Annotated in this window: 52 protein-coding genes; 20 read left to right on the forward strand and 32 right to left on the reverse strand. The window is 46.5% G+C overall.

Annotated elements, in window-relative coordinates:
* The coding region (locus H4O21_RS18845; protein WP_182810441.1) for a LysR family transcriptional regulator at positions 1-939 on the reverse strand (939 nt) is incomplete at its 3' end.
* Between the two features lie 156 nt (positions 940-1,095).
* On the opposite strand from H4O21_RS18845, the gene H4O21_RS18850 reads away from it, so the two are divergent.
* The 4 genes from H4O21_RS18850 to H4O21_RS18865 all read left to right on the forward strand — a co-directional run bounded on the left by H4O21_RS18850 (position 1,096) and on the right by H4O21_RS18865 (position 4,662).
* Positions 1,096-2,289, forward strand: coding sequence for a glycine C-acetyltransferase (locus tag H4O21_RS18850; protein WP_182810442.1), 1,194 nt, complete (start codon positions 1,096-1,098; stop codon positions 2,287-2,289).
* Between the two features lie 59 nt (positions 2,290-2,348).
* Positions 2,349-3,374: an L-threonine 3-dehydrogenase gene (gene tdh / locus H4O21_RS18855; protein WP_368737572.1), complete on the forward strand. Its 1,026-nt coding sequence runs from the start codon at positions 2,349-2,351 to the stop codon at positions 3,372-3,374.
* 211 nt (positions 3,375-3,585) lie between these two features.
* Entirely contained in the window at positions 3,586-4,089 is a 504-nt protein-coding gene (locus H4O21_RS18860; RefSeq protein ID WP_182810444.1) for a DUF2867 domain-containing protein, read from the forward strand.
* A 15-nt stretch (positions 4,090-4,104) separates the two neighbouring features.
* The gene (locus tag H4O21_RS18865; protein ID WP_182810445.1) at positions 4,105-4,662 is read left to right on the forward strand and encodes a TetR/AcrR family transcriptional regulator; all 558 of its coding nucleotides are present in this window, start codon (positions 4,105-4,107) and stop codon (positions 4,660-4,662) included.
* 47 nt (positions 4,663-4,709) lie between these two features.
* Here H4O21_RS18865 and H4O21_RS18870 read toward each other — a convergent pair whose 3' ends face one another.
* The 4 genes from H4O21_RS18870 to H4O21_RS18885 all read right to left on the reverse strand — a co-directional run bounded on the left by H4O21_RS18870 (position 4,710) and on the right by H4O21_RS18885 (position 13,692).
* A complete protein-coding gene (locus H4O21_RS18870) occupies positions 4,710-8,999 on the reverse strand; it encodes a PAS domain S-box protein (protein WP_182810446.1) in 4,290 nt (1,429 codons plus the stop codon).
* A gap of 474 nt (positions 9,000-9,473) precedes the next feature.
* On the reverse strand, positions 9,474-10,472 hold the full coding sequence (locus tag H4O21_RS18875; RefSeq protein ID WP_182810447.1) for a DMT family transporter: 999 nt from the start codon (positions 10,470-10,472) through the stop codon (positions 9,474-9,476).
* A 168-nt stretch (positions 10,473-10,640) separates the two neighbouring features.
* On the reverse strand, positions 10,641-12,143 hold the full coding sequence (locus H4O21_RS18880) for a Na+/H+ antiporter NhaC family protein (protein WP_182810448.1): 1,503 nt from the start codon (positions 12,141-12,143) through the stop codon (positions 10,641-10,643).
* Positions 12,144-12,408: 265 nt separating this feature from the next.
* Positions 12,409-13,692 carry an NAD(P)/FAD-dependent oxidoreductase gene (locus tag H4O21_RS18885; protein ID WP_182810449.1) on the reverse strand — a complete coding sequence of 428 codons (1,284 nt, stop codon included), beginning with the start codon at positions 13,690-13,692 and terminating at the stop codon, positions 12,409-12,411.
* A gap of 353 nt (positions 13,693-14,045) precedes the next feature.
* Between H4O21_RS18885 and H4O21_RS18890 the strand changes: the two genes are divergently transcribed.
* Positions 14,046-14,744, forward strand: coding sequence for a DUF3334 family protein (locus H4O21_RS18890; protein WP_182810450.1), 699 nt, complete (start codon positions 14,046-14,048; stop codon positions 14,742-14,744).
* A gap of 87 nt (positions 14,745-14,831) precedes the next feature.
* Entirely contained in the window at positions 14,832-15,509 is a 678-nt protein-coding gene (locus tag H4O21_RS18895; protein ID WP_182810451.1) for an HAD family hydrolase, read from the forward strand.
* Positions 15,510-15,588: 79 nt separating this feature from the next.
* On the opposite strand, the gene H4O21_RS18900 is transcribed toward H4O21_RS18895, so the two are convergent.
* Both H4O21_RS18900 and H4O21_RS18905 read right to left on the reverse strand, forming a co-directional pair.
* On the reverse strand, positions 15,589-16,101 hold the full coding sequence (locus H4O21_RS18900) for a hypothetical protein (protein WP_182810452.1): 513 nt from the start codon (positions 16,099-16,101) through the stop codon (positions 15,589-15,591).
* Positions 16,102-16,212: 111 nt separating this feature from the next.
* Entirely contained in the window at positions 16,213-17,109 is an 897-nt protein-coding gene (locus tag H4O21_RS18905) for a LysR family transcriptional regulator (protein ID WP_182810453.1), read from the reverse strand.
* A 146-nt stretch (positions 17,110-17,255) separates the two neighbouring features.
* On the opposite strand from H4O21_RS18905, the gene H4O21_RS18910 reads away from it, so the two are divergent.
* The 3 genes from H4O21_RS18910 (at position 17,256) to H4O21_RS18920 (ending at position 19,538) form a co-directional block, all read left to right on the forward strand.
* Entirely contained in the window at positions 17,256-17,801 is a 546-nt protein-coding gene (locus tag H4O21_RS18910; RefSeq protein WP_182810454.1) for an NADPH-dependent FMN reductase, read from the forward strand.
* A gap of 291 nt (positions 17,802-18,092) precedes the next feature.
* Positions 18,093-18,809: a cysteine hydrolase family protein gene (locus H4O21_RS18915; RefSeq protein WP_182810455.1), complete on the forward strand. Its 717-nt coding sequence runs from the start codon at positions 18,093-18,095 to the stop codon at positions 18,807-18,809.
* A gap of 81 nt (positions 18,810-18,890) precedes the next feature.
* Positions 18,891-19,538: a Crp/Fnr family transcriptional regulator gene (locus H4O21_RS18920; protein WP_182810456.1), complete on the forward strand. Its 648-nt coding sequence runs from the start codon at positions 18,891-18,893 to the stop codon at positions 19,536-19,538.
* 100 nt (positions 19,539-19,638) lie between these two features.
* Here H4O21_RS18920 and H4O21_RS18925 read toward each other — a convergent pair whose 3' ends face one another.
* Both H4O21_RS18925 and H4O21_RS18930 read right to left on the reverse strand, forming a co-directional pair.
* Complete coding sequence (locus H4O21_RS18925) at positions 19,639-20,652, reverse strand: phytanoyl-CoA dioxygenase family protein (protein WP_182810457.1); 1,014 nt, start codon at positions 20,650-20,652, stop codon at positions 19,639-19,641.
* Positions 20,653-20,855: 203 nt separating this feature from the next.
* On the reverse strand, positions 20,856-21,542 hold the full coding sequence (locus H4O21_RS18930) for a pirin family protein (protein ID WP_182810458.1): 687 nt from the start codon (positions 21,540-21,542) through the stop codon (positions 20,856-20,858).
* A 153-nt stretch (positions 21,543-21,695) separates the two neighbouring features.
* On the opposite strand from H4O21_RS18930, the gene H4O21_RS18935 reads away from it, so the two are divergent.
* Together H4O21_RS18935 and H4O21_RS18940 are read left to right on the forward strand one after the other, a co-directional pair.
* On the forward strand, positions 21,696-22,643 hold the full coding sequence (locus H4O21_RS18935) for a LysR family transcriptional regulator (protein ID WP_220495742.1): 948 nt from the start codon (positions 21,696-21,698) through the stop codon (positions 22,641-22,643).
* A 182-nt stretch (positions 22,644-22,825) separates the two neighbouring features.
* Entirely contained in the window at positions 22,826-23,779 is a 954-nt protein-coding gene (locus H4O21_RS18940) for an AEC family transporter (protein WP_182810459.1), read from the forward strand.
* A gap of 123 nt (positions 23,780-23,902) precedes the next feature.
* On the opposite strand, the gene hypE is transcribed toward H4O21_RS18940, so the two are convergent.
* The 15 genes from hypE to H4O21_RS19015 all read right to left on the reverse strand — a co-directional run bounded on the left by hypE (position 23,903) and on the right by H4O21_RS19015 (position 36,287).
* Positions 23,903-24,952 (reverse strand): hydrogenase expression/formation protein HypE, encoded by a 1,050-nt coding sequence (gene hypE, locus H4O21_RS18945; protein ID WP_220495743.1) that lies wholly within the window; start codon positions 24,950-24,952, stop codon positions 23,903-23,905.
* 52 nt (positions 24,953-25,004) lie between these two features.
* On the reverse strand, positions 25,005-26,150 hold the full coding sequence (hypD, locus tag H4O21_RS18950) for a hydrogenase formation protein HypD (RefSeq protein ID WP_182810461.1): 1,146 nt from the start codon (positions 26,148-26,150) through the stop codon (positions 25,005-25,007).
* A 27-nt stretch (positions 26,151-26,177) separates the two neighbouring features.
* Positions 26,178-26,864 (reverse strand): D-sedoheptulose-7-phosphate isomerase, encoded by a 687-nt coding sequence (locus tag H4O21_RS18955; protein WP_182810462.1) that lies wholly within the window; start codon positions 26,862-26,864, stop codon positions 26,178-26,180.
* Complete coding sequence (hypC, locus tag H4O21_RS18960) at positions 26,861-27,151, reverse strand: HypC/HybG/HupF family hydrogenase formation chaperone (protein WP_182810463.1); 291 nt, start codon at positions 27,149-27,151, stop codon at positions 26,861-26,863. The genes H4O21_RS18955 and hypC (H4O21_RS18960) overlap by 4 nt, the downstream gene beginning before the upstream one ends.
* 35 nt (positions 27,152-27,186) lie before the next feature.
* Positions 27,187-28,716 carry a sigma-54-dependent transcriptional regulator gene (locus H4O21_RS18965; protein WP_182810464.1) on the reverse strand — a complete coding sequence of 510 codons (1,530 nt, stop codon included), beginning with the start codon at positions 28,714-28,716 and terminating at the stop codon, positions 27,187-27,189.
* Between the two features lie 54 nt (positions 28,717-28,770).
* Entirely contained in the window at positions 28,771-29,814 is a 1,044-nt protein-coding gene (gene hypB / locus H4O21_RS18970) for a hydrogenase nickel incorporation protein HypB (RefSeq protein ID WP_182810465.1), read from the reverse strand.
* On the reverse strand, positions 29,815-30,156 hold the full coding sequence (gene hypA / locus H4O21_RS18975; RefSeq protein WP_182810466.1) for a hydrogenase maturation nickel metallochaperone HypA: 342 nt from the start codon (positions 30,154-30,156) through the stop codon (positions 29,815-29,817).
* Entirely contained in the window at positions 30,149-31,381 is a 1,233-nt protein-coding gene (locus H4O21_RS18980) for a hypothetical protein (protein WP_182810467.1), read from the reverse strand. Before H4O21_RS18980 ends, hypA begins: the two co-directional genes overlap by 8 nt.
* Entirely contained in the window at positions 31,374-32,330 is a 957-nt protein-coding gene (gene hybE, locus H4O21_RS18985; RefSeq protein WP_182810468.1) for a [NiFe]-hydrogenase assembly chaperone HybE, read from the reverse strand. The genes H4O21_RS18980 and hybE overlap by 8 nt, the downstream gene beginning before the upstream one ends.
* On the reverse strand, positions 32,327-32,557 hold the full coding sequence (locus H4O21_RS18990; RefSeq protein WP_255487378.1) for a rubredoxin: 231 nt from the start codon (positions 32,555-32,557) through the stop codon (positions 32,327-32,329). Before H4O21_RS18990 ends, hybE begins: the two co-directional genes overlap by 4 nt.
* Before the next feature lie 3 nt (positions 32,558-32,560).
* On the reverse strand, positions 32,561-33,538 hold the full coding sequence (locus H4O21_RS18995; RefSeq protein ID WP_220495744.1) for a hydrogenase expression/formation protein: 978 nt from the start codon (positions 33,536-33,538) through the stop codon (positions 32,561-32,563).
* Positions 33,539-33,601: 63 nt separating this feature from the next.
* Positions 33,602-34,066 (reverse strand): thioredoxin domain-containing protein, encoded by a 465-nt coding sequence (locus H4O21_RS19000; protein ID WP_182810469.1) that lies wholly within the window; start codon positions 34,064-34,066, stop codon positions 33,602-33,604.
* Positions 34,067-34,237: 171 nt separating this feature from the next.
* A complete protein-coding gene (gene hypC / locus H4O21_RS19005) occupies positions 34,238-34,597 on the reverse strand; it encodes a HypC/HybG/HupF family hydrogenase formation chaperone (RefSeq protein WP_182810470.1) in 360 nt (119 codons plus the stop codon).
* Positions 34,598-34,602: 5 nt separating this feature from the next.
* Positions 34,603-35,304: a HyaD/HybD family hydrogenase maturation endopeptidase gene (locus H4O21_RS19010; protein WP_182810471.1), complete on the reverse strand. Its 702-nt coding sequence runs from the start codon at positions 35,302-35,304 to the stop codon at positions 34,603-34,605.
* Positions 35,305-35,597: 293 nt separating this feature from the next.
* Positions 35,598-36,287 carry a cation efflux transmembrane domain-containing protein gene (locus H4O21_RS19015; RefSeq protein ID WP_182810472.1) on the reverse strand — a complete coding sequence of 230 codons (690 nt, stop codon included), beginning with the start codon at positions 36,285-36,287 and terminating at the stop codon, positions 35,598-35,600.
* Positions 36,288-36,421: 134 nt separating this feature from the next.
* Here H4O21_RS19015 and H4O21_RS19020 point away from each other — a divergent pair, with 134 nt between their 5' ends.
* The 7 genes from H4O21_RS19020 to H4O21_RS19050 all read left to right on the forward strand — a co-directional run bounded on the left by H4O21_RS19020 (position 36,422) and on the right by H4O21_RS19050 (position 43,724).
* Positions 36,422-36,853, forward strand: coding sequence for a MerR family transcriptional regulator (locus H4O21_RS19020; protein ID WP_182810473.1), 432 nt, complete (start codon positions 36,422-36,424; stop codon positions 36,851-36,853).
* Between the two features lie 126 nt (positions 36,854-36,979).
* A complete protein-coding gene (locus H4O21_RS19025; protein WP_182810474.1) occupies positions 36,980-37,732 on the forward strand; it encodes a response regulator transcription factor in 753 nt (250 codons plus the stop codon).
* Positions 37,733-37,894: 162 nt separating this feature from the next.
* On the forward strand, positions 37,895-38,440 hold the full coding sequence (locus tag H4O21_RS19030; RefSeq protein WP_220495745.1) for a tetratricopeptide repeat protein: 546 nt from the start codon (positions 37,895-37,897) through the stop codon (positions 38,438-38,440).
* Entirely contained in the window at positions 38,418-39,974 is a 1,557-nt protein-coding gene (locus tag H4O21_RS19035; protein ID WP_182810475.1) for a sensor histidine kinase, read from the forward strand. Before H4O21_RS19030 ends, H4O21_RS19035 begins: the two co-directional genes overlap by 23 nt.
* Before the next feature lie 469 nt (positions 39,975-40,443).
* Positions 40,444-41,451, forward strand: a complete 1,008-nt coding sequence (locus H4O21_RS19040) for a cytochrome-c peroxidase (RefSeq protein ID WP_182810476.1) — start codon at positions 40,444-40,446, stop codon at positions 41,449-41,451.
* 14 nt (positions 41,452-41,465) lie between these two features.
* Positions 41,466-43,070 carry a methyl-accepting chemotaxis protein gene (locus tag H4O21_RS19045; protein ID WP_182810477.1) on the forward strand — a complete coding sequence of 535 codons (1,605 nt, stop codon included), beginning with the start codon at positions 41,466-41,468 and terminating at the stop codon, positions 43,068-43,070.
* A gap of 180 nt (positions 43,071-43,250) precedes the next feature.
* Positions 43,251-43,724 carry an NYN domain-containing protein gene (locus H4O21_RS19050; RefSeq protein ID WP_182810478.1) on the forward strand — a complete coding sequence of 158 codons (474 nt, stop codon included), beginning with the start codon at positions 43,251-43,253 and terminating at the stop codon, positions 43,722-43,724.
* Between the two features lie 239 nt (positions 43,725-43,963).
* Here the strand turns inward: H4O21_RS19050 and H4O21_RS19055 are convergent, their stop codons facing one another.
* On the reverse strand, positions 43,964-44,587 hold the full coding sequence (locus H4O21_RS19055; RefSeq protein ID WP_182810479.1) for a class I SAM-dependent methyltransferase: 624 nt from the start codon (positions 44,585-44,587) through the stop codon (positions 43,964-43,966).
* A 120-nt stretch (positions 44,588-44,707) separates the two neighbouring features.
* On the opposite strand from H4O21_RS19055, the gene H4O21_RS19060 reads away from it, so the two are divergent.
* Positions 44,708-45,610, forward strand: a complete 903-nt coding sequence (locus tag H4O21_RS19060; RefSeq protein WP_182810480.1) for a LysR family transcriptional regulator — start codon at positions 44,708-44,710, stop codon at positions 45,608-45,610.
* A 108-nt stretch (positions 45,611-45,718) separates the two neighbouring features.
* On the opposite strand, the gene hisA is transcribed toward H4O21_RS19060, so the two are convergent.
* The 7 genes from hisA to H4O21_RS19095 all read right to left on the reverse strand — a co-directional run bounded on the left by hisA (position 45,719) and on the right by H4O21_RS19095 (position 51,981).
* Positions 45,719-46,480: a phosphoribosylformimino-5-aminoimidazole carboxamide ribotide isomerase gene (hisA, locus tag H4O21_RS19065; RefSeq protein ID WP_182810481.1), complete on the reverse strand. Its 762-nt coding sequence runs from the start codon at positions 46,478-46,480 to the stop codon at positions 45,719-45,721.
* A 24-nt stretch (positions 46,481-46,504) separates the two neighbouring features.
* A complete protein-coding gene (locus H4O21_RS19070; RefSeq protein WP_182810482.1) occupies positions 46,505-46,768 on the reverse strand; it encodes a hypothetical protein in 264 nt (87 codons plus the stop codon).
* Positions 46,769-46,801: 33 nt separating this feature from the next.
* Positions 46,802-47,146 carry a DUF3127 domain-containing protein gene (locus tag H4O21_RS19075; protein WP_182810483.1) on the reverse strand — a complete coding sequence of 115 codons (345 nt, stop codon included), beginning with the start codon at positions 47,144-47,146 and terminating at the stop codon, positions 46,802-46,804.
* Between the two features lie 201 nt (positions 47,147-47,347).
* Positions 47,348-48,649: a methyl-accepting chemotaxis protein gene (locus tag H4O21_RS19080; protein WP_182810484.1), complete on the reverse strand. Its 1,302-nt coding sequence runs from the start codon at positions 48,647-48,649 to the stop codon at positions 47,348-47,350.
* Positions 48,624-49,145, reverse strand: a complete 522-nt coding sequence (locus H4O21_RS19085; protein WP_182810485.1) for a PAS domain-containing protein — start codon at positions 49,143-49,145, stop codon at positions 48,624-48,626. The genes H4O21_RS19080 and H4O21_RS19085 overlap by 26 nt, the downstream gene beginning before the upstream one ends.
* A 445-nt stretch (positions 49,146-49,590) precedes the next feature.
* Positions 49,591-50,544, reverse strand: coding sequence for an anti-phage protein KwaB (gene kwaB / locus H4O21_RS19090; RefSeq protein ID WP_182810486.1), 954 nt, complete (start codon positions 50,542-50,544; stop codon positions 49,591-49,593).
* A 285-nt stretch (positions 50,545-50,829) separates the two neighbouring features.
* A complete protein-coding gene (locus tag H4O21_RS19095) occupies positions 50,830-51,981 on the reverse strand; it encodes an alpha-hydroxy acid oxidase (protein WP_255487379.1) in 1,152 nt (383 codons plus the stop codon).
* 138 nt (positions 51,982-52,119) lie between these two features.
* Between H4O21_RS19095 and H4O21_RS19100 the strand changes: the two genes are divergently transcribed.
* A complete protein-coding gene (locus H4O21_RS19100) occupies positions 52,120-53,019 on the forward strand; it encodes a LysR family transcriptional regulator (RefSeq protein ID WP_182810487.1) in 900 nt (299 codons plus the stop codon).
* Positions 53,020-53,154 lie beyond the last annotated feature (135 nt).

A 53,154-nucleotide genomic window follows, 5' to 3' on the forward strand; every position in this document is an offset into this window, starting at 1 on the left:
TCCACCCTGATTCAGCTGGATATTCATCACCTCCAGAAGCCCCCGATCAGCTGTCAATGGAACTGGTTTATATTTAACCGGACAGCAGTGAGTCTGGCTGTATTGCATCGCGACAGCCCCGTGATAGTTACTCTTAATCATCCAGTCAGGCAGCACTTTTATTACACTTCCCTCCTCCAGAGCTTCTCTGACTACAAAATCATGGAAGATTCCAATACCCAAACTCTTTTTAACACCGGAGAGCCTCATTTGTGAGTGATTGACAGCATAACGCCCGGTGACAGCCACAGTCAGAAACTCATCATCTCTGACAAAGCCCCACAAGTGATCGGTTTCGTTTTCTGCCAGAAACAAACAATCATGTTGCTCTAAGTCTGATGGATGGTCAGGTATACCTCTGGTCCGCAGATACTCAGGACTGGCACACAGTACCAGGTAGGTCTTACTGATTTCTTTAAGCACCTGATTTTCATTGGGCTTATCAGTCAGACGAAAAGCAATATCGATACCATCCCTCAATAGATCAATATCACCATCTGCCGCTCGCAGCTTGAGCTGAATCTGAGGGTATGTTTCAAGAAATGGCAGAATTAATGGCTGTAACACAGAGTTCAGAAAAGCTTCTGGTGCAGCAACGGTTACAGAACCCGATGGCTCAGTATGATCAGCGACAGAGAGATCAACGGCCTGTTGAGCTGCATTGACCATCATCAGACTCTGGTCATATACCTTTTGCCCGGCCTGAGTGATCACTAAAGAACGTGTTGTTCTTTCAAACAATTTAACAGATAAGGCGTTTTCCAATCGGCTGATCAGCTTACTCAAAGCTGAAGGCGTAACATTCAGCTTTTTTGCGGCAGCAGTAAAGCTGCCCTCATTCACAACCAGAATAAATGCCGCCAGATCTGGCAGAAGAGCAATCAATTTCTGATTAATCATAAAACTATCTTCTATTTATGCCTCAAATTCATGAATGATTTTCCACCCAAAGGGATAATAGTCGTCCTATGGTTTAATTAATATAGCTTTCACTTCCCAACCGATTGGTGCTGCAGTGATTTCATCCGGCAGCTAACACTAAGAAGGAATGAGAGTATGTCTGATACCTTTTACCAGCAGATTCAGAAACAGATCGAAGATGTGAAAAGTGCCGGGCTTTACAAACCGGAGCGTATTATCACTTCAAGCCAGCAGGCATCCATCGGTATCTCTTCCGGAGAAGAAGTACTGAATTTCTGCGCCAATAATTATCTGGGTCTTGCCAACCACCCTCAGTTGATAGAAGCCGCAAAAACAGGCATGGATGAACATGGCTTTGGTATGGCCTCTGTTCGTTTTATCTGTGGCACACAGGATATTCATAAAACCCTGGAGCAGAAGTTATCTGAGTTTCTTGGGAAAGAGGATACGATCCTGTACACCTCCTGTTTTGACGCCAACGCCGGTTTGTTTGAAACCTTACTGGACGAAAACGATGCCATTATTTCAGATGCACTGAATCATGCATCGATTATTGACGGGGTTCGCTTGTGCAAAGCTCAGCGCTACCGTTATGCCAATAATGATATGACTGAACTGGAGCAACAGCTGATAGCGGCTGATAATGCCGGTGTTCGCCACAAACTGATTGTGACGGATGGCGTGTTTTCTATGGATGGCATCGTGGCCAATCTTCCCGGCATCTGCGATCTGGCAGATCAATATAACGCCTTAGTAATGGTTGATGATTCCCACGCTGTGGGTTTTATGGGCAAAACAGGTGCAGGCACCCCTGAATTTCACGGTGTCACAGATCGTGTTGATATCATCACAGGAACACTGGGCAAGGCTCTTGGTGGTGCATCAGGTGGCTACACATCCGCCCGAAAAGAAGTGATCGACTGGCTCCGTCAACGTTCCCGCCCCTATCTGTTCTCTAATTCTGTGGCTCCTGGCATCGTCTCTGCGTCCATTCGTGTTCTGGATCTGCTGAAAGAAAGTGCTGACCTGCGCAATCAGCTCTGGTCAAACGCCAGACATTTCCGTAACCGTATGACTCAGGCAGGTTTTACGCTGACCGGAGCAGATCATGCCATTATTCCGATTATGCTGGGGGATGCCAGAATCGCGGCTGAATTTGCCGACCGTGCTCTGGCAAAGGGTATTTATGTTATCGGCTTCTCTTATCCTGTGGTGCCCAACGGTAAAGCCAGAATCCGTACACAGATGTCGGCTGCCCATAGCCAGACGCAACTGGATCAGGCAATAGATGCCTTTATTGAAGTGGGTCAGGAGATGCGGATTATCTGATCGGGTATTTTGCTTCAGCCTCGTTATTGCACTGACTTCAGGAAAACTATGTTATGACCATTAAAGCCCTCGCTAAATTAAAACCAGAACCAGGCATCTGGATGACAGACGTTGAGATGCCAGAGCTGGGCCACAATGATCTGTTGATTAAGATCCGGAAAACGGCAATCTGTGGCACTGACGTCCATATTTATAACTGGGATGAATGGGCACAGAATACCATCCCGGTCCCTATGGTCACAGGCCATGAATACGTCGGTGAAGTGGTAGGGATAGGCCAGGAAGTGCGCGGTTTCCAACAGGGCGACAGAGTATCCGGCGAAGGCCACATTACCTGTGGTCATTGTCGCAATTGCCGGGGTGGCCGCACTCACTTATGTCGCAATACCATAGGCGTTGGTGTCAACAGAACAGGGTGTTTCTCAGAATATCTGGTTATTCCCGCTTTTAATGCCTTTAAGATCCCGGATGAAATATCCGATGATCTGGCTGCAATCTTTGACCCCTTTGGCAACGCCGTTCACGCTGCCCTTTCTTTTAATCTTGTTGGTGAAGATGTACTGATCACAGGAGCAGGCCCGATCGGAATAATGGCGGCTGCCGTCGCCAAACATGTCGGAGCCCGCCATGTGGTCATCACGGATGTCAATGATTACCGGCTGGATCTGGCTTTCAGAATGGGCGTCACGCGTGCGGTGAATGTTGCAGAAGAAAAGCTTGAAGATGTCATGGAAGAACTGGGAATGAGCGAAGGTTTCGATGTCGGTCTGGAAATGTCCGGTGTACCTGCGGCTTTTAACAGTATGCTGTCACTGATGAATCATAGTGGACGCATTGCTCTGATGGGGATTCCTCCTTCCAGCATGGCAATTGACTGGAATCAGGTAATATTTAAAGGACTGATTATAAAAGGGATTTACGGACGGGAAATGTTTGAAACCTGGTACAAAATGGTCAGCCTGATTCAATCAGGGCTGGATCTCACTCCTGTTATTACCCATCATTTTGATATTCAGCAATTCCAGCAAGGCTTTGACGTGATGCGATCAGGGCAATCTGGCAAAGTTATCCTGGAATGGGCCTGACACCCCATTCCCCGCTAATCTCAATTCAGATGCCTCAATATTCATATGTATACTCCACGGTCAGCCCCCAAAGTATTTATCACACCAGCCGTAGCCAGTTCCTTTCAGAAGATAAAGCCAGTTGCTCATTTTCTTTAATTGCCAACAACCATACCATACAGTATGGTATGGTTTATCAAGTAAAACATTCTCTGACATTTCTGGAGCACTCATGTGGCAAGTAAAGGATATACCCGTTCCTGAATCACACTACCTGACAGAAAAGCGGCAAAAACGTTATTTCCATGATGCTTTGACCGTTCCTTTACAGAAATCGGAACTCCGCCCGGATCAGATTCAGATAGCGATTTTCTCCCATATGCCTGATTGGGTGAACAACATGATGGCAATAAGAAATCGGTTGGTCAGAAGTCTGGGATTTAATACAGAGGGCAATCTGATGGAACAAACACCACCTGAACGTCTGCAGGAAGGTGATCAGGTGGGTTTTCTGAGCATTATTCATCAATCAGAGCAGGATATTATCAGTTACTCAGAAGACAAACATATGCAGTTTTATCTTGGAGTCAGTAAAACAGATACCAGTGCAATCGTATCAACACTGGTCAATCCCAAAACCAGAACCGGCTGGTTGTATTTGCAATTTATTCGCCCTTTTCACTGGCTGATCGCTCGTGCTGTGCTGCATAATGCCGTAAAGAAAAAACGCATATAGGTTATATCAGCATTTATGAGTTCTAAAGAGAATACCCGTGAACACTGGCTAAAATTCGCCCTGCAGCAGTTAATTAAGGAAGGGCCTGATAGCCTGAAGATTATGCCTTTATGTGAAGCCCGAGGAGTTACCAAGGGCTCTTTTTATCATCATTTTAAGAATCGGCAGGATTTTATCAGTCAGCTGATGGAGCACTGGTATCAAACGCTGACAATGGCCTTTATCGAACAGGCCGACACAGAGTCTGATGCTCTGCAACGACTGGAAAAGCTGGATCAGGTCATTGCAGATAATGATATCGAAGCAGAAATGCATATCCGGGCCTGGGCACTGAAAGAACCCGGACTCTCAGATTATCTGGCCAGAGTGGATGAGCAACGTCAGGATTACCTTAAACACTGTTACATTGAGCTAGGGGTTGATCCTGCACTGGCCCAGGATATCGCTATAGTGAGTTACGCCCAGTTTCTGGGGCTGTTACAGCTTCATCCCCGCCCCGATACCGAGACAATGCTGCGCTTATCAGGCCTGTTATCCAGGCAATTTTTCCCGGAAACAAACCAGACTGGCTAAGCCATCGTGCAATAACCTGTATTAGTTCAGATCAGATCTGGCTAACTTCAGTGGTGATCTGGCTTTATGTTAGTTTCATCAGAATAATGACGTTGCTGTAAAAAAGTCACCACTTCCACCTCTGACACCGGTCGGCTGAACAGATAACCCTGACCTTCCTCACAACCGGATTGCAACAGGAAGTCAGCCTGCTCTCTGGTTTCAATCCCTTCAGCGATTACTATCAAACCCAGGCTCTGTCCCAGCGCAATCACAGCCTGGGCAATTGCCATATCATCACTGTCATCAGGAATATCACGCACAAACCCCTGATCGATTTTTAGTTTGTGTACAGGTAATGCTTTCAGATAGCTCAGCGATGAATAACCCGTACCAAAATCATCAATAGCCAGGGTGATCCCCATTGCCCGGAGCTCATGTAACTCTGCAATGGCGTATTCAGCACGCTGCATAATGAACGACTCTGTGACTTCCAGTTCAATATACCGGGCTTCCAGCCCGGTCTCTTCCATAACGCTTTTAACTTCTTTTACCAACTCACCGCGCTGAATCTGAGGCCCGGCCACATTAATGGCAACCCGGCCAAAATCAAGGCCCGCATCCAGCCAGACTCTAGCCTGACGACAGGCAGTATAAAGTACCCAGCGTCCTATCGGATGAATCAGGCCAGTTTCTTCAGCGATCGGAATAAATTTTGCCGGTGAAACCATACCAGCCTGAGGCTGTTCCCAGCGAATCAGAGCTTCCAGGCCAATCGTTCGCCCGGAGGTCAGATCAATCTGTGGCTGATAGGCCAGATAAAATTCATTATTCGTAATAGCCTGGCGTAAATTATTCTCCAGCAGCACACGTTCAAATGCATTGCGAGTCAGTTCTTCAGTATAAAAGTGATAGTCGTCCCTGCCCTGTTCTTTTGCCTGATACATCGCGGTATCGGCATTGCGCAGTAAAGTAGTACTATCTTCACCATCCTGAGGGTAAACGCATATTCCCAGGCTGGTGGTGACACTCACTTCATGACTGTCCAGCTGAAAAGGAACCTTAAATGCTTTAATCACCTTTTCAGCAACGACAGTAACATCTCTGGACGAGTGAATATTCTCCAGCAGGAGAACGAATTCATCGCCCCCAATACGGGCTACGGTATCATTCTGACGAACTGATCCGGTCAGACGGTTTGCCGCTTCCAACAGCAGTTTGTCTCCTATCAGATGACCAAGACTATCGTTAATATGCTTAAAGCGGTCCAGATCAACAAAGACCACAACGAGTTGTGCTCTCTTGCGCTTCGCCCGCAGAATAGCCTGTTCCAGCCGTTCATTCAGCAACAGTCGATTCGGTAACCCTGTCAAAGGATCATGATGAGCCAGATGATCCAGTTCTTCCTGAGACTGTTTAAGCTGACTGATATCGTTAAACACAGCGATATAGTGAGTCAGTTCACCATCATCTTTACAGACACTACTGATATTCAGCCACTCAGGAAACACACTGCCATCTTTACGGCGATTCCATATCTCTCCACGCCACTGCCCTGTCTCATTAATCGATTTCCAGATGGCATCATAAAACGTCTTATCGTGACGCCCGGATTTCCAGATGCGAGGATTCTTGCCAATAACGTCCTGTTTTGAATAACCCAGGATCTCAGTGAACGCCGGATTGGTATCCAGAATATTGCCCTCTTTATCACAGACGATCACGCCTTCTGCCGTGTTTTCAAATACGCTGGCTGCAAGGCGTAAACTTTCCTCTGATTCTTTACGGGAGGTGATATCCTGAATAATGCCAACCAGTTTATCTTTGCCATCATGCAAAGAGTTCTGCCGGGCTGCTTTGCAGTATATCCAGCGACGCTTGCCGTCAGGCCGATCAATTCTGAACTCAATCTCAAATGAGCTGTGATTTTCAAACAGCACCCGGTGCAGGCTTTCAGCCACCAACGGCCAGTCCTGCTCAATCACCAGCTGCTTCATATAATCACGCCCATCATTGCCAGTAAAAGGCAGACCAGAAATACGTTCAACCTCGATTGAACACTGCGCGATATCACTGGCAATATCCAGCTCCCAGTAGCCCAGACTGGCAATATGCCCAGCCTCAAGCAGATAACGTTCACTGTCACGCACACGGGATAACAACAGGTTATTCGATAAAACCGTAGAAACTCTTTCTGCGATTGATGTAAATAGTAAAAGCTCCCACTCCTCCCATTTACGATGCTGACTGCATTGATGTACTCCCAATAACCAGGGCGTATCACCTGCCGGTCGAAGCGGAATCATCATCTGAGTTTTGATAGAAAGATCATGCACATAATCCGGAATATTCTCGTCACTGTCCGGCATATGAATAAGAAAGGGTTTATTTTCATCGAGCAGAGACTGTCTCATCAACTCTGCAGAGAAATCGTCAATGGGAATATCTATTTTCAGATCAAAAGCACCGGGATATCCAGGAACAGTCGATTCAACAGGTACTTTGAAGTAAAGCGCATGAGGATCACAGGGATAAACCAGCCAGGCTCTGTCTACCTGAAAAATATCCAGAATCATCTCCGTTAAACGTTTCAATAACAGCTCAGTACTCTGTTGCTGAACGATCTCTGAAGAGATTCGATCAAGACATTCCAGATAGTGGGTATGTTGCTTTATTTTCAGGTCATATTGCAGCCTGGATAAAACCGCGCTGAACACCTCAGCTGCAGTCTGCAGTAACCTGATATCTTCATCAGGCCAGGGCAAACTGCTGCTTTCTGAATCAAACCCAATAAAGCCATGATATTCACCACCGTAATAAAGCGGCACATTGATCATGGAAGCGATTCCGCTTTCCTGCATAAATTCGCTTAACGATTCCAATCCGGGCTGTGGCTGCTGAGTCGCAAAAATAAATCCATTCTGGTGTAGTTTTTCAAAAAAGCCCTGAAAATGACCGACTGGCGTGGATTGCAGCTCATCCTGCATAGGTTTTACCCCTTCAGCACACCACTCATGAGTATTAGAAAATGTTTGATGGGCATGATCAACCTGAAACAGATAACTCCTATCCGCACTGACCGCTTTTCCAAGAACCTGAAGCGCCTTATAAATCTCATCATCCAGGCCAGAAACTCCGGACTGTGTCAGATTAGCCGATACTTCTGCCAGAGCCCCTTCCAGTTCCAGACGATGGAATAAACTGGCCTCCATCTTCCTCTGGTCCGTCAGATCACGACCAGAACTCAGGCTGCCGATAATATTGCCAGCTTCATCCTCCAGAGTCGTATTATGCCAGGCGATCAGTCTTTTTTGCCTGCTTTTGCACAGGACTTCATTTTCATAATATTCAATGGAAGGATGCTCGCCACGCATAATACTGAGGAAGAAGGGGTATACTTCCTCCATCGCCTCAGGCTGTGGTAAACAGGTATCAAACCAGTTTTTCCCGATCAACTCTTCTTCCTGATAGCCTAAAAGCTCACAGGCATAGGGATTAATAATGCGAATGATGCCATCAGTATCCAGAGCGACCATGATACTTTGCATGGTATGCAGATACTTCTCCTGCAAAGCGTGTTCGTAATGAATGCGTAATTCGGCCCGTTTCTTATCTGTTGTATCCTTAGCCTGAATCAGAAAACCATCTAAGTGCCCCTCTTCAGAGCGCATCGCCTGTGTACAAGTATCGGCATACCGGGTCTCTCCGGCCAGGTTCTGATAAGTATCCTCAGTGAACAGTGGCCCATCCATCTGTTCGGCAGTCTGCAGGCGCTCTTTCCAGATAAGCTCCCATTGAGGAGTATGAATCCAGGCTGGTGTCTGCCAGAAAAGCTTACCAAGAAAGTCTTCAGGCTCGGCACCTGAAGTGGTCAGGGGAAGCTCATTAATATCAATAACACGACCTTCCGGGGATAACACGGCAATAAACTGAAATTGCTGATTGAACACATCCCGATAACGACGTTCACTGTCCCGAAGGGCTTTCTGGGCTTCTTTAATCAGGCTGATGTCGCGGGATATCACAAACACCCCTTCAACTTTATCGTCAACCAGTAAGGGACCTTTTGTAGTCATGCTATAACAGACTTTGCCCCTCAGATGGACCTCTTCTTCATAAGTAGCCGTTTCACCAGATAGCATGATGCGTTCATCATCGGATTTAAGTCTGAGAGCAATATCCCCCGGAAACAGATCAAAATCGGTCATGCCGACCAGACTCTCCCGCCTGATACCGGTTGCTTCGGCCATACCTTCACTGGCAGTCAGATACTTTCCCTGACGATCTTTAATAAAAATAACAGCCTGAGAGCTATTCATCAGTGCCGTTAACATCGCATTCAATTTGCTACTATCCATTCAGTACTCCCGGAACAATCCTGTATCAGCGCCAGGGTAAGGGTAAACGCAACAATACAGAAAGCCTTTCAGGCGCAATCAGTCTTACCAGGTTTATCGCTACTCAGCCAGACCTGTGCGTAATTTCACATATCAGGTCTGCAAGAGTATTTTCTTAACTGACTATTTATAGTTAAGTGTGTTACCTGACTGAAAATCAAGAAAGTTTTTCACAATATGGAATTGATCAGCTAAAAATTATCGTTTTCCTGATAACACAAACATCCGTGGGAATACATTATGTCAGTAAGTGCAGAAAATCAGACAAGTTCGTCGGGCATATCGTGTGATAAATGCCAGCAGAGAGTTATAGACAGAGAAAACATCCGAGTGATAAGAGTATCACCCGGATAAAGTTAAAATCAGAGATGGTACTTCAGAAACACCAGAAGCAGACAATTATATGATTGTCCGTTCTGGAATTTTTTTATCAGACTATGCCGTTTTCTGAGACTCGGCACTTTTCGAAGCCAGCTCCGGATTGGCTGTCGCAGTATGATCCAGAGGACTTATTTCAGGAGGATGCTTTTTGTCTCCCAGTTCCGACACCAGCATCCCGATCACAATGGCGATTGCACCCGCAACACCAATCATGCCCAGTGTCTCATCCAATATCAGCCAGGCAGTGATATACGCAAATACAGGCTCAGTCGCAAAGACCAGAGCAACCTTATAATCCGGCAGAATTTGCTGACAAGCTGACTGCGCCCAATAGGCATAGGCCGTTCCAAACATACCAGCAATAGTAATGGCTGAAAAAATGATAGGATCTGTCAGTTGTTCCTGCCAGCTGACCGCTTCATGGCCGGGCAAGTAAAAAGCCGGATCAGGAGATAACATTGCGGCACAGCTACTGTAAATAGCCACAGCAAATAACTGGCTGATACTCAGCGCAATCACAGGTAAAGAACCCACATAACGCCCGGTCATCACAATATGAATAGCAAAGCAAAAAGCACAGATCAGGACAAGAAAATCGCCATAGTTGAATTCCAGTTTGTCTCCCATCGTCAACAAATAGAGACCCAGAGTAGAGCACAATACACCCGCCCAGACAGCCCGACTGGCAGCGGTTCTGAAAATAAGGAAACCCAGTACGGGCACCAGAGGTACATTCAGCCCTGTAATAAAACCGGCATTAGACACACTGGTATGCAACAGTCCTTCTGTCTGGGTATAAAACCCTAAGCCGAGCATAGCGCCAAGAATCGCACCTTTCTGTATTACAGGGAGCAGCTGATCTTTGCGGACTTTCTCCCCTGATAAAAGAAACAGCGGGATCAAAGATAATCCTGCCAGAGTAAAGCGCAAAGCATTAAAAGTATTCACCGGCAGGCTTTCAATCGCCATATCAATCAGAACAAATTCAGCGCCCCATACAAAACTGACCAGCAATAGCATAATCAGAGCCATTCGATGAGAACGTATTGTCATACAAACCTCTGTGACGGCATCAATCCGTTGTTAATAAGCAGTCAATAAACCTGAAACCAGACGCCCCTGCATCCGAAGGAAGCAGGGGCACCTGGTCATACATTTTCAATTCAATCAATTATTGATCCGAAATCAGATCAGTTTTCCATTCCGGATTTATCAATCCACTCAGGCCATCATAAAGCCCAGCACCAGAAAACTGATAAAGGCCAGCACAGCACCGATTAATACATAGGGAATCTGAGTCACGGCGTGCTGCATAGGCGTACATCCCGATCCCTGAGCCGACAGCACCGTTGAATCACTGAAGAAGCAGGCATGGCTGCCAAATGCAGACGATGACAATAATGCACCGACTACCAGCGGCATAGAAATATCCAGTTCGAGGGCCATAGGCAATACAATAGGCAGAGTGATCACATAGACAGCCCAGCTGGAACCTGTGGCGAAAACAACAGCAGCCATCGTGGCAAATACCAGTGCCGGTAACATTGCTTTGGACAGATAAGGGGACAGAGAATCAATGATATAAGGCGTCATGCCCAGCTGATCATTAACCTCTTTCAGCATAAAACCTGCGCAGACCATAGCAATGGGATGCAGCATGACACGAAAGCCATCCAGCATAGAATCCACCAGTTGCGTAAAATCCAGCAGTCGCTGCCAGTAATACAGCACGATAGTGAATAATGATGCCACCAGAGCACCCAGCAGCAGATCCACTTCATAATAGATACTGGCACCAATCAGAACCGCCATCGGCAACAGGAAGTTCAAAAGACCAACAATCGGAGGGACTTTTTTAATACCCGAAGTATCAAAACCATCCTGTTTGATGCCATCCGGGACAGGCTGACCATTCTGAGCCCGCTGTTCAGCTTCTTTCATCGCTCCCAGATCGCCCAGGAAACCTGCGGCCACCAGAAAAACAATCACCAGAGCCAGCCAGCCGTAGGCCATATAAGGAATAGCTTCGATATACAGCATCATACCGCCGCCCTCTTTGGCAGCACCATTCTCTTCCAGCAGAGCAGCAAAGTAGACCGCCCAGGTTGATACCGGTACCAGAATACATACCGGAGCAGCGGTTGAATCGACCAGGAAGGCCAGTTTTTCCCGGGAGATTTTATAACGATCAGTAAGGTTTTTCATGGAAGCTGAGACGGCAAGGGAGTTCAGGTAATCATCAATGAAAACCAGAATACCCAGTACACAGGTTGTCAGCATGGTGCTGCGTTTACCTTTAATACGTGTGGCCAGCAGATCTCCGAAACTGAGTACACTACCGCCACGTTCCAGAATATTAATCAGACCGCCCATCATGCCACACACCAGAACAATCCAGGCAATGGTTTCATCCATCACCACCGTCATGGATATATCGCCCAGCCCGGTAAACAGATTGGCAGGATCAAGTAACAGAAGACCGGCAATAATTCCGGCAAACAGAGATTCCAGTGCTTTTTTACTGATGGCGGCCACCACCAGAATCAGAGTGACGGGTAAAATACTGTGAAAACCATAAGATTCGCCTTCTACATGCAGGGTCGATAACCAGGCAAATCCGGCCATAATCAGGCCATAAAACAGAATCCATCGAACAGGGCTATCAGACATACGATTGTCGTCGTACTCTCGAATCGAGATAGGCTGAGTAATCTCACTACTCATAACATTACCTTATTATATTAGTTGTTATTCTGTCGCCAGGTGTTGTGGATTTATTGCCATCTGACCTTCCGGCAGGAAGATAGAATAAACCCGACAACACCTCAGCAATGACTAAAAGTAACTCTGAACAGATCCAGACTTCAGAGTGTTATGTAAAGTACTTGTTATTATCAAACTTCCGGGATATCCCGGAAAAACAGCTTATTGGCTTCAGCGACTCTGCATGCCACCGGGCAACAGCTGTTTGCCAGAAATATGACAGTGATCAGATACCGAGTTTATCTCTCAGGCTGTAGTAAGCCGCTCCCATTGCAGTATATGGCACGCGCAGTGCCCGACCACCCGGGAACGGATACTGAGGCAAACTGGCAAAAGCATCAAAACGTTCTGCCTGGCCCTGAATAGCATCAGACAATACCTGACCAGCCAGATGAGTGGAGGTTACACCATGACCACTATAGCCCTGTGCGTAATAGACGTTATGCCCTACCCGACCAAACTGAGGTAAACGCATCAGTGTCAGCAGGAAGTTACCTGTCCAGGCATAATTCACTTTGACATTTTTCAGCTGAGGGAAGGTTTTCAGCATCTTTGGTACGACCAGAGATTCAATTTTATCCGGCTCGCGGGCACCGTAGGTGACACCGCCGCCATAGATCAGGCGTCCATCCCCGGATAAGCGATAGTAATCCAGCAGATAATTACAATCTTCGACACAGTGATCGCCAGGCAACAGCTCTTTTTGCAGCGATTCAGGCAGAGGTTCTGTAGTAATAACCTGCGTACCGCAAGGCATTGCCTTTTGCTCTACTTCAGGAATCAGCCCTGTCATATAGGCATTACCGGCCACTACAACAAAATCAGCGACAACACAGCCTTTTGCACTGTGTACCTTCGCTTTAATCCCCTCTTCAATCCGGGTGACAGGTGAAGCTTCATAAATCACACCACCCAGAGATTCAAATGCAGCGGCTTCGCCCAGCACCAGATTCAGAGGATGAAAATGACCACCGGAGTGATCCAGTAAACCGCCCTCATAGCGATCTGTGCCAATATGATCCTGGATAGAATCTGCAGATAAGAGTTCCAGCTGATGGTGGCCGTGAGACTCCCACAGTGATTTTTTCTCTTCCAGCTCTTTCATCTGCTTTTTGTTACAGGCCGCAAAAATGCCACCGGGCTTCAGATCACACTGAATATCATATTGCTCAACCAGGCGGCGGATAATCTTTCCACCTTCAAAGGCCATTGAACCCAGCTGCTCACCGGCTTTTTTACCGTAATTCTGCTCAATAAAGTCAATATCACGGCTATAACTGTGGACAATCTGGCCACCATTTCGCCCGGAAGCGCCAAAGCCAATGCGAGACGCTTCAACAACAACAACATTGAAACCTTTCTCGGCAAGATGTAAAGCGGTAGATATACCGGTAAAGCCTGCACCGACAACACAAACATCGGCGAACACTTCACCCTCTAGCGGAGACCTGATGGTCTGATCATTGGCCGAAGCGGCATAATAAGATGTGGTATGAGAAGGTGCTGACATAGACGCCCCCGATTCTGGTTATTACATTGCTGTTTTATGCCACTTAAGATACCTCTTCAATCGCAAAGGCATATATACCCACCAGGGTATATTCTGATGCAATGACGGCCTGCTCCTTTATCAGCTACTTTGTTCTCATCTGACGGCCACTGACAATCTGTTTGTTCATCCATACAATGGCAGCATCTGAGAAACTACGCCTGCATTCTGTACATAGAAAAAGGTACATTCGTTGTCGCGTCATTTGACACTAAAAATCTGCAATCAGACACGCAATCATATGATTTCTCAATAAAAGGCAGTAAGATTCATATATAAGATTTTTTAAGCTCGAACCGAACAAGGAGTTTACAGTGAACAAGCTTGCCACCGCCAAACGCTCTCGTGCTATTACGACAGAAGAAGTACTGTTGATTCTTTGCCACTCTGTAACGGAAGTACTGGGTAATGCAGGAAACGAGAAAGTTGACTACTCCCCTATGGTGCAAAAGATCAACAAAACCTGCCTACGCCCGGATATCGGTTGTTTCGTACTGTTTGATGGTGGTTTCTCCGGTCTTGTGATTATCAACTTCACCGCTGAATCGGCAATGGAGATCTATCGTAAATACCTGACAAGTATGGGAATGCCGGAAAACGAACTGGCGCAGATCCATACGTCTGATGAGGTAAGCGATGTCATGGGTGAGATTATGAACCAGATTGTCGGTGACTTTACGAACAAAGTACGCCACAGACTGCGCACCTCCATCACCCAGAGCCAGCCGAAAATGATGGCCATTAATAAACAGGTTCAGATCTCTGTTAACACCACACTGGATCAGCCTCAGTCCCGCCGTGTAACGTTTAATACAGAAAGTAATAATATTTTCTATCTGGAACTATCGATGGATAAAACGGAGTTTATTAAACTGCACGACTTTGAAGATATGGAACAGGAAAATCCGGATGATATTCTTGCTGAAACCAGCCAGCAAAGTGCCAGCCGCTCAGGCAGTGAAGCCAATGGTAATAGCGATCATGATGACCTGTTAAATGATCTGGGAATTTAATCCTGAGTCACAGTCCTGTCTATCTGTAAAGCCCGTAAAATAACGGGCTTTGATTCTTATTATGTATCAGTAATGCTGTATCAACCAATGAATTATCAAGCGGCTATTTTTGATATGGACGGACTGCTTCTGGATACCGAACGGGTTTGTATGCGCGAGTTTAAAAAAGCCTGTGAAGTTCAGGGTCTGCCCTTTTACGAAGCGATTTATCTGTCCATTATTGGTCGTAATGCTGCTGGAATAGAACAGATATTCCGGAATACTTATGCTGATGATTTTGATCGTTTACATAATGAATGGCGCACCCGCTACAATGCAGTAGTAAAACATCAGTCCATTCCCATTAAACAAGGTGTTATTGAACTGCTTGAATGGCTGAAGGCAATGAATATTCCAACAGCTGTTGCCACCTCTACCGTGAAAGACGTAGCCATAAAAAAGCTGGCTCTGGCCGGATTAGAACAATATTTTGATAATGTCACGACAGGCTGCGAAGTCAGTCACGGCAAACCCGATCCGGAAATCTATCTGCTGGCAGCAAGCCGGTTAAATATTGCGCCTGTACATTGCCTCGCATTTGAGGATTCTAACAATGGTGTTCGTTCAGCCGTCTCTGCTGGCATGATCAGCTATCAAATTCCAGATCTGGTTGAACCTTGTAATGAAGTCCGGGCCCTGGGCCATAAAATTCTGCCTTCTATGTACCAGGTACTTGATGAGTTGAAGCAGCAACGGCTGGATGGTGCAGCCCAAATCAATGTCTGAACTGCTTTGCCTGTTCCTGATCGGAGATAACCATCAGGCGATCCCCGATTACTTAACGTGTTAAATCAGGTATTGCGCGCTACTGACATTCTTCGTTGTAACCGTTATCCGTTCTGGCCGAACTGGCGATGATCTTTTTATAAGCCTGGTCACGATCAACACCTTTGTTCAGGCTTTTCTGAACCAGATACTCAAATGTCGGCCCATCCGGATTACCATATTTCTCCATATCTCTGGCTTGCAGCGCTTTCATCTCTTCAGCAGAGCTCATCATATACCGGGCATTCATGCGAGCCCTGTGGCGCGTATCAAAAGCACGACGGGCCCTTTCTTCCAGAGTCAATCCTGTTGTGATCCAGCGTTCATTAATAACCGGAATAGCCACCACCTGGTAGTTGTACCAGACACGTATTTCACAGTCTGTTTCAGGAACTGACACTAAAACATTTCCAGCAGGAGATGAGCTGGCTGACATGGCACTTTCAGGTTGTGAATGCGTCCCGGCACAACCTGCTGTAAGTGAAATTAATCCGGCAGCCAGTACACTACGACCATAACCGGATAAAGACGTCCAGGAGATTCCCTGCATCATAAACCTCATAAAACACTGACAGTTGTTGTTAAGAAGCTGTAATGATGACAAATGCCGGATCGGTATAACATTACATCTGATGACATTGAATCAGAATCAAACAGTAAGAAATCATAGAGAAATGCTGGCAAAATCAGACTCCAGCAAAAAATCGATCATCGCCTTAAGTTTAGGCGTCATACTGCTACGACTGGGATAAAGCAGATAGTATCCTTGCTCTTTACTCCCCCACTCTGGCAACACCGGTTCCAGTTGATGCTGTGCTATCGCCTGACTTGCCAGATATCCGGGCATAAATGCGATCCCCAACCCGGCCAGTACCATCTGTCTGATACTATCCAGATCATTCACCCGAACCCTGGTTTCTGGACGAAATGTATACTCTTCCCCAGAGGAGATTAGCTTTATTTCATTGAAAATACGATCAATTGCCATTGTCAGCATCTTATGTTCATGCAATTGCTGAATATTCTGCGGACGCCCATGCTTATCCAGATAATCCGGACTGGCAAAAAAAGACATATCATAACTGGCCAGATGCCGACTGATCAGGTCGCTGTCCTGTAAGTCTCCGACTCGCAAAACCAGATCATAACCTTCAGCAATCAGATCGACTGTTCGGTTTTCAAGAATCAGATCGACATCAATCTCAGGAAAACGCTGAAGAAATTCAGGTAACCTGGGCACCAGTAATAACTGCCCCAGTGAAATGGACGCATTAATTTTTAACCGCCCTCTGGGGACGTCTGTCAATCGATGCAGCGATTCACTGGCATTGCGTGCTTCTTCAACAATACGTCGGCAATGCTGATAAAACAGCTCCCCGGCCTCAGTCAGGCGAACACCCTTAGTTCCTCTTTCAATCAGCCTGATATTCAGTTCTTTTTCCAGCTCACTGACTCTGCGACTGACTCTGGATTTAGGTATACCCAGTGCACGGGCGGCTTCTGAAATCACGCCGGTCTCAGCGACTCGGGCGAAGATCACCATATCATTCAAATTATTCATGCCATTAATCGTTCTATATATGAAACACTATGTTTTATTTTCACACCTATACTTAGAAATTGGAACGGACTAAGCTGCAACACAAATAACGAAGTTACTATCGAACAACATCGCTCCGAATAAAAATTTACTGCCTGGAGAAAATTATGAAAGTCATCGCATTTGCTGCAAGCAACAGTCTTACTTCAATCAATAAAACACTGGCCACTTATGCTGCAAACCAGGTCAAAGACGCCAGTGTCGAAGTGCTGGACCTGAATCACTATGAAATGCCCATATACAGTCCAGAGCGTGAAGAAAATAGCGGTATTCCAGAACAGGCTCATCAATTCAGACAGCAGATTGGCGATGCCGATTTGCTCATTGTGTCATTTGCAGAACACAATGGCTCATACAGCGCCGCCTTCAAGAATATTTTTGACTGGGCATCACGTATTGATATGGAAGTCTGGCAGGGTAAACCCATACTGATGCTGGCAACATCCCCAGGCCCTGGTGGTGCCCAGAATGTACTGAAGGCAGCAGTGACTTCTGCCCCTTATTTTGATGGCCAGGTTAAGGCCTCAATGTCAGTTCCTTCTTTCTACGACAACTTTGATCAGGAAAGCAATACATTATCAGATGCAGATCTGCGCAATGAACTGGCTAAAGCGATAACCAGTCTTACCGATAGCCTTACTGTTAAAAGCTAAAGTAATTTCTGCAACATACTGAAAACGCTGATATATCATAGGAAATAAAGATATATTGAATATCATTATTTCCTGCTCTTATCACCATTGATTCTGATCATTAAGACCTCTTACACCCTTTGCTTACCGTTGCCTCTGACATCATACACAGCAACATTCTTCCTGGTATCAAAGCCTTTTCTACCCGGATAAAACAAATTTTTCTTCTTGTGTATCTTTAGCTACATAACACAGATATCAATCTCAATATTCTTTAGTGGTCACGTTTATCGGATTACAAGGAATATTACTATGAAGAAGACAATTATCGGACTGACTGCCGGGTTATGTATTGCGGCCAATGCCATCGTATCTTTTGCTGCAGATACCGTACTGCCCGTGCTTGATAAAGCTCAGACTGCCATTCTGATTACTGATCCTCAGAAAGACTTTCTGGATGAAGAAGGCAAATTGTTTGCACTGGTTGCTCCCAATATGAAGCGTCTGAATACCATTGAAAATATTGAAACCCTGATGGAGACAGCCAAAGCGACCAATGTTCAGTTAGCCATTGATCCCCTTGTTTACACCAAACCCGACCTTAACTGGTCTCAGGCAGGTACATTACAGAAACAACTGCTGGAAATGCGTGCCCTGTATGCAGATTCACTGGACCCGGCCAGCTTTGAAGGAACAGGCGCAGATTTTTACGAACCCTACAAAAAATATATTAAAGACGGCCAGACAATCGTTGCCGGTCCGCACAAAATGTATGGCCCGGAAAGTAATGATCTGATCTACCAGCTACGCTCCCACGGTATTAACACCGTGATTCTGGCAGGGCTTGTTGCCAACCTGTGTGTGGATTCTCATATGCGCTCACTGATGGAAAATGGCTTCAAAGTTTATGTGGTTAAAGATGCGGTCGCAGCCCCAGGTGAAGAAGCCTATAACGCAGCTCTGGTCAATTACAGCATGATTGCTAATGGAGTATTAACAACAGACCAGGTTACCCGGATACTTAACTGATTATTGATAAATCACCAAAGGTTGGCGTTATCAGCGCTCTGTGCATTAGCGCCAGCTTTTTATCTCCAGGAATACGACAAAATGAATCTCGTTAAGCAGCTGAGCAAAGAAGGTCGTTCATTATATCTTTCACAACTGACTACAAAGACATTTCAGCCCAATGACAGAGTTCTGGATCGTGGAGATACTATCTCGGGCGCATATTTTGTTTCAGACGGTCTGTTACGGGTTTATGCTATCAGCGAACAGGGTAAAGAGGTTACTCTGTATAATATTGCTCCGGGAGAAACCTGTATTCTGGCCACCAATAGCCTGTTTAATAACTTTCTTTATCCCGCCTGGGTTATCGCCGATCAACAAACCACTGTCAGTATGATATCCGGTGATATTTATCGGGAATTGTTCCGTACTGAAGCGTCTATCCAGAACATTACGATCAAAGCCCTGTCCTCGACAGTATTTGGCTTAATGTCAGAACTGGAGCAAAGCCATGTACAGACTGTACGCCAGCGCCTTGCGGGCTATCTGGTTATGCGATCATCTTCCGACTTTATGATTCATGCAACACAACAGAAAATTGCTGCAGACCTGGGGTCATCGCGGGAGTTTATAGCCCGTATTCTGGCTGAATTTAACGAGCTGGGTATCATCAGAAGCATGAGGGGAAAAATACTGATTCTCGATTGCTCCGGGCTGAATAGCATTCGGCTGGCAGAAGATAATGTCTAAAGTATATGCCACTCTGGATTTAATCCGTCAGAAAGATTAATCCATCACTTCCAACCAGATTGGAAGTGATACGGCTGGCCATCCAGGATTGATTTTATATTTATGAATCGCACAAAGGATACATATTAAGGTACTGGACGACCCTGGGACTCTGGGCAACGTTAGGGCTGCTGCCATGAGGTAATGCATGATGCCAGATAATCAGATCACCTGCTTTAGCCGCAATGGGCTTAACATTAAATTCAGACCAGTTCTGATTCTGAGGGTCAACGTCGGCTGGCAATGATGAAAGCCAGTCATCTATCTGCAAATGGAAGCCTGGTACACAGCTGAAAGCGCCCTGATTTTCAGCAGTATCAGTCAGATAAATTAACCCTTGAGTCCGGAAAGGAATTGGAGGATTAAAATGATCCATGTCCCAGTGAATACTCGGTCCGGGAAACCGCCAGGATTCTGTTTCAGGAGGGTTAACACTGACCCGATCTAAGGTCACTGTAAGATGATTGGTCTGCCAGATCTGCGCAAAAACGGCTCTGATATTTTTTTTAGCACGTATCTTTTTCTGAATCAGACCATCGTAGAACTGGACCATAATCAGTTGTTTATCATCATGATCCAGATACCAGCTGCCCGGATCCTGTAATGAAAAGTTCAGAAACGTACCAATCTCTTCTAATGCCTCATCGCATTCTTGTTGCGTCAGAACAGAAGGAATGACTATATAGCCATTTTCCTGCCAGAACATCATCTGCTGATCTGTCAGTACTGACTCAACATGATCTTTCTGCCCCGACAGAGAGGCAGCAGGCATCACCGCTTTTTCTAACCTCTGAACAACATCCGAATTAATACAGCCATCATTTTTAGATAACACAAAACTCTCAAAATCAGAAAGCCGGGAGGACTGATATACCTTCGTCATGGCAGGCTCCAGTCCCAGATTCAGCTCATCAATCAGAATGAGATCCAAAGGCCATTCCTGCTTCTGTAACCCTTGGTCTAACTGCCCGAGTTTACTTAACTGGTGCTTGTGCCAGAAACGTTTAAGATGAGGTATGCCAAGGCTGGAGGAGTCCTGACTATCAGGTAGTGCCTGTTCTGTAACCTGCTCCATACACAATCCCTTGATTAGTTTACTTGATAATGAACTCTATGCTACAACCTCTTCCGCTGTGATGAAACGATGAGAAACTGACGAAAACTGAGCAGTGTCACCCCTGTTATCATTTACTGTGCTTTTAACAAGAGTTTTCGGGACATAATCCGTCTGATAATCACAACTTTCATCATTAATTATCCTTAGAAAGTACTCTCAGATTATTCCTGATCATGATAGATAAAAATCACATGGCTATCATCTTCCAGTGCCTTATACTCAAGGCCATGATCGACATAGACCAGGCTTTGTGCAGCAAGCTTCTCTCCGTTAATCTGAGCCGCTCCATCAGGAAGATACGCCATAACTTCTCCCTCCAGACTGAATGTATCCCCTGTATTTGCCAGCCCGACGCTGATTCCGGTCTGACTATAAAATGTTGCTGACTGATTCTTTTTACCTCCGTATATTTTCGTCAGCTTGCCAGATTCAAAGCGATAGGTTTTAAAACCGGCTGGCTCCCCCATCTCATCTGGCAAAACCCAGATCTGAATCAACTGATTGCGCGCTGCAGACGGATTCACTTCATTATGAGAAAACCCTTCTCCCCCGGCACGTTGTACCTGTGCCATATTCTGTTGCAGATGACTACCATGCTCCAGTGACCCCTGATGATTAATCTCTCCTTTTGTCATAACAGAGATCACATCTATCTCTTTATGAGGATGCATTCTGGTTTCGCCATAGGGCAAAAAACTGGCATCAGCCAGGTAAACAAAGTTACCTAACCCATTAAAAGTCTGAGGAATTTTATGGCTGCCAAACACTCGCCGATCCGTCACAAAACGACGTTCTTCCAGGCCATTGAAACCACCCTGAGGTAAATCATGATACTGAAGTACTTTCATAACAATCCTTCCTGCTATGTTGCTGATTAATGTTTCTGTACTCAGTTTATCGATCTCTTCATAAGCTATAAACAAGTTAAAATAGACAACACTGTCCTATTTAAGGTAACAATAGCTTCTCGGACCTTTTAGTAACAAGGACAGAATAACGTCATGCTCAGAAACAGAATCACTGATATTAATGATTACCTGGTATTTGCCAGAGTGGCAGAACTGGGAAGTTTTACTCGTGCAGCAGCACACTATGAACTACCTAAATCCAATATCAGTCGAAAAATATCCAGACTGGAAACAGATCTGAATGTTCGTTTACTGGAAAGGACCACTCGTCGTCTCAGATTGACGGAAATAGGTGAGCAAGTTTATCGGCACGCAAAGCGTATTGAAGAAGAGCTAACCAGTAGTTTTGATAGTGTTGCCTCTGGTACACATTCAGTACAGGGCAAACTGCGTATCTGCACCTCCAATACCATAGGTATTGAGTTAATAGCGCCGTTACTGGCTGATTTTAATCAGGATTACCCAAAAGCTAACATTGAACTACAGCTGACCAACCGCCGGGTTGATCTTATTGAAGAAGATTTTGATCTGGCCATTCGGGTTGGCCATATTGATGATTCCAGTTTAATCGCCCGACAGTTGTACCAGATACAACTTCGGCTCTTTGCCAGCCCCTGTTATTTCGAAACACGACAGATACCAGGCCATCCAAATGAGTTAACCGATCATGCCGCTCTTCTGATGAATGCCGTCAGTAATAAGGCCGTCTGGCCGTTAACCCGGATACAGAAAGATAAAACAACGCCCGTTGAGTCAGCTGTATCTCAGGCATTATTTGAAACATACACAATAACGCCTAAGCTGGCCTGTGATGATTATATGGTTGTGCGTGAGGCCTGTATCAGAGGTATGGGCATCGCTCTGTTGCCACATTATATGGCAGAAGAGGCTCTGCAAGAGAAAAAACTGATACCTGTACTACCTGACTGGCAAGGGAACATTTTACCACTGTATGCCATATACCCCAGCCGAAAAGGCGTCACACCAAAGCTGAAGGCGATGCTCGGTTATCTGATATCACATTTCTCAGTGCAAGTCTGATGCAGAAGAAGACGCCCCTATGAAAATCATGCCAGCTCAACGTGATGACAAACAAACCTGAACACTCTGCCTCAACTCAGGCTCATTGAGTACATTTCCTCAAGATTAATTAACATATTTACTAATTTTGTTTTTTGCAGTAGCCTGCCATGCACCCAACACCCGATAGATAAGTTATTACCATGTCTGATCAAGCCGGTTTTGCCCATATTCTTTCGACCACCAGCCCTATTTTTATCCTGATACTGATTGGTTATTGTGCTGTACGCTTCAATATTCTACAGAAAGACGGTGTAAGGACACTGGGAGCGTTTGTAGTGAACTTTGGTTTACCAGCAGCCATATTTAAGGCGCTGAACGAACGCTCCTTTCAGGATATTCTTCATTATGACTATCTGCTGGTTTACGGCATCGGCTCTATGATGGCATTCACCACCGTATTTCTGGTTGCCAGAAAAGCACTGTCAAAGTCATTAACAGAAAGCACCATGTTTGGTCTGGGCGGCAGCTTTTCCAACAGTCTGATGGTCGGCTACCCTATTATTATCCAGCTGTTCGGAACCGCTGCACTGGTGCCTTTTGCTCTGACCTTGATTGTTGAAAACCTGTTGATGCTGCCCTTTATTCTGGCCTTAGCAGATACCGGAATGAACAAGAACGAAAGTTTTGCACGGGCAGTGATGCAGTCTGTCGCTAAGCTGCTGAAAAACCCTATTATTATTTCTATCGCCCTGGGGACTCTCAGCTCATTACTGTCTGTAGAACCACCGGCTGTCGCAGTAAAAGTGATTGATATGCTTGCTGTTACTGTTGGTGGGATCGCACTATTTACTATTGGTGGTATGCTGGTAGGTATCCGTATTAAAGGTATGCTGACGGATCTGAGTCTGATTGTACTGGCCAAGCAGCTGCTTCATCCATTATGCATTCTGATTATGATTTTAATCATGCCGCCTATGCCTCCTGTATTTCAGGGTGTTGCCATTACTCTGGCCTGTATGCCCATGTTCAGTATCTATGCGGTTATCGGTCTGCGCTATAATATGGGACCTCTTTGTGCTGCCGCTCTGTTGCCTGCGACAGTCTTGTCATTCTTTACACTCAATGTCGCTGTCTGGCTACAGTCCTCCTTGTAGCTCAGAGTTGCCCACCAGATTGACTATCCAGCGGATTGAATCTTCAGGATAAACAATAAAGGCCTGCATCATAACGATCAGGCCTTTATCCGTTTTTATCTATACCCTTATCAGTCACTGGCTTTAGCAGATGCGCGGCAACTGCTCACCAATCAGCATATCCAGAATACGTCCTCCACCCAGTCCCGTTTGCAGAGTCACGCGACCTGCAGGCCCTGACTCTACTTCACCAATAATCGCCGAGCCTTGTCCAGCAGGATGCTGACGCATCGCTTCAACCACAGTGCCAGCCTTATCAGCAGGTACGATTGCGACCAATTTGCCTTCATTGGCAAAATGCAGAGGGTCCAGTCCCAGAATCTCACACACGCCTCGTACCTCATTGCGAACAGGGATATCTGCTTCCTGTAATCGGATCGCAACACCAGAGCTTTCTGCAAATTCATTCAGTACTGTCGCCACCCCTCCCCGCGATGCATCACGCAGACAGTGAATATCCGGGCAAACCTCACGCATGCATTCAACCAGACCGTTCAGAGGCTGGCAGTCTGTCTCCAGTTCAACCTCCAGCATCAGATCACCACGAGCATTCAGAATAACGGCTCCATGATCCCCGACATAGCCATTAACAATGACCTTATCTCCGGGCTGGGCACGTGACGCCGAAATATCAGCACCTTCCGGAATCACACCCACCCCAGTGGTATTGATAAATAGTTTGTCGGCTTTGCCGCGATTCACAACCTTGGTATCACCGGTGACAATCTGTACACCGGCCTGATCAGCTGCTTTACGCATATTCAGCAGAATCCGACGCAGAGTGTCTATTTCCAGTCCCTCTTCAATAATCAGACCGCAGCTCAGATACAGAGGCTTAGCGCCGCTCATGGCAATATCATTGACCGTCCCATTCACGGCCAGAGTGCCAATATCACCACCTGGGAATTCAATAGGGTCGACCACATAGCTGTCTGTTGTCATCGCCAGGCGATTACCCTGCGCCACCAGCTCTGCCAGATCAATTCTGGCCTGATCTTCCAGCTGTGCCAGCTCCGGATTATAAAAAGCACCCAGCACCACATCTTCAATCAGGTCTCTCATGGCTTTACCACCACTGCCATGAGCCATGGTTATCACATCACCTTTAACGGTTCTTTTCGGCGTATAACTCATCACACTCTCTTTCATTCGTTCTTGTTATTTTTGCCATGACGGGTGAAAAATATTAAGCCAGTTGTTCCGATGGAATATGATCAGCCTGATTCACTTTGCCATAAGTAAAATAGGCAGAGCATGCCCCTTCGCTGGACACCATCAAGGCGCCCATCGGAGTTTCTGGTGTACAGGCCCGGCCAAATACCTTGCACTCCCAGGGCTTAATAACACCTTTCAGAACTTCCCCGCACTGACAGGATTTTGGATCGGCAATTTTCAGGTTCGGCAGGCTGAATTTTTGCTCAGCATCCCACTGACGATATTCTTCCCGCATCCTCACACCGGAATGATCGATAGAACCCAGCCCTCGCCACTCAAAAAACTCCCGTAGTTCAAATACCTGGCTTACCGCCTGCAATGCCTGACGGTTGCCCTCTGGCGGGACGATGCGACCATACTGATTTTCGACTTCACAACGTCCCTCATCCAGCTGCTGCATAATCATCCATACGGACTGGAGTACATCAATAGGTTCAAAACCGGCAATCACCATAGGGCGCTGATATTGCTGAGCCACAAACTCATAAGGTCGGGTACCGATAATCATACTGACATGGCCAGGCCCCAGAAATCCGTCCAGATGCAGATCCGGAGAATCCAGTACCGCTTTAATCGTTGGAATAATCGTGATGTGATTGCAGAACAGACTGAAATTGTCAATGCCTTCTTTTTCTGCCTGCAGTATGGTCAGAGCAGTACTCGGCATGGTGGTTTCAAAGCCTAAACCAAAAAAGACCACCTCTTTTTCCGGATGTTTTTTCGCCAGCTGCAAAGCGTCCAGAGGCGAATATACCATACGGATATCAGCCCCCTGAGCTTTGGCCTGTAACAGGCTTTTTTTCGAGCCAGGCACCCGCATCGCATCACCAAAGGTAGTAAAAATCACATCCGGCTGCTCTGCAATCGCCACGCAATCATCCACACGCCCCATCGGTAATACGCATACCGGGCAACCCGGACCATGAACCAGCTCGACCATATCCGGCAGCAGCTGTTCAAGCCCATAACGAAAAATGGCATGAGTATGCCCCCCACAGACTTCCATCAGTTGTAACGGACGTCCCAGCTGTTGCACTTTTTTATCAACCAGAGGGCGAATACGCTGTAACAGGGCTTCAGCCATCTGAGGATCACGGAACTCATCAACAAAACGCATAGTGTTTTCCTTCATTAATGGACTGAATTACAAGCGTATTTCTCTGGCTATCCTGTGATTAGCCAGCAGGGTATGCACCAGATCCCACAAAATATGGTAGGCCACCAGATGGCTTTCCTGAATACGATGGACAGAGTCACATTCCACCACCAGGCTATGGGTCAGCCTGCCGGATTGTTGCAGTTCACCACCATCCAGTCCCAGAAAGCCGATGGTTTTAATGCTCAGTTCAGTAGCCTTCTGTGCAACAGCCATCAGGTTATCTGAATTACCTGAAGTCGAAAAAATCACCAGCACATCATCAGGCATCGCCTGAGCCAGTAACTGACGGACAAACACATGCCGATAACCCACGTCATTAGCCACCGCCGTAATCGTTGACACATCTGCGGTCAGGTTCAGGGCCGGTAATGCCTGGCGGCCAGCGGTCACCGGATGCAGGAACTCCAGTGCCAGGTGAGCTGCATCACAACTGGAACCCCCATTGCCTGTGGTTAATAAACGGCCTCCGGCTTTATAAGCATCTGCAATAGTGCGACTGATCTGCACCAGAATATCGCCATAGTCATTAAAAAATTGCTGCTTAGCCGCCAGGCTTTCCTGCACTTTGATCTGTACCGAAGTCAGCAGATCATCATCAGATATCTCTTTAGCTGTCTGAGGGTTCATTCCAGGGTAAAAAGCACTTAACAGATCATCATTTTCACCACTCATGAGGCTGAATCCTCCACACTGGCCCGAATAGCATCCATTTCCTCATTCAGTTCATCCAGCTGAGATAACAGAGCCAGCGTATTCTGTGCCTCCTCTTCATCAATTCGACTCATGGCAAAACCAACATGCACCAGCACCCAGGCGCCCAGCAAAGATTCCGCATTTTCTCCCTCGGTCAGTACACAGGCGTAATTCACCTGACGCTTAACCCCACACACATCAACAGAAGCCAGTTGAGCCGCTTCATCGGTAATGGCCACCACCTGGCCAGGAATTCCCAGACACATTATTTTTTCTCCGGATAAGGCTTTCAAGCAGATGGTTAATTCGGCTGATCAATACCGTAACGTTCAATTTTGCTGCGCAGACCGACCCGGGATAACCCCAGTTCATTTGCTGCACGGCTCTTATTCCAACGGAATCGAAGCAGAGTTTCTTTGACAATACGGGCTTCCAGCGCTTCGATACGATCTTTCAGCGTCCCTTCCATGCCGCCCAGCATAGTCAGCTCTCTGTCCTGCTGATCGTCTTCCGGTGCCGCACGCAGTACATGAGGAGCCAGCAGCTCGGGGCCAAGCTCATCATCTTTGGTCATCACCAGCATACGACGCACTTCGTTTTCCAGTTCACGCACATTGCCTGGCCAATGATAGGCCTGCATACAGGCAAGGGCAGAAAGGCTGAAGCCTTTTACCGGTTTATTAAAATCCTGTTGTGCCTTTTCCAGAATGTTCTGAGCCAGAACAGAGATATCCTTGCCTCGCTCTCGTAACGGAGGCAGTGTCAGAGTGATCTGAGCCAGACGATAATACAGATCCTGCCGGAAACGCCCGGCCCGAACCTCTTCCTGCAGATCACGGTTGGTGGATGCCACGATGCGCACATCAATTTTGCGACGGCGATGACTGCCTACCGGGCGAACTTCCCGTTCCTGCAGTACTCGCAGGAGTTTGACCTGAAAAGCAGGCGTAATCTCACCGATCTCATCCAGAAAAATAGTGCCGCCATCAGCCTGCTCAAACAGTCCGACATGATCAGCGACTGCTCCGGTGAAAGCGCCTTTTTTATGGCCAAACAGCTCACTGGCCAATAGTTCATCTGGCATAGCGCCACAGTTTTCAACCACAAAAGGCTGATCTGCTCTGTGGCTTGTATAGTGGACTGCCCGGGCAAACAGCTCTTTACCCGTGCCAGACTCACCGGTAATTAATACGGCAATATCATAAGGAGCGACCTGAGAGACTTCATCGCACAACTGCTCCAGAGGACTATTCTCCCCCCGGCAGATTCCTTCCAGCTGAAAGCTGGATTTCAGTTTCTGTTTATGACGCTGCATCCGGCCTTCTGCCGTATCCGCCGTCAGGCGCATCTCATGAGCCAGTAACTCATTCTGCTGCTGCAACTGCCAGAGTTTCGACGCATTACCTACAGCCAGTAACAACTGATCAGGATGCCAGGGTTTGGTCAGGTACTGATAGATACCCGCCTCATTGATGCCTGCAATAATGTCTTCAGAATCCGTGTAACCGGATAACATCAGACGTATAGTTTCTGGCCAGCGCTGCCGTACCTGAGTCAGAAACTCGACGCCCGTCATTCCGGGCATACGCTGATCACATACAATGACCTGCACAGAACAGGATTCTGTATCGCTGCACTGCTCCAGTAATGACAAAGCATCACTGGCACTGGATGCCGTCAGTACATCAAAGGATTCATCCAGAATACGTTCCAGCGTTTCCAGAGATCTTATTTCATCATCAACCACCAGCACCCGTGCCCGGGTAGCGGTAAGGTCAAGCTCGGATGGATGCTGGTCATGCATCCTGTCCGGGGTTCGGAATTGGTTCATTTATCTGCCTCAGTCCGTTGCTACGGATCTTGTTGTCATTGTGGTGCAAAAGACTTAAATTGCTTCCAGCTGTCGCTCCAGGCCCGCCACCTTACTTTTCAGATCAGCCAGTTGCTGTTCCAGTCCAGCACGACGCTGTTGCTGAATCCATTCCAGCCATTCATCCATACCTTCTCCACTTCTGGCCGACACCTGAATCACCTGAATATTCGGATTCACCCGACGAGCGTATTCAATGCAGGCATCCACATCAAAATCCAGGTGAGGTAACAGATCCACTTTATTCAACAGCATCAAATCAGCGGCATGGAACATATCCGGGTATTTAATCGGTTTATCTTCACCTTCAGTCACAGACAGGATGGCAACCTTGCTGTTCTCTCCCAGATCAAATGCTGCCGGGCATACCAGATTGCCTACATTTTCAATATACAGAATGCCATTTTCCAGATCAGACCCGGACTGATCTTCTGTTGTCTGAACCAGTTGATCCAGTGCATGACCTACCATGTGGGCATCAAGATGGCAGCCTTTGCCAGTATTGACCTGAATGGCTCTGGCACCTGTGGCTCGAATACGATCAGCATCGTTAACGGTCTGTTGATCCCCCTCAATGACCGCAACAGGAATGCGCTCCAACTGACGCTTCAGTGTCTCCGTCAGTAAGGTAGTTTTGCCAGAGCCCGGACTGGAAACCAGATTCAGTACCAGCGTATTTTTCTGCTGAAAACGAGCACGATTAACCTGAGCATAACGATCATTTTTACCCAGAATATCCTGTTCAATCTGCACCATTCGGCTCTGACTTAACCCAGGCGCATGGGCACGTGCGGCCCCCTGGCCATAATGCAGATCGCCCTGATCCAGTGTTGGCCGAAACCCGTCTGCTACTGGCTCATAGCTATGGTTATGCTCTTGTTTATGGCCCGTATGGCTGTGGGAATGAGAGTGCTGACCATGAGAATGATCGTGGTGATGCTCATGGGAATGGCTATGATTGTGTTCATTATGATGATGTTCACCATGGCTATGAGAGTGATGATGGTGATGCCCTTCGACCTGGACATTGCCTTCACTGCAACCACATACTGTACACATCTAGTCCACCTCCAGTTCTTTAATTCTTAATTCTTCGCCGCCAGTTACCTGAACCTGATAGCTGCCACATTCGGGACAGGCCTGGTAGCGTTGTCTGACTTTAATTTGCTGACTGCACCCCAGACACCAGCCTGAACCAGGTAAGTCAATAATGTGTAAAACAGCCCCTTCTGCCAGCGTATTTCGGGTACAGGCATCAAAACAGAACCTGAGTGCTTCGGTTTCAACTGATGCCAGAGGCCCTATTTCCAGCCAGACCTGCTTAACCCGACTGTAATGCTGACTTTCTGCCTGATCCTCCAGCACCTGCACCAGACCTTCACAAATCGACATCTCATGCATAAATGCCTTCTCCTTCAATGCTCACTTCCACACAGGCATCCAGTAATAGTGTGAGCAGTTGTAATTGTTCTGAGTTGCCTTTTTCCAGCTCAACACAGGCCTGCCACCAGCGGGATAACACACCATGACAGGCAAAATTTCGCTCAGTAGGCGCCAGAATTCTATAATCCTGAACATCACGATTCTGATCCAGGCGACAAAAATGTAGTAATGGCCCTCTGGCAGTCATCACCTGAGCAACGGCATCAACGCCCCATTGCCCAGCAGAAATTTTAGCGTTCGCGCTCTGCAGTGAAAAGTCAGTTTCCACTAATGGTAAATTATTTTCCTGTAGCGCTTTAATCTGTTGAGCAATGATCTGCCGGTACTTTATCAGGCTATTAGCGACAATATCTTCTGATCGCTTGTGTATACTCTCTTGCCAGCGCTGGCTTTGCTGACAATCCCATTGGGATAATGGCCATTGGCTAACGGGTTTATTCTGATAACGGTGAAAGCGATCCAGCCAGTCAGGCGTTAACCTGGTTGAACTCTGTTTATTGAGACCTGCCGTAGTCGTTGGCACAGAAAAATCCTGTGCATCAAAGCTCAATGAGGAAGAATCTGGCACTGAAAACTCGTAAATAGCCGATAAATCCAGCCATTTTTCCCAGACAGATTCCGGCCAGCATTCAGCATACAGATGGCTCAGTTCTTCAGCTCGCTGATTTAGAATCTCTGTAGAATCGCAATGTGTGCAAGCCCCCTTTTCAACAGCATGGCAAGCTTCTTTCCACCGGCCAAACCATTGCAATATACGCTGCTGCTTCTGAACTGCTGAGACAGCTGCTTTTTTCTGAACACTAACCTGATTACGAAACTCTGCTGAATACCCTGTATTTGCATTAGAAAAAAACTGTTCCAGTCTGACCAGAGATAACAACGCCTCTCGTAACCGCTCTCCCTGAAACCGTTTTAGCTGCATCTCAGGTAAATGTATCTCTGAAGAAACCCAATCCCTGTTATCAGCTAAACGTCCTTGTGCAGTCTGCAGCTCAGGATCAGCTAACAAGGTTGCTGCCAGACAATGAGCTTCTGAGCAAAGGCTGAATAACCCGGGAATCATTACAGCAGCCTGGTTAATGGGCTTATTCATCAATAAACGTTCAACGGGCAATTGCTGCCGGGAAACAATATCCAGCCTTCCATCAGCTCCGGCTTTAATAACAATCCTCTGGTTAAACATGATCAGAGTCCTGTGCGGGTCCGATCTTCGAGCCTGATTCTGTATCTGCTCTTAATTCTATATCCGCTTCTGGATGCGCAGACGCTATCTGTCTCTGATCTGCCTTGTACTGTATTTGCTCTGATTTACGCCCTAAACCAAAAAAATGACGTCGGGACATATTGACCTCACCCTTTGGTTTAACAGCACTTTTTTCTTTATCTTCTGAGCGGTTATCAGAGCCTGTATTGCTATCAGCTGGAGCAGGGGATGAATTTTTTCTGTTTACACTCGCTGTATCAGCATGATTCCGCCATTGATCATCTGCCTGGTTAATTGATTCAGCAACAGAGGGAAAGATCTGTCGGATCACCTCATCAGCAACGTCCAGAGCAAAACCCTGAGAGTCAAAATCGGCCATCGGCGAAAACAGTGACGCACTGTAAAAAATACCAGTTTCCTCCTGAGAGCCCGCCACCAGTTCAAAATCACCGCCAGGAAGCGCGAGCAAATGTTTATTACCCTGATTGACTGACGGCCCACTCGCACACCCAGCACTTTCTCTGCTGCTTCTGGCTCTACTGTTTCTGATTTCAACAGACGGATTCGAATCAGACTGCAGTGACTCTGTCACCAGATCATCACCCACAGGCAGAAAAACCAGATTCATACACCAGGGAGTGATCAGAACCCCCGTCAGACCGATACCTGAAACCGGGTTATCGCCTTCAGGTTCACTCAGCCATAACCGGAAGCCTCTGAGTTCGACCTTCAGCTTCGGGTTATAAAATGGCAGATCCACCATACGCTGATCGGCATTCAGGTAACACTGTGCTAATTCAGACAGACGATTGCCGTAGCGATCGATCACTGCCTGATCAGAACCTGTCATCAGACTCAGTATTGTCTGATCTATAACCCGGTCATCCGAAACAGATGTGCTAGCTGCACTCTGAAGCACAGAATTCACTGATCCAGCACCATAAACTGATCTTTATCGCCATCACATTCAGGACAGCGCCAATGATCCGGCAACTGACTGAAAGGCGTGCCTGGTGCAATCTGCCAGAAATCATCACCCTCTTCAGGCTTATAGACATACCAGCAGATTTTGCACTCCAGCTGAGTCTCATCACTCAGCTTATTGTCATCCCCCAGATAACTGCCTTCAAACTGTGGCGCATTCTGACTCATCATCGATTAATCCTCTTCCGGCTCAGCCTGATAGGCCTGCTGAATCTCAATTAAACGCTCAATACTGTCTTCAATATCTTCTTTCGCAGCCAGCGCTACTTCAGGAATAGCACACACTTCAACAGTGTTAAGAATCAGCTGATCGCCAGAATTGTAGTACTGAACCCACCAGGTATTGGGCAGATGTGTCGCGGTAATGCGGCAGTTGCCATAACCACGGGAAAGAATCGTGACCGGACCAACGCCCAGCATCTGTTGGATATAGTCCAGATCCCGTGGCGAAACCGGCAGTAAACTCAGATTCACCACATGAGGAAACTTCTGCTTATCTGTACCTTCGTCAATGACACGTGCCGCCTGATCTCTGAGTTCAATCAGCACCATCGGCGCATTCATTACATCCACTGGCTTATCATTAAACCAGGTATTCAGATCAGGCAGTTCTGCGCTGTCAAATGCGGTACTGATCACCTGCTGAGGAATGGAGGCCACTTCAATCATATCCACCAGCATCTCACCCTGAGCATTCAGGCTCTGGATACGCCAGACACCCGCCAGAACAGTTTCCTGAATCTGCCACTTTGATACCACATCCTGTTCACTCATAGAGTCAGGCTCACAGACTGCATTCTGAGCCCCCATCCTTTGAGCCAATTGCCCCTGATCCACCAGAATACTGACTTCGCCTTCACCCAGAATCTGGCTCAGTAACTCAGTGCTTTTTTTCGGCCACTGTTTAAGATCCAGCTGTTGAGACTCACCGTTCTGCTCAAATTGACGCAGATGTATTAACAGAGTATCCAGCAACTGGCGCAATTCTGGCAGATCAGATACCTCCGCTTCATCCGGCAGAACTGGCATATCATAGCTGGCCATCTCTTTTGGCATCGGCATATAGTTCAGCACTTCGCCATCTTCTGACTCATCCTGACTGCCCGGCCCCATAGGCATATTGAACGCTGGAATTTGACCATCAAACATCATGAGTTACCTGTTTTCGAAAATTATCAATAAAAGCTGGTAAAGGGATAAAAACTGAATGAGCAATCAGTTGCTCAGATTAGCCAGAGGAATATCCCCGCCAGGATCAGCTACCGGTGTTTTAGCCAGAATAACGGGGATCTGCCTCAGATAGTCATCCCAGTTCTGAATTCGGCTAATCTGCCCCAGGTACCCCCCCCGCTTCAGGAAAACCAGCGTAGGCCACTCACGAAAACCGTAACGTTTCTGCCAGACTTTCTCGATTTCGGTACTCACCACAGCACCGCGGATATCCACACCCTGCGCTCTTAACCCTTCCAGCAGCTCAGGTAAAACCACAGCGATATCTAATGTCTCAGGAAAACGATGGGGCTGCTCACCAAACAGCAATACCTGGAACTCACTGGCCGCGGCCAGCTGATCCAGATCCTGATAGGTGTTCAACAATGGATAGTCACTTTCCACCAGCAATCGCTGGATCAGAGGATGTTCGATAAAAGCCAGAGGCTGTTCCTGAATAAAACTCATCATGCTCTCCTGCTCCAGGCCGCAACCAGAAGCTGAATCGGTCTGAACACTATGCTGTTCAGCTTTGTTATTGTTCTCTTACTCTGTTAACAGAGCACTATTTTTACTCTTCTGCCTGAGCTGACAGCTCTTCTATTCGGGCTGATAGCTCTTCTATTCGGACTGATGGCTCTTCTATTCGGACTGATGGCTCTGCTGTTCAGGCCGATGGCCCTGCTGTTCCGTCTGCTGATCAAACTGAGCTTGCAGATGCGGAGGTAATTGAGGTTCTCCCTGCAAATCAGCAAACAGACTGTCATCAAAGCTCTGTCCGTTCATAACGGCGCTCATCGCCTGCAATGCCTGCTGTATCTGACATGCTCGCTGCTCTGAGATCACTTCTCTTGCCGCTCCCAGAAAAACCAGCAACCAGTCCCCTGAAGTCACAGGTTCGACCAGCTGAATATCAATCCATTGGGGTTCACTATCGACAAAATCGCATAAAGCCCGTCCCGGCTCGACCTGACAGACCTGAGCAGGAATACCTATACACACAGCGGCTAATCCTCCGAAGTACTGAACTGACGGTTCAGAAAGCGAGCATCACCACCACGAAACGCGCTGTCCTCTGAAGGGCGTTCATCTTCATAACGGGCCAACTCCAGCTGACCAGGTGCCAGAACATCATGCTCAGGCAGAGGTGTCTCGCGGGTTTGTGGAACGATCTGATATCCGGCCAGAAAATCCAGCACCACATCCAGTGCAGGCTGTACCTGCTGCTTAACCGGCTCTCGCAGGCTGCCACCAAAATCTTCCAGTTCTTCTGGTTGTACACCGACCAGCAGGAGTGTTTTTGGCGCATCACCAGTAAATTCAGCCATCGCCAGAACTTCCTGAAAACCGGTCTGATGCAGGCTCATTTGCTTAGCCCCCATAAATTTAGGCACTTCTTCATCGCGCACAATTTTCATCGTGCCTGGCTCAAGCCCATAATCAATGGCATCAAACACGATCAGGATATCGGCCTGCTGAACGTGCTGAACAAGATAGATCCCTTGAGTACCTCCATCCATCAGCTTTACGTTATCTGCAAACTGATACTGACGATGCAGAGCTTCAATGCAACGCACGCCAAAACCTTCATCAGCCCATAACACATTCCCGATCCCCAGAATGAGTACTTTTGTCTTATCCGGCTTTTTTGTCTCACTTAAACAGTTTGTAGCGGTATTAATCACGCCAGGGGTGTTGTTATCTGTCATTGTTCTGCCCAAAGCTGAGTTTTTTGCCTGAGTTATGACAATTCAGTTAATCAAGGACCGTGCCAGTAGCCAGAAACGTACTGTCAAAGGTGTTACAGAGAGGGTTACAGTTAGCGGGATAACTGAAAGCTGGAAACTTACTATCCAGTTAAAACAAGAAAGGGAAAGCAAACAAACCAGAGCCGTTCCCCTTATAAGAATGGCCCTGATTCTATAAACAAAGCAGTTTAAGCAATGAGCCAGGCGGTTTAAGTCATCCTTCAGACCAGCCCCCCAGCCTTAACAAAACGCTTTTAGTCGGAACAGTGCTGATGCCCTGAATCCTGCGATGTATTATGAGCACACGGTTCTTTCGAGCTAGCGGTCGCCAAATGCTGAGCTTTTTTCTCTGCAATTGCCTGAGTACAGATCTGCCAGGCCGATGATAAAAACAGTCCGGCCATAATACCTGCCACAATCAAATCGGGCCAGGCACTATCAGAATACCAGACGCCAGATGCAGCAATCAGTACAATCAGATTACCAATAGCATCATTACGACTGCATAACCAGACCGAACGTACGTTAGCATCACCATCTTTGTAACGCATAAGAAGCAAGACACTGACCAGGTTCGCCACAAACGCTGCTGTGGCTACGGCCCCCATAGTAAATGGCTCAGGGGAGTTCATAACAAATACCCAGTATACCGTACTACCCAGTACCCAGGCAGACATCAATACCAGAGAATAACCTTTAAATAATGCCGCATTGCTGCGCACATTGGCAGCTTTACCAATCGCCCATAAGCTGATGCCATAACTCAGTGTATCGCCAATAAAATCCAGTGCATCCGCCTGCAATGCCTGAGATTGAGCCAGGATACCCGCCACCATCTCCACGCCAAACATAGCGCCATTGATCACAATAATCACCCAGAGGATGCGCTTATACACCGGATCTAACCCGGTAAATTCGGTATGTCCACAGCAATGCTGAGCCATTATTTCTCTCCTGTATCTTTCTTTTACTCAGAAGCAGAGCTTCTTAATCGGATAAATTAAGTCTAAACTCTCCAGTAACTAGAGGTTCAAGCCAGAATCTGAAAAAAATTTCATGTTCTCAGGGAGCAGTATGTATGGCGCAGTTTTACTCTATTGGGCAGCTATCAAAACTAACAGAATGTAAAGTACCAACCATTCGCTGGTATGAAGAAAAAGGCCTGATGCCAGAGGCATTCAGAACCGAAGGCAACCAACGTCGCTACACTGAGCGCCATCTGAATATTCTGCGTTTTATCAGACACTCGCGGGCGCTGGGATTCGATCTGCCTGCCATAGAGAAATTATTGAGATTAAATAGCGGTAACTACCGGGACCATATTGAAGCCGATAGTATTGCAAGAGAACACCTGAGAGATATTCGTCATAAAATCAGACGGTTGCAGGCGATGGAGGCCGAGTTATCCGAAATGGTACAAGGATGCCACTACGAAGAAAATCATCAGTGCCAGATCCTTGAAGTGCTGAGCAATCATGCTCTTTGTTCAGGAGAACATCACCACGATTAATCATTACAAGGTCTGTTAAAGAAAATACTTCCTAAAGACGATACCCAGCCTGCTTTTCCACTACGGAAAGACAAGAGAAAACATAACATCACAGCCTTACACTCAGAGCAGTTAAGGAGAACACCGATGCTGAATCTGTTACTTGTGGAAGACGACAAACACCTGGCTAACGGTCTGGCAACTCTGATCCGCCATAACGGTTATCACTGTACTGTTTTTAATAGCGCAGAAGAGGCCATGAATCACTGTGACAGTAACAGACCTGACTTATGTGTACTGGACAGAAATCTGCCGGGGCAGTCTGGCAATGAGCTGTGCTTATATCTCAAGCAACAATGGCCCGAACTGCCTGTACTGATTTTATCTGCCTGTAATGCAGAGAGAGATCGGGTTGATGCCCTGTTACTTGGTGCCGATGATTATGTTGGCAAACCCTTCAGTATTCCCGAATTACTGGCCAGAATTCAGACTATGGCCCGACGTATCCCCTTGTTACAAGCCCCAAAAAAATCATCTGCGGATCTTCCTCATGTTGCCGCCCCTGTGACCCGAGCCCGCTCAGATTCAAAGCGTTTTATGATGGATGACCTGACCATCTGTCCGGACAGTATGAGAGCTTATCGTAATGAACAGTCTATTGATTTAACTCCAAGAGAACTGAAAGTCCTACAGCAACTTTATCAACATGCCGGAAGCGTTATTACACGAGACAGACTGTTTGATATTGGCTGGGGGCGTGATTATCTGCCTGAAAGTCGAGCTCTGGACCAATCGATTGCCGTATTACGTGGAAAAGTAGAACGGGATGCCAGGAAGCCCAGAATTATCCGTACAGCCAGAGGAGCAGGCTATCGTTATGATCCTCCAGGTACATTGTAAAGGCATGCCTTTCCTGTTAGCCCAACAGTGTATTCCCTTTAATCCAGATATCCCGCCTTACAAATTCCTGACATAACACTTAAATTGCCCTGACATTCCGTGATGCCTGCTTGTTTATGCTGATGAAAAAATAATATTCAGCAACCAGACAGAGCTTATTCAATGATGAATCGAGTTACCCAAAAAACACTGCTTTCCTTTTGTTCCATTCTTCTTTTATGTTCAGCCTCACTACACGCTGATCAGAAACAAAGCAGGGAGGAATCAGAATTAAACACCAGCGACCTGTCCTACACCGTGTATATCAATAGCAATAAACGTATTAAATGCCTTTACGGCTATGCCGCTGATAAAACAGGAGATCATGAAACAGCTATCCGCATTTTTGAAGACTGCATCAATCGCTGGAATGACGTTTACTCAATGCTCTGGCTAGCCCAGATTTATGAATCCGGCGTTAGTGTTACAAAAGACCTGCAAAAGTCCACAGCACTAATGAAGCGTGGAGCCTTATCACAAGATGAGGCAGGATATTCAAGTCTGGCACGCTATCACTATGGTATTGCTTTATTTACCGGAACAGGTACGTCTCAGGACAAAAAGAAAGGTACAGAGTTTCTGATAAAAGCCGCCAGGGAAGGTATTCAGGAAGCCTGTGATTTCCTGACAGCCGAGGGAGTGAATTGTGCAGATAAAAAGCCAGAGTAAAGATACTGCAAAACCGACAAACAACCTGAACGGGCATCTTCAATCCGATCAGATATTACTGATGCTGACATTGCTTCCTGTATTCCTGATCGCCATTCTGGGCATAAGAACGCTCAACCATGAGATCCTGCTATCAGACTCAGAACGCCAGGCACTGCTGATCGCAGAAACAAGCACTCTGGCAGATCAGGTCGCTGACCAGGCTCATATAGCCTGGCAACACTGGCAACAAAAAGTAAATATGGCTACCGGTAGCATCAGTGCATTACGTGAAATAGTACTGGCCAATGATGCTATTGAACTGATCACGATCAGTACACCTGATGGCGACAGAATATTCCCACCCAATGCTTCTATTGCCGTATTATTCTCTGAAAAACAATCACTGAAACGCTACCAGGAGCATCTTACGCAATTAAAAAAGCAGCTTTCAGACAAGAAAACATCAATTGCGACCACTATCAATACTCATCAGGGCTTCAGTCTGACAGCTTGCTGGTTGCATAGTAATTTATTCTGTGCCGTGTTCAGACCGGACTGGCTGACAACGCAACTTAATGCAGCAGTGAAGCAATTTCTGAAACAACAGCCTGGTATTACAATCTCAGGCCTGGTGCCCACTTCAGAAAGCAATGCACAGGCCAGTGCATCACCTTCAAATCGGACAACACAAGCTCAGGTATATACCAGAGCACTGCCTTACCCTTTTCACCACTGGCAGATTCATTATTCTCTTACACCTGAAAATCACTGGTCACTATCTTCAGAGAACAACGCATCTCTTTATATAGTGTATCTCTCTATTCTGCTTCCGGCGCTGATTATTCTATTATTACTGGCGATAAAACTCAGCAGAACGCATCACAGAGAGCAGCAACAGGCCAGGGATAAAATCACTTTTCTCGCTCAGCTGGCCCACGAACTCAGAACACCACTGACTAACTTTTATTTATATACCGAGCTGATACGCCACAGTGAAAGTAAAGCTGACCGACATAAGTACTGTGATGTGCTTGATACAGTGTCATCCCGATTACAACGTACTACAGATAATGCGTTACTGTTATCTGAAACAATGCAGGCATCAAAGCCTGTTCTCTCTGATGCCTCTCCGAATCAGATCATCACAGACGTCATACAGGGATTCGTGCCCCGTATTCACCATGAGGAGATCATACTGGATTTACAATTAAATGCTGGACAGCCCTGTAAACTCGACTACCAGGCTGTTGAATCCATCCTATCTAACCTGATCGATAATGCGATAAAATACGCACCATGCAGCAAAGTATGTATCAGGTCAGAATATCAGGCGAGCAACCTGATCATCAGCATTCATGATACAGGACCGGGCATTCCGACCAGCAAAGTTAATGAACTGTTCACCCCTTTCCAGCATTCAGCTATACGCAAACAAGGGTTTGGCCTGGGTTTATCAGTCTGTCATAGAATGGTCAGACGTTCTGGCGGTCACATTGCCTATGACGGCAATCACGGCTGCAATTTTACTATCTGGTTTCCAGTACAGTTCTGAATATTTTCATGATTTACCAATCCGGGAAACAATAACGCCACAGGCAAAAAGAAAAAGCGCCCCTTTATCTGAACCTGAGATATCCCCGTTGTTCTACAATAATCAACTCATCTGAAAACGACAAAATCCTACACCCTCTGGAAAGATGTCTGTCTTTAATACTGCCCGTTCGGGTATATCCAGACAGTCTTATTGCCAGATTTTTGAAACCTGCCACAGTATCAAACTGACTATACGAACACTAATTTCCTGTAGTGTGCCCATTAACACGAGAGTAGAATAAAAGCTCCAGATTATTCTGCAAAAACAATACAAACTAAAATAACTGGCTCAATTTTGCGTCCGAAAAGACAGCAGATGCGTAACTGTCATAGCAACGGAAATAATTTTAACGAGTTAAAAATAAAAATGGTAACCACACTCCATGCTCTACAGCTCAGGGAATGGATAATGACTGGAGATAATAACTATGCGGTTCGACCTTTTTAAAGCCGCACTGGTATGTGCAGCTTTGCTCAATCCTGAGGCATCTTTCGCCACGGATGATACAGACAGTCTGAAACAGCTTTATCAGCGCCCGACTTCAATTCCATTTCCATCTGATAACCCTTATAGCGCAGAAAAAGCGCAATTAGGGAAAATGCTGTTCTTTGATCAGAGGTTAAGTCGCAACTTCAATATGAATTGCGCAACCTGTCATAACCCTTCGTTAGGCTGGGAAGATGGTGTTCAGGGTGCTTTTGGAAGTCAGGGTGTGACTCTGAGCAGGCACTCCCCCACAGTACTCAACATGGCCTGGGGAAAAGAGTTTTTCTGGGATGGTCGGGCGACCACACTGGAAGAACAGATTCGAGGCCCGGTGGAATCACCTAATGAGATGAATGTATCTCTGGATACCGTTGTGGAACGACTTAGCAAAGTGCCAGGTTATCAGACCTGGTTTGAACGTGTATTCCCCGATAAAGGCATTCATGTTGACGGTATTCTGAAAGCTATCGCCACTTATGAAAGAACAATCGTCTCTGGCACTGCGCCATTTGATCGCTGGGTATCCGGTGATGAAAAAGCGATATCTGATTCTGCTATACGGGGCTTTAAGCTATTCAATGGAGAAGCAGGCTGTAGTAGCTGCCATACCGGTTGGAATTTTACTGACAACAAATATCATGATATTGGCATTTTTACACCAGATGAAGGTCGGAAAGCCATTAGCCAGAATGTATCAGATCTTCACGCCTTTAAAACGCCAGGACTGAGAAATATTCGCCAGCGTGCGCCCTATATGCATAACGGAAGTATGGAGAGCCTTGAGCAGGTTATGCTCCATTATATGTCTGGTGGAATTCCCAGAGAGTCTCGCTCTGAATTGATGAAGCCTGTACCACTGAATCAGCAGGAAATCCGTGATCTGATTGCATTCATGGAAAGCCTGACCGGTGACGATCAACCCGTCAGCCTGCCTGTGCTGCCTTACTGATTCAGGAGAAGACTATGAATATTACACGTAAACTCTCACTGGGATTTGCTCTGCTGATTGTTCTGTTTACAGGACTAGGGCTTTACCTGAATCAGCAATTGAATCATCTGGGCGAAAGCGCTATTGCTGCTTTTGAACAACCGTTACAGGCGGTTGATCAGAGCCGTGCCGCCTGGGACACCTTCCGTAGTAGCCGTGAGCTGGCCAGCCGTCAGCTGGCCCGTATACATTTTTCTGATACCGCTCAAGCCGGCAAAGAGCTGAAACAGCTGCAGGAGATGTTTCTGATTCAGCTGGAAACGGCTTATAAAGCCACTGAAGCTTTAATGGTTGCAGGAGACTTCAATGCTATAAAGTCCACAGCCGATCAGTGGTACAACCTTAATTATCAGAGAATCTCGGGTAAAGGTCTGAATAGCCTGCCAGATGAAAAAGTGCTGACAGACCTTGAACAAAGACTGGGGACGGACCTTGAAAAGCTGGTTCAGGATAGTCTGAAAGCAGCCATGCAGCAGCAAGAGCATACCGTGCAACTGGTTGATCGGACGATGACCCTGAGCAGTATTCTACTGATCAGCGCGGTTATTCTGGGTGCTTTAATCGCATTTGGTCTGGGGCGCAGTTTATCTTCGCCTCTGAAAGAGTTACTGGCAGCAATTAAAGATCTGGCACAAGGTGAAGGTGATCTGACGAGAAGATTGCATTTAAAACGCAGTGATGAGATTGGAGAATTAGCTGATGAAGTTAATCTCTTTATCAGCAAAATTCACAGCCTGGTTTCCGATACCCGTACCTCACTATCTGCGGCATCTGACTCCCTTTCCAGTATGGGCCAGATGGTACAGAACACCTATGATGGAGTGAGCCGCCAGAAAGATGAATTAACCAAAGCGTCTGCAGCGGTTAACCAGGTGACACAGACCGTTGAAATTGTCTCTGAAAACTCCCATCAGGCTAAAGAACAGGCTGAAAAAATCAGCAATGAGGCCAGAGATAGCCTGCAACTGGTACTGAGCTATACCCGCTCTATTAATCAGCTGGCAGATGAAGTTTCCAGTGCCAGTCATAGCATACAGGAATTATCTGTTGCCAGTGACTCGATTACGGAGTTGCTGACAGTGATCGAGTCTATTGCAGACCAGACCAATCTGCTGGCACTGAATGCCGCCATTGAAGCTGCCCGAGCAGGAGAAGCCGGACGAGGCTTTGCTGTTGTAGCAGATGAAGTACGCTCGCTGGCGATGAAAACCCGGGAGTCTACAGAGCATATTCAGGAAACGGTCTGTAGTATTACTGGTAAGGTGGGAGAATCCCGTCAGGTCATGGAGCGCGGTCGCGATTTGGCGATTAGCTGTGTAGAGCAAAGTCAGTCTGTATCCGAGGCTCTGACTAAGATGAACGAGGGTATCAATCAGATTGAGCAGATGAACCTGAGTATTGCAGCAGAAACCGAACAACAGCGTCAGGCGATGGTCAGTATCAATGCCAATATGGAACAGGTTAATCAGGTCGCAGACGATACTCAATGCGTTTCAAGAAATATGCAGTCCAGTCAGGGTGAACTGGATTCAGCCCTTGGTCTGGTAGAGCAGAAAATGAGGCAATTTAAAATGCAATAGCCTGCTGTCAGATCAAGCATAGCCTGGCAATCCCATTGTTACAGAGCATCTGCCCTGTACCTGTAGCACAAACCCCACACAGGTCAACTGATGTGGGGTTTGTTCTTTCAGGTACCACAGCTTTTCTTTTCTGGCCAGACCAGGTTATTCTGCGTCATCAACTCACAGGCTGGCTGACTTATGAACCGGATTGCCGTATTTGCTGATGTACAGAATATTTACTACACCTGTCGCCAGGCCTATCAGAAACAATTTAACTACCGGTTTTTCTGGGATAGCCTGTCTGACTCCGGAACAATCGTACAAGCCTGCGCTTACGCCATTGATCGCAATGATCCCGGACAAATCAAATTCCAGAACGCACTGCGCCATATCGGTTTCGAGGTAAAACTTAAACCCTGGATACAACGCAGTGATGGTTCAGCTAAAGGCGACTGGGACGTGGGTATTACCATTGATGTGCTGGATGCGGCTAAACATGCTGATACCATAGTACTGCTATCGGGCGATGGAGATTTCGATCTTCTAATGGAAAAGGTTCGCACAGATTACCAGCGCCATACGATTGTACGCGGTGTACCAGCACTGACAGCAGATAGCCTGATAAGAAGCTGCGATCAGTTCAATGCTATTGAACGAGCACATCTGATCTGACATCCACCCAGGCCTTATCCCGTACAGTAGTTCAGCCTCCACTTCATAGCGTTGTAAGATGCTCCGGTATTCATCACCTAGCTTAAATGGTCTGAGAGAACCATTGAATTTATGGCTCAAAGAAAACGCCGGGTACTGTAAAAATTACAACCAACTTATAGCTACAAATTCTGGTCTTATCATGCCGATAGCTATTTTTCAGAGCAAAAAATCGAAAATCACTAATATTGATAAGATATCTACTCCGGTTTGCGTGCAACAATAAAAACAGCAGCATTTTTACCCGGCTGCCATTGATATTCAATATCAAAACCGGCCTGTTTCAGAGCCAGTTGCAAGCCGGATACAGAGAATACATAGACGGAAGGTAAAAAAGGTAAGCAGCGTAATAAAGGTGCAATCATTCTGAAAGCCAGACCACTATCCGATAGACACGCCGTGCTGGAGATAAAAACGCCACCAGGTTTTAGCAACTGATACACCCTATCCAGCTCCGCTTGTCTGTCAGGCAGGAGATGTAAGACACTCATCCCCATAATGACATCCCAGCTTTCCTGCTCACTATTCAGATGTTCCAGATCAGTACGAGCAAAAGTCAGATTCTCAATACCTGCATCCTGAGTCTTTTTCTCAGCAATGTTCAGCATCTGCTCAGAAATATCAATAGCATGAATATAAGCAACGTCAGGGGCATGAAAAATCGCTGTTGATCCGGTACCGCAGCCAAACTCAAGCACCCGACTCTCTGACGACAGATAGTCATGGGTGACATGCAGTTTTTTCTGATAACTGGCTTCGTCTGCAATAGGTTGTCTGGAGTAACGTTTAGCAATCATATTCCAGAAACCAGCGTGATGGCTCATATTCTCTCCTGTCGAAATACTTTTATTCAGATATCTACTGTCGCTATACTAGCCATACACATTTTTATTGAACATCATCAATAAAGCATTTCTGATAAACATATTTGCATAGATCAGGATATGGACTGGCGCTCAATTAATTTCGACTGGAACCATGCAAGGGCTTTTCTTGTGACCGCTGAAGAAGGCTCTCTTTCTGCTGCAGCGCGGGCACTGAATACCACTCAACCAACTCTGGGCCGTCAGGTAACAGCACTGGAGGAATCACTGGGCGTTGTTCTGTTTGAGCGCTACGGACGCGGACTTACACTGACTCCGGCAGGTCTCAAGCTGGTTGAATATGTCAAAAATATGAGCGAAGCAGCAAACCAGTTTTCTCTGGCGGCTTCCGGACAAACGGAATCTGTCGAGGGTAATGTGGTGATCTCAGCTTCAGAAGTAACCTCAGCATTTATCCTGCCAGAACTGCTGGAGCAACTCCGAACAAGATACCCGGGCATCACGCTGGAGATTATTGCCACCAATGAAACCAGTGACCTGCGACGCAGGGAAGCAGATATCGCTATCAGAGCTTTCAGGCCACAACAGCCTGACCTTATAGCCCGGCGATTACGGGATATCGCAGCTGGTTTTTATGCAACGCCAACGTTTTTACAGCGACTGTCTTCAGGTAACTCAGCGCCTGATTTTCATCAGGCAACGTTTCTGGGCTTTAATCACGGAGATGAATTGATTCATTTGCTGAATCAGCTAGGCATTCCGGTAACACAGAGAAATTTCCCTGTCATCTGCGCCAATCATCTGGTTCAGTGGCAAATGGTTAAACAGCATATGGGAATAGGCCTGATGCCTCTGGAGGTTGGAGATAACGATCCGGATGTACAGCGAGCTATACCAGATTTGGAAGAACTCAGCGTAGATTGCTGGCTGGTTGCTCACAGAGAGCTGCGCCATAACCGCAGAATAAGAGTCATTTTCGACTTTCTGGCACAACAGTTATCTGATTCAGACAGGATGGGATAACCCCAAAAGGTTATCCCTTCCTCCAATACTTACTCTCATACCTGGTTCTGAAAAATACGCCCCGGATCAGAATAAATAAGGTCATGATGATACAGGATTCTGAGCTTATCAGCTCTGCTGTCTGTTCCACTGAATGCACTCATCCAGAGTCACGCCTGTGCCACCAAAAATATCCAGTGCACTGCCAATGGTCAGATCAACCCTGCCATCAGATAGATCATGAACCTGCTTAAGATCATCCAGAGAACGAGCGCCACCGGCGTAGGTCACCGGTATAGTACAGAACTGGCCCAGCAAAGACACCAGTTCCTGATCAATACCACCCTGTAACCCTTCCACATCCGCCGCATGAATCAGAAATTCGGAACAATGTTCGGATAGCTCTTGCAGAGTCCGTTCATTAACAGCCAGTTCTGTAACAGTCTGCCAGCGATTAGTGGCAATATTCCAGCCCTGATCTGTTCGTCTGCAACTCAGATCAAGTATCAGGCGCTCTTTGCCTGTTTCCTGTTTAATACGCTCCAGGCGCTGCCAGCTGAACTGATCATTCTCAAACAGATACGAAGTTACAATCACATGAGATGCACCCGCCTCAAGGTATTCAGCTGCATTTTCATGATTAACCCCACCGCCAAACTGTAAACCGCCAGACCAGGTATTCAGTGCTTTTAACGCTTCCTCTTTATTTCCCGGTCCTAATGCAATGACATGACCTCCGGTCAGATTATGCTGCTGATACAAACGAGCATAGTAAGCCGCATCATAAGGACTGACATAGTTGGTATCTGCACCCTGATCATTCAGGCTACCACCAACAATTTGTTTTACCTGCCCCTGGTGCAGGTCAATACAAGGGCGAAACTGAGTCAAAATCTGGCTCCGTGCATATCTTTCTTAATAATTCGCGTATTGTAGCAGATCTTCTGCAGTATCAGGTCTTCTCTGTTTCACCAGAGCCTGAACAGTAATCAGCATAATAAATAGCGGGCACAAAGGTAAAGACCAGACCAGAACAGTACTGATACTGACATAAGCAACCATCATGCCCCCGCCAAAGGCAGAGGCCATCTGAGTGGCTGTTACTGTGAGCAGACCGAAGTTACGCCCACCCACATAAAAATCAGACGCCGTTTTTTGCAGCCCCTTGCTGGCTGCCACTATGTAACATTAATATAGCAACGAGAGCATGACTTAGAATGGCACATCATCCTGGTCAAATGGATTGTGATTACCGAAAGGGGCTTGCTGATCAAATTCAGCCGCATTTTCCTCTGCAACCTGGATCTTCCAGCCTTGCAGGTTATTGTAGTAGCGTCCATTATGTTCACGACCACGAATATCGAAAGTCACGGTCACTGTCTGCCCTGCATTAAGTTCATTAAGCAGATTGACTTTCTCCTGAACAAACTCAAGATTAATATCCTGAGGATATTTGCCCTCTTCGACTGTAACGACCATCTCCCGTTTGGTAAATCCACTGCCGAAGGTCTGGGGGTCCTGAATAACTTTAATTTTTCCTGTCAGTTCATATGCCATGATTTGTACTCGATCTGTAAAACTTAATGAGGGCCAGATTTAAGCAGATTGCAGAAAAGATTGCTTCTGAATTTTCATTCTATTCTGATTGTTGAGCAAATCGCTCGTATTCACTATTGTAAACACGGCTTTGTCTCTATCTATCACGGCCACTCAGTCTGATGATAGCAACGGAGCAGCTCTCTGAACGATATACACGACCTAACGCAGCCCTTCCAGCTGACGTTCAATATCAGAAAAGACCTGATCATAAATAGCAATCAATGCCTCTCTGTCTTCACCATCTTTAGCCCAGCGCCCTTGCTCAGCCAGGTCAACAGCTTTCTGCTCAATATCAGAGAGTTTTCTGATCTCTATGGTTTTACCATTCAGAATAGAGTTTACATCTTCCCTGGCCATTTGAGCATTCCTGAGCAGTTTCATTGAATCTCCCATAATATGGGTCAACTGACTGATACCATTGGCCTGCTTATTCACTTCGCATGCAGACTGCGCAGATTCTTTCAGAGTCTGACCAAAAACCCCGGAAGTTTCGCGGGCTTCATCCACAGCCACCCGGAGTGAATCGAAGCGGGTCGCCATAGAAGACAAGGTATCCATCATATTTTTTATCGAGACAGAGATTTCCTGTGCCGTATTTCTGGACTGATCGGCAAGGCTTCGAACCTCATCAGCAACCACAGCAAAGCCCCGACCCGTTTCTCCCGCTCTGGCCGCCTCAATAGCCGCATTCAGTGCCAGTAAGTTAGTCTGACCGGCCAGCTCATCAATCTGAGAGCTGCGATTACGAATTTCTGTTGCCGCATGAGTCAGATCCTGTAAAGCAGAAAAGCTGGATTCTGCTGATTGTCCGGCTTCTGTCAAAGCCTCGGCCATACGCGTCGCCGCTTCAACCATTGATTGAGCAGTTTCTGAAAAACCACCTGAAAAATCAGCAATATAATCTGCTTGCTGATTCACATTATCCAGCGTCGCATTCGTCGTATTCATAGCCGAGGACATACCTCGTTCAGAACGCAGGAAAATACGGGATAACAGGGACTCCCTATCAACAACTTCCTGGCTATTTCTCACATCATCCAGCACCAGCTGAATTTCCTCCAGCACACTTCGAAAAGTCCCATTCAGTCCAGAAACCTGAAGTGTCCGATAGTAGTGGCCATGACCGGAAGCCTGTACTGTACCCAGAATCTCTCGAAAGGCTGTTTCTGTCTGATCCAGAGCCGAATTAATTCGGACTCTTAACTGGTCCAGCTCAGGATCTGCCATTGTTTCAGGCAAGCGCTGCTCCAGATGACCTTTCGCAACCTGTTCGAACAACGCTCTGATTTTTACTACTTCAGGACTGGAGCGCGGTTTAAGCGACATAAGTAACAAGTAAACGCTCGCGCCAATGCTTCCCGCTAAAGTAGCCAGTGGAAACCAGAAAGATACAATACAACCAGCCACCAGAATAATCAGAGGAAGTAAAAAGTGACTAGATTGTGAGAACCAGTTCTTCATAACTCTTCCCCTCCTGTGCCAGATGTTTCTGTAAAACCTGATAGCCAGCATCAAGTGCATCGCGTGATCCGGCTGCTTTCTCAGCCGCCAGAATTTGTTCATATAAAGGCTGAATGTAATTCAGCGACTCATCCCTGGGGCAACGACGAACAGAGGTATAGCCGATCGGCTGTCCATTAGCTCCCGGATCAGGTGTCATGTGAGCAAAGACCCAATAGAAGCTGCCGTCCTTACTCATATTTTTCACATAAGCAAAAAACTCATGCCCGGATTTAATCGTATCCCAGGCCAGTCTGAATGCAGTTCGAGGCATGTCAGGGTGACGGACGATATTATGTTGCTTCCCCAGAAGCTCCTGTTCAGAGTAACCAGAGAATTCAATAAAAATCGGATTACAGTAGATAATCCTGCCTTTAGCATCGGTCTTGGAGACAATAAAGTCTTCCGTCCGCATCTTTCGCTCAACATGAGTTGGCTGAATCGATTTCGGCTTCAAAGTAACCTCACATAGTATTACCCAGTTGCCTCTGACTGAGTCTTCATATAAGAAATAATGGAATACACAACATAGCGCTGGCATCAGAAATCAGATAATAACTGCATGATAGAATCAGCCACCCGGCTCAGGCAGCTGACAGCATTATTCTGCGGTAAAATATTGAATAAAAGCTTTATAAAACAAATTATTAGACACCATTCGCCGAACCGTTATTAAACTATCAGGAAAAACCATAAGCAATGGTCATTCAGTATTACACCCTGATTATCGGCAAGACCTGGAATATGTTGATCGGTATCTGATCAAAGCTTCTTTGCAAAATATTGTCGCATTGCCCAACCTGCAATGAAGGAATACTGAGACACTGTTATTCAGGTATGAAATATCCGAATTAATAGCCAGAGATTCCGGAGCAAGCCTTATTTACAGAGAATCATCCAGATCAGATTCTGTCTTTATTTCGGGCAATATAGTCCCGACCGGTCAGGTTTGAAGTCAGTAGATCATCATCTAACAGCTCAAGAAAAGCACGGCACTTCTTAGCCGTATCCAGCTTAAACCGGTCCCCGGCTTCGTTGTATGCCAAAGCCTCGGAATAATAGTCTTTATTTTTGGCGTATTCGATTAACTGTTCGTTCGTTACGCCTGACTCTATCACTGCAGATTCAGAGAACACTTTGACAAACTTACGAGCAAAACCTGTTTCTTCAGCGATCTTTCCGGCAAATTTCTCCAGATCATCAATCAGATCCATTTCGTGCAGCTGTTCAGTGCAACGCCAGGCTTTCTCATGAATCGCCTTCTTAAAATTTAACTGGGATTCCAGTGCTTTTACATTCTCGATCAGATAATCATCACCCAGCTTCATAAAGACAAAGTTCGGGCTGATTTTCAATACATCCTGATCAAGCTTAATAATCCGGGTTTCATGAGCCGTCAGATTCAGCATGCCACGATCCGCATTCAATAAAGACACACTGTAAACATGCTGATAAAAACCAGCAGAAACACCATATTCATTTTCAAGAATAAGGATAACGGCTTTAATCGTGGACAGCTGGTTATCAATCACCTGGAACGTGTCTGCATCACCACTTCTGGCTAGCTCAATCGCATCATCCAATACAGAGAACCCGGCAGGCTGATCATCAAAATCAAACTGGTACAAAGCATGTTTTCGATCATCATGCTCAGACAGTAATGGTGCGGTGAAACTTTCGTTATCGATATACTTCTGTTCCAGAGAAGCACAGAACTCTCTTTTACAATCAGTCAGCTCGGCACTGCTCAGGGCTGAGTCCTTGATTTCGCCCTCTTCATCGACAAAATACACTCTGATTCCTGTGCTGCGATCCACTAATTGTTTAAGTTTTTCTTTTGCTTCCAGGGTATTCACTGAATGACCTTCCTTAACAAGATTACAAGACCAGTCAAAAATGGGATAGACCAGCTCTATCGGGGCGGGTATTGTACTCTTCACAGAAAAATCTGCCAGCGTGATATATTAAATAACACTGATTTCCTGAATTCAGTATCAGAAGAGCTTAAACAGAGGAAGATAAAACCTCAGAACGGCACCGAAGCAGATAATAGCCCCTCCGGTATTTTCCTCAGAAAAGAAAAGAGCTTCCTCAATCAGAAAAAGCTCTACAGACGCAGGTTCAGCCCCGTATTTCAAGTCTCAGCTTCTGAAACGCAGGTTATCCCGAGAAAGCTGATCAATAGATGTTTTTCCCATTAGCTTCATATCCCTCTCCAGCTCTGCCTTCATCAACCCCAGCGCTCTTTCTACACCCGGCTGGCCTGCTGCGGCCAGAGGGTACAGGTACATTCTGCCAATACCAACCGCTTTCGCCCCCAGAGATAACGCTTTCAGCACATGCGTTCCACGCTGTACACCACTGTCAAAGATAACATCAATTTCATCCCCGACTTCATCAACGATCTCAGCCAGCTGATCAAAAGAGCTTCTGGAACCATCCAGCTGACGCCCACCGTGGTTAGAAATAACAATCCCGGTACATCCGATATCAACGGCCCTGCGTGCATCAGCCCGACTCATAATACCTTTTAAGCAAAACTCACCATCCCAGAGTTTCACCATCTCAGCCACATCATCCCAGTTCATTGATGGATCAAGCATATTGGTAAAATAATCACCAATGGAGCTTGCTCCGGAACCCATATTAATATGCTGATCTAATTGCGGCAGGCTGAATTTCTCGTGAGTGACATAATTAATCCCCCACATTGGCTTGATAGCAAACTGAAGCATGCCTCCCAGAGTCAGTCTGAACGGGATAGAAAAACCTGTACGCAAATCACGTTCGCGATTACCACCGGTAATAGAATCAACTGTCAGCATCATAACCTGGATACCTGCTTCTTTTGCTCTTTCCATCATAGCCCGGTTCAGCCCGCGATCTTTATGGAAATAAAACTGGTAAACCTGAGGCGTATCGACCTGCCTGGCAATATCTTCCATGCTCACCGTGCCTAAAGAAGACACGCCAAACATGGTGCCATACTTTTCTGCAGCGGCAGCAACCGCCCTTTCTCCCTGATGATGAAACAGACGTTGCAGAGCAGTTGGTGAACAATACACCGGCATATCCAGTTTCTGCCCCATAACCGTCACAGAAAGATCAACATCTTTAACGCCGGTTAACACATCAGGGATAAGATCACAGGTTTCAAATGCAGCGGTATTGCGGCGATAAGTAGTCTCATCGTCAGCACCACCATCAATGTAATTGAAGATAGGCCCAGGCAGACGTTTTTTCGCCAGAATCCGGAAATCATGGAAGTTGTGGCAATCTTTCAGTCGCATCATCTCTATTTTCCTTATTGTTCAGTACATTGATAGCTGCTTCTGCGTGGCAGCTCAATGCCAGTCAATATAGAATGGATACAACTCATGATAAATATGACATAAACTAAAAAACTATTTCTAAAAACAACCTAATAAATTATGAATGCCGCCGATTTAATTCTTTTCGTCAATGTCGCTGATGCGGGTTCTTTTAATAAGGCCGCTCAACAGGCGGACCTTTCCACTCCGGCTTTAAGCAAAAGGATCAGCAGGCTGGAAGAAAGCCTCGGAGTACAGCTGATTCATCGTACAACACGGCGACTCAGCCTGACTGAAGCAGGTGAAAATCTTTATGTACATGCGAAAAATATTGAGGGGCAGGTTAACGATGCCGCCGCTGCCGTTTCAAGCTTCAGCCAGGGTTTAACAGGCACGATAAAAATGTCTGTACCTACGATTTCAGGAGAATTGCTACTAGCAGAAACCATCGCCGACTTCTGCCAGCAACATCCGGGAATAACTGTTGATATGCGACTGGAAAATGACTTTGTCAACCTGATCGAAGAGGGCCTCGACCTTGCGATCCGAACCGGAAAACTGGAGGACTCTAGTCTGATTGCAAAGCCTTTGCTGCAATCGAACTGGGTTGTTTGCTGCTCTCCTGAATATATTAAGCAAAATGGTGAGCCGCACACTCTGGAGGCGTTGAAAGCGCACAACTGCCTGGCCTATACCTATCAGGCTCAGGGATCTTTTGACTGGCGGTTTACTGTCAAAAATAAAGAACAGAGTGTGCGAATTAACGGCAGCTTTGCGACAAATAATGCTCAGGCTTTGCGAAAAGCAGCACTGGCCGGGTTTGGTATTGTCTACGTTCCCAGGTGCTGTGTTTACGAGGATCTGGTAGCAGGAAAACTGAAAGCCATTTTAACAGGGTACAAGCCACGGCAACTGGGTGTTTATGCTATTTATCCCTTTACCAAATACTTGCCTGAAAAATTACGTCTGCTGATTGATCACATAAAACAGGCTTATGAAAACAAACAGCAGTATTTCTGAAATGGCAGATAAACGGATGTAATTAGCCTTTATGTTAAGCCCCTTGTAACTATTCAGCTGCCCGGTCAAAGATATCTGGCAGCTGCCCACAAAATAACAGGGTTAAGGCATTACTTGCTGATACCGATTGTTTAC

It is taken from the genome of Oceanospirillum sediminis (genome assembly GCF_014164585.1).
Lineage (GTDB): Bacteria > Pseudomonadota > Gammaproteobacteria > Pseudomonadales > Halomonadaceae > Oceanospirillum > Oceanospirillum sediminis.

Bases quoted from the DNA above. Each gene is read 5' to 3' on its own strand.
- H4O21_RS19020 (WP_182810473.1), top strand. From the start codon at position 36,422: ATGGCGCAGTTTTACTCTATTGGGCAGCTATCAAAACTAACAGAATGT.
- hypB (WP_182810465.1), bottom strand. From the start codon at position 29,814: ATGTGTACAGTATGTGGTTGCAGTGAAGGCAATGTCCAGGTCGAAGGG.
- H4O21_RS18995 (WP_220495744.1), bottom strand. From the start codon at position 33,538: ATGATGTTTGATGGTCAAATTCCAGCGTTCAATATGCCTATGGGGCCG.
- hypD (WP_182810461.1), bottom strand. From the start codon at position 26,150: ATGCGTTTTGTTGATGAGTTCCGTGATCCTCAGATGGCTGAAGCCCTG.
- H4O21_RS19050 (WP_182810478.1), top strand. From the start codon at position 43,251: ATGAACCGGATTGCCGTATTTGCTGATGTACAGAATATTTACTACACC.
- H4O21_RS18880 (WP_182810448.1), bottom strand. From the start codon at position 12,143: ATGAGTAGTGAGATTACTCAGCCTATCTCGATTCGAGAGTACGACGAC.
- H4O21_RS19025 (WP_182810474.1), top strand. From the start codon at position 36,980: ATGCTGAATCTGTTACTTGTGGAAGACGACAAACACCTGGCTAACGGT.
- H4O21_RS18955 (WP_182810462.1), bottom strand. From the start codon at position 26,864: ATGAGTGGTGAAAATGATGATCTGTTAAGTGCTTTTTACCCTGGAATG.
- H4O21_RS19045 (WP_182810477.1), top strand. From the start codon at position 41,466: ATGAATATTACACGTAAACTCTCACTGGGATTTGCTCTGCTGATTGTT.
- H4O21_RS18980 (WP_182810467.1), bottom strand. From the start codon at position 31,381: ATGTTTAACCAGAGGATTGTTATTAAAGCCGGAGCTGATGGAAGGCTG.
- H4O21_RS19015 (WP_182810472.1), bottom strand. From the start codon at position 36,287: ATGGCTCAGCATTGCTGTGGACATACCGAATTTACCGGGTTAGATCCG.
- H4O21_RS18910 (WP_182810454.1), top strand. From the start codon at position 17,256: ATGAAAGTCATCGCATTTGCTGCAAGCAACAGTCTTACTTCAATCAAT.
- H4O21_RS19095 (WP_255487379.1), bottom strand. From the start codon at position 51,981: ATGATGCGACTGAAAGATTGCCACAACTTCCATGATTTCCGGATTCTG.
- H4O21_RS18850 (WP_182810442.1), top strand. From the start codon at position 1,096: ATGTCTGATACCTTTTACCAGCAGATTCAGAAACAGATCGAAGATGTG.
- H4O21_RS19100 (WP_182810487.1), top strand. From the start codon at position 52,120: ATGAATGCCGCCGATTTAATTCTTTTCGTCAATGTCGCTGATGCGGGT.
- H4O21_RS19000 (WP_182810469.1), bottom strand. From the start codon at position 34,066: ATGATGAGTTTTATTCAGGAACAGCCTCTGGCTTTTATCGAACATCCT.
- hypA (WP_182810466.1), bottom strand. From the start codon at position 30,156: ATGCATGAGATGTCGATTTGTGAAGGTCTGGTGCAGGTGCTGGAGGAT.
- H4O21_RS18875 (WP_182810447.1), bottom strand. From the start codon at position 10,472: ATGACAATACGTTCTCATCGAATGGCTCTGATTATGCTATTGCTGGTC.
- H4O21_RS19080 (WP_182810484.1), bottom strand. From the start codon at position 48,649: ATGAAGAACTGGTTCTCACAATCTAGTCACTTTTTACTTCCTCTGATT.
- hypC (WP_182810463.1), bottom strand. From the start codon at position 27,151: ATGTGTCTGGGAATTCCTGGCCAGGTGGTGGCCATTACCGATGAAGCG.
- hypE (WP_220495743.1), bottom strand. From the start codon at position 24,952: ATGAGTTATACGCCGAAAAGAACCGTTAAAGGTGATGTGATAACCATG.
- H4O21_RS18990 (WP_255487378.1), bottom strand. From the start codon at position 32,557: ATGATGAGTCAGAATGCGCCACAGTTTGAAGGCAGTTATCTGGGGGAT.
- H4O21_RS19030 (WP_220495745.1), top strand. From the start codon at position 37,895: ATGATGAATCGAGTTACCCAAAAAACACTGCTTTCCTTTTGTTCCATT.
- H4O21_RS18895 (WP_182810451.1), top strand. From the start codon at position 14,832: ATGAATTATCAAGCGGCTATTTTTGATATGGACGGACTGCTTCTGGAT.
- H4O21_RS19060 (WP_182810480.1), top strand. From the start codon at position 44,708: ATGGACTGGCGCTCAATTAATTTCGACTGGAACCATGCAAGGGCTTTT.
- H4O21_RS18925 (WP_182810457.1), bottom strand. From the start codon at position 20,652: ATGGAGCAGGTTACAGAACAGGCACTACCTGATAGTCAGGACTCCTCC.
- H4O21_RS18920 (WP_182810456.1), top strand. From the start codon at position 18,891: ATGAATCTCGTTAAGCAGCTGAGCAAAGAAGGTCGTTCATTATATCTT.
- H4O21_RS18965 (WP_182810464.1), bottom strand. From the start codon at position 28,716: ATGAACCAATTCCGAACCCCGGACAGGATGCATGACCAGCATCCATCC.
- H4O21_RS18860 (WP_182810444.1), top strand. From the start codon at position 3,586: ATGTGGCAAGTAAAGGATATACCCGTTCCTGAATCACACTACCTGACA.
- H4O21_RS19055 (WP_182810479.1), bottom strand. From the start codon at position 44,587: ATGAGCCATCACGCTGGTTTCTGGAATATGATTGCTAAACGTTACTCC.
- H4O21_RS18940 (WP_182810459.1), top strand. From the start codon at position 22,826: ATGTCTGATCAAGCCGGTTTTGCCCATATTCTTTCGACCACCAGCCCT.
- H4O21_RS18870 (WP_182810446.1), bottom strand. From the start codon at position 8,999: ATGGATAGTAGCAAATTGAATGCGATGTTAACGGCACTGATGAATAGC.
- H4O21_RS19010 (WP_182810471.1), bottom strand. From the start codon at position 35,304: ATGACAGATAACAACACCCCTGGCGTGATTAATACCGCTACAAACTGT.
- H4O21_RS18900 (WP_182810452.1), bottom strand. From the start codon at position 16,101: ATGATGCAGGGAATCTCCTGGACGTCTTTATCCGGTTATGGTCGTAGT.
- H4O21_RS18885 (WP_182810449.1), bottom strand. From the start codon at position 13,692: ATGTCAGCACCTTCTCATACCACATCTTATTATGCCGCTTCGGCCAAT.
- H4O21_RS18915 (WP_182810455.1), top strand. From the start codon at position 18,093: ATGAAGAAGACAATTATCGGACTGACTGCCGGGTTATGTATTGCGGCC.
- H4O21_RS18905 (WP_182810453.1), bottom strand. From the start codon at position 17,109: ATGAATAATTTGAATGATATGGTGATCTTCGCCCGAGTCGCTGAGACC.
- H4O21_RS19040 (WP_182810476.1), top strand. From the start codon at position 40,444: ATGCGGTTCGACCTTTTTAAAGCCGCACTGGTATGTGCAGCTTTGCTC.
- H4O21_RS19075 (WP_182810483.1), bottom strand. From the start codon at position 47,146: ATGGCATATGAACTGACAGGAAAAATTAAAGTTATTCAGGACCCCCAG.
- H4O21_RS18930 (WP_182810458.1), bottom strand. From the start codon at position 21,542: ATGAAAGTACTTCAGTATCATGATTTACCTCAGGGTGGTTTCAATGGC.
- H4O21_RS18865 (WP_182810445.1), top strand. From the start codon at position 4,105: ATGAGTTCTAAAGAGAATACCCGTGAACACTGGCTAAAATTCGCCCTG.
- H4O21_RS18935 (WP_220495742.1), top strand. From the start codon at position 21,696: ATGCTCAGAAACAGAATCACTGATATTAATGATTACCTGGTATTTGCC.